Here is a 57,066-nt window from a genome sequence, read left to right on the forward strand (position 1 = left end):
GATAGATGGTCGCGGAGGCGAGGACGCCGCCGCGGGCGCCGAGCGTGACATGGGTGGCGAAGAGCGGCTCTTCGCCGGACAAGATCGCGATCTTGTCGCCGGCATATTTCACCGTGCGAATGAAGTCCGGCATGTCGTAGGAAGAGTACTTCATGCCGATGATCGAGCCGTCCTCGGCCATCGCCTGGACGGTGTCCGCGAAGGCCGAGACCGTCGTGCGGCGCGGGATCTGGTAGAGCATGACCGGCAGATCGAGCGCGTCGCGGTAGTTTCGGAAATAGGCCCGCATGCCGTCCTGCGTGCCTGGGGCATAGTAGGGCGTAACCGTCATAACTGCTGCAGCCCCTGCCGCAGCGAAATCGCGACCCGCCTCCAGCGCATCCTCGTAGCCGGTCGATAGCACGCCCGGAATAACCGGCTTGCCCTCCGCGGCCTCGACACAGGCTGCGACGATGTCACGGCGCTCGGCCCTGGAGAACGCCGGATATTCCCCCGTGCCACCGATCGGCACGATGCCGGCTGCGCCAGCGCGCAGCTGAAAGCGAACCAGCTCCTGCAATCCCTTGATATCGACTGCACCCTCAGAGGTCAGAGGTGTGACGATCGCGGTGTAGAGGCCGCTCAGCTTGTCGTGGGTCAGTGTCATTCGAAGCATCCCTGCCGCGATGCTGCCGCCATGTGCGCATCGGCCCCTCGCCGAGCGCGCTCGGTTCATTGCCGGCGCATCTTCTGGGATGAAGCCTCTTTCACGTTCTAATGGCTGTCAACACAAAAGTAGAAAAAATGTCTGATAGGACAATTTCTGAACTAAGAGGGTGCATCTCCCTTTTCATCGCGGTCGCGCGTCATTATGACATTGCAATAAGGGAGAGGTCCCCGACGGAGACAAGCGGCATGCCGGAGTTATCATTGGCGGAGCGGGGCGACGCAGCCGAGCCGCCTGAAGCTACGCGCGGCAGTGATGAGCCGCGGGGCGTGGATATCGGTGCCCGCCTTCTGAAACTGCGCAGGAGCCGGCAGCTGACGCTGCAGGACGTCAGCACCATGACCGGAGTCTCGGCCTCGGCCTTCTCGAAGATCGAGCGTAACGAACTGTCGCCCACGATTTCGACGATGCAGCGCATCGCCCATGGGCTTGAAGTCGAGCTGGTGACCCTGCTTGCGACCGATGAGGGGGCCGGCGCGGTGAGTTTCGCGGGGCGTCGGAGCATCAGCCGGGCCGGCACTGGAAGCAAGCACACGACGGGAACGTGTAACAACGTCCTTCTATGCGCCGACCTCAAGAACAAGCGCGCCACGCCCATCCTGACCACAGTGACCGCTCGGTCTCCGGATGAATACGCCGCTTGGGCGAAGTCGGAAGCAGAGATCTTCGTGATGGTGCTTGAGGGCACGTTGGTCGTGCATAGCCGCCTTTACGAGCCGCTTGAGCTCAACAAGGGCGACTCGGTCTATTATGACGCCACGACCGAACATACCTGGACATCGAAAGGTCCCACGAACGCAGTGGTTTTGTGGGTCCTCGTCGATCTCTGATCAGGCGGGGTTAGCAGAAGCGGAGGCGAACTGCGCCGCGGGCCGACACCTGTTTCCGGGCGTCGGATCACGGCTGCCTACCGTCTCATCGTAAAGCGCTTGCGAGGATTCCCGATCTCCTTGCAAGCGCTTGAGTCTATGATCGCGTTTGCGGCCTCTCGTGCAGATAGCTGATCGTAGGCCTGTCTGGAAAAGGGTTCTGTCAGAAGTAGCGGACTTCCTCGGCCTCGATGCTGAGAGGGTTCTTGCCGCGCTTCGTCAGCCACGAATAAACCGGCGGCACACGGTCTGCGATCGATTCCACGTGAATATCGATCAGGCATGGCCCGTCCGTATACGCGAAGGCCTTGGCCAGCGCCGCGTCGAGTTCCTCGGAGTTGGTAGCAGTCCAAGCTTTCACATCGAAAGCCTCCGCGATTGCCTGTCCGCGGGGAGGCGTAAAATCGACGCCGAAGCACTGGTTGTGGCCCTTCAGCCGATGCAGGCCCTTGATCCATCCGAAGGTGCCGTTGTTGAACAGGAGCAGGATGGCGGGGACCTGCAGTCGAACGAGCGTTTCGAGTTCCCCGACCGACATTCCAAACGATCCGTCGCCGAACATGCCAATGGGGCGGCGCTCCTTGTCTGCGAACCACGCGCCAACCGTGGCGGGCAGTGCGGAACCGAGGCCGCCGAAGGCGCGCGGGATGGCAAAGCGCGTCTTGCGATCCTTAAGCTTGAGAAAGCGCGTCATATGCGGCGTCGGCGTGCCCGCGTCGGAGTAGATGTGAGCGGGCTTGCCGTAGAGCTCCAGCGCCTCATTGAAGCAGCGCACCGCCCGCTCCGGCCGGAGCGGCGTGGCTTCCGAACCCAATAGAGTCTCGGCATTCGTCCAGAAATTCGACCGCAGCGCGTTGAGCTCATCCACCCACTCCTGCGTCCTGCCGGCATCATTGTCGGTGGGAGCCATGTCGATCAGGCGTTGCAGCACCAGTCGCGCGTCGCCCTGGACCGAAACCACGTTCTCATAGTTGTTCGCCATGATCTCGGGATCGATATCGATCTGGGCGACGCGCTTGTTCAGCGTGATCCTCGGGAAGGTCCAGCCGATGGTGACGACCGATCCCATTCGGGAGCCGACGAAGAGCACGAAGTCGGCATGTTCCAGGGCCCAGTTGGCGTGAGGATGAAAGCCGTTATCGCCGATGACGCCGACCGCAAGTCGATGGTCGTCAGGCATGGTTCCCTGTCCGGTCATGGTCGTGCAGACCGGGATGTTCAGACGCTCTGCCAACTCCGTGACTTCCGGCCCGGCGCAGGAGCGATTGACGCCGCCGCCCGAGACGATCAAGGGCCGCTTGCTGGTGGTCAGCTGGTCAATCAGCGTGTCGAGCTTCTCCGGTGCGGGCAGCGTCGGATACGCTGGGAACTCCATGCATTCCTTCTCGACATGCAGCGAGATCCGAGCCGGATCGACCTCGGCCAACAGCATATCTTCAGGGATCTGCAGGTGAACGGCGCCGGGCTTGCCGGAGCAGGCGACGCGGAATGCGCGTCGGATAATCTCCGGCAGCTTCTCCGCCGACTTCACCTGCACGGACATCTTGGTGATCGGCTCGAACAGGCGGGCGCAGTCGAGCTCTGTCAGCACGCCGCGTCCTTCGCCTGGAAGGGGAATGTCGATCGTCAGGAGAATGACAGGGACCGAGGAGGAGTTGGATTCGGCAACCGGGGGCAGCGAATACATCGCGCCAGCGCCCGACGGGCACTCGAAGACGCCCGGCTTCTTTGTGAAGCGGCCATAGGCATCGGCCATATAGCCTGCCGAGCGTTCGTCGCGCGCCATGACGTGACGGATGCGCCCTTCGCGCTGTTGAAGCGCTTCGTAGAACGGAACGTTGGTGTCGCCCGGTACGCCGAAGACGACCTCGACCCCATAGCCGATGAGCATTTCAACCAGGATGTCTGCCCCACGCATTGCTTGTTCTCCTTCGATTTTCTTGATGGCCGGCTTGTTCAGGAATCCGCGCGGATGGCGGCGACATAGGTTCGCAGCGCGGCCAGGATGCTGGGCGCGACGATCCGCGAGGTTTTCGGGTTGGGGGTGGGGCGATTGTAGCTTTCAAGCATGAGCCCGATGCTATCGACGATCCCGACTCTCATGGTTGAAGCGTTCCGAGCTTGAACCGTCGCGGCGAGTAGGGCGCGATGTCGAAGGCGTTCGGTAGGCCCGCCAGGTGGTCAGCCACGATTCGGCCGGTCACGGGCCCCGAGGCGAAGCCGACATGACCGTGACCGAAGGCGTAGAAGATGTTTGGCGACCGGGTGGATCTGCCGATGACAGGCAGGCCGTCGGGCGTCGACGGGCGGTGCCCCATCCACTTGTCGACGGTGAGCTTCTGAGTCTGTGCTAGCGAGGGATAGGCCTTGCGGGCGTGATCGACCAGGATATCGACGCGGCTCCAGTTCGGAGGCGCGTCAACTGATGCGAGCTCAACCTGGCCGGAGAGGCGCAGACCCGCCAAGGTGGGCGTGTTCGCCATCCTGCCGTCGCTCGGCATGACGGGGTGGCGCGGGCCTCCGGATTTCAGGGCAATGACGCCGTGATACCCGCGCTCGCTTTCCAGCGGAATGTGGTCACCCGATAAACGCGCGAGCCGTTTCGACCACGCTCCCGCAGCGATGACCGCCTGGTCGCATTCGATCAACCCGGCATCGGTCTGGACACCGACGAGGCGTTCTCCATTGCACACGATCCCGCTTGCCGTGGCCCGAAGCGCCTTTGCGCCATATGCACAGGCGGTCTCGACGATCCTGGAGACATAGGCGGCGGGATCGACGCAGTGAGCCCCGTCCTCCGCCAGGATGCCAAATGTATAATGCGGATCGAGATCCGGTTCTCTCTCGGCCAATGCTCCGGCGTCGAGTTCCCGCCAGCGCAGGCCGGTCATCCGCCGCAGATGCCAGGATAAGGCCTCCGCTTCGAATGCCCTCTTATCGGGGTATGCATAGAGCAGCCCTTCGCGACGGATCAGATCCGGCACGCCAATCTCCTGACTCAGCGTCTGGTGGCGAGTGGGACTGTCCTGGAGCAGCTGGCTCAAAGCGCGGGCAGTCGCCTCGACCCGCGGCACCGAGGCCCCGGCCCAGAGGAAGCGCAGCAGCCACGGCGCAAGCCGAGGAAAATGGCGCCATCGAATGACGAGAGGGCCTTTCGGGTTGAGCAGATAGCCAGGGATCTGTTTCCAGAGACCGGGCATCGACATCGGGACCACAGACGCTGGGCTGATCCAGCAGCCGTGGCCATAGCTTGCCGACTGCCGGCCTCCCGGTTCCCCGATATCGATCAGGGTGACGAGATGACCTGCGCGGACGAGTTCGAGCGCGCTGCAGGCGCCAACGATGCCGCTGCCGATGACCAGTGTGTGCGTTCTCGCGGCGCTGGGCATGACCATTTTCCCTAGATCACGTCGCATTTTGACGGAATCGTCAAAATGCGAAAAACGTGATCGATTCTAAGAGTTTAGAGCATTGCTTCTGCGAAAAACCGGTACCCACTTTTTCGCGCAATGCTCTAGGCTTTGGGCAATAGCTCTCGTCTCCGTCACGGCGGAGGCCGTGATCGGCAAGGAAAGGCGGTGGTGTCGATCAGTCTGGCTTTAACGTTCCGCCAGGACCCGCGCGTTCGATCTCAGCGAGCTCTCGGACACGCGAATTCCCAAACCGGGACCGTCGGGTACGACGACTTCGCCGTTGCGGTTCGCGATCTTCTCCTCGAGCACGTCTTCGGTCAGGACGTGATGCGGCATGTAGAATTCGCAGCCGAGCGAGATGCCTGGCGTCGCTGCGATGAACTGGGTTCCGGCTGCGAGCGCGACGCCACCCTCGTACAGCGTTCCGCCATAGCCGGGGAGGCTTGCGAGATCCGCGAGCGCCATCAGCGCCTGTGCGTTGAGCATGCCGCCGGTCTTCATCAGCTTCACCGAGATGGCGTCGGCCGCCTGCAGTCTGATGATCTCCAGCAAGTCCCGGGCATCAAAGCAGCTCTCGTCGGCAAGGATCGGGGTATCCAGCTCCGCAGCAAAGGACGCCATGGCCGCCAGGCAATCGCGTGGGACCGGCTGCTCGATGAAGGTCGGCTTGAACTGATCGACGTCGCGCAGCTTCTTGATCGCGCCAAATGGCTGCAGGGCCTGGTTGTAGTCGATCCGCAGATCGATCTGGTCGCCGAATGCGTTACGCATCGCCTCGAGGTGCGCGACGTCCTCCTGATGGGTTTTCACCCCTGTCTTCACCTTGAAGATCCGATTGCCCTGGGGAACCATCTCTTCCATGCGCCGCATGTCCGCGTCGAAATCCGGATCGGCGATGGAGAAGGAGAGGGGGATGGTGTCGCGAACGCGCCCGCCAAGCAGATCGGCGATCGAAAGCCCCGATGATTGACCCAGAATGTCGAACATCGCGGTTTCGATCGCGAGCTTGGCCTCGCCATGGCCGACGAGCGCTTTCTTCATCTGCAGGGTCAGTGCGCGGATCCGGTCGACCCGAGCGCCGATGACGAGCGGACGCAGGTAGATGTCGATGGCCGCAACCGCGGCCTCGGCCGTGCCCGTGAAAACTTCCCACGGCGCTGCCTCGCCCCAACCGACGATGCCGGATGAAGAAGTCAGCTCGACCAGGACACGCTTCACCGTGCCCTTGACGTCGCCGACGCCCTGTTGCCTCGCCATCTTGATCGGGCTTTCGATCAGAAAGACGCGGAGATTGCTGATCGTTTCCATCGTGTCGGACTCTTCTGTAGGCGCTTACCGGGGCGCTGCGCCCTTGTGGAAATGGCTGAGGAACGTCTTCGTCGCGTCCATCTTGGGTGTGTCGATCACGTCGCGCGCCGGCCCTTCTTCGACGACGTAGCCGTCGCGCATGAAGACCACGCGGTCCGCGACATCGCGCGCAAAGGTGATCTCATGAGTGACGATCACCATCGTCATCCCGTCGGCGGCGAGCTTCTGCATCGCCTGCAGGACTTCGCCGACCAACTCGGGGTCGAGCGCCGAGGTCACCTCGTCGAAGAGCATGACTTCCGGCTCCATGGCCAGCGCGCGGGCGATCGCGACGCGCTGCTTCTGGCCGCCCGACAGTGTGTCAGGCATCTGGGAAGCGCGATCCGCAAGGCCGACCTTTTCGAGTTGAGCCATCGCCTGGTCGGTGGCTGTCTTCCTGTCCAATCCTTTCACATGGATGGGAGCTTCGATGACATTCCCCAGGACCGACATGTGCGGGAACAGGTTGAAGCTCTGGAACACCATGCCGGTGCGGGAGCGGAATGCGGCCAGCGGCTTGGCCTTGGGCTGCTGGAGCGATTCCCCGAACTGGAAGGTGGTTTCCCCGACGCGAATGGTTCCGTCATCGGGCACCACCAGCAGGTTGATGCATCTCAGCAGCGTCGACTTGCCCGATCCCGACGGTCCCAACAAGGCGACGACGCCGCCCTGCTCGACCTGAAGATTGATGTCCTTCAGGACCTCCAGCTGCCCGAAGCGCTTCCGCAGCTTGGAGATCTCGATCATTGGCGATTTCGCTGTCATCGGGCTTCTCCCAGCCGGCGCTCGCGGCGGCGCACGTACAGCGTCAATGGGAAGAGGATCATGAAGTAGGCGACCGCCACGGCGGTGTAGGTCTCCAGGGGGCGGAAGCTGTCATGAGCCGCGATCTGACCCTGGTAGACGAGGTCCGGAACGGCGAGCACGGACACCAGGGAGGTGTTCTTGAACTGAAGGATCGACTGGTTCATCAGCGCCGGGAGCATGCGGCGCAGCGCCTGCGGCAGGATAATGCGGCGCATTGCCAGTGCAGGTGTCATTCCCAGCGCCGAAGCCGCTTCGGACTGGCCGGGGTCGATCGATACGATGCCGCCGCGGATGATCTCGGCGTAGAACGAGCCACCATAGCAGGACAGGGCGAGAAGCGAGGCCGTAACCGGAGTCATCTCGATGCCCGCGATCATCGGCAGCGCATAATAGCACCAGATCAGCTGCACCAGGACCGGGGTGCATCGAAAGATCTCGATGAAGCCAAGGGCGATCCCGCGCAGAATCTTGAAGCGGGACAGCAGGCAGATCGCCGCGGTCATGCCGATGACCAAGCCACCGACGACCGTCGCGGCCGTGAAAGCCACAGTCACACCCAGACCCTGCAGGAGCAACCAGCGGTAGCCCCACAGGATGGAAAAGTCCCATTCATACATGCGGTGAATTCCCGTGCTCGAAATCGCTTATGGAGGGGCCGAAGCCCCGCCATATTAGATCATCAGATTTCGAAGCCGGGGGGGAAGTCGCTCTCTTTGACGCCGACGAGCTCCATGTTCTTCACGACGGCGTTCTTGATGAAGCCGCTGGCGCGCTCCTTGCTGATCCAGCCATCGACGAATTCGCGCCAGGACTGATCCGCCTCTCGCCGGAAGCCCGCATTCGAGGTGGTGAAGTCGGCGGGCGTCGGCATGACGATCTCGCCGATCGCGGCGTTCTTGGCGCGCAGCGAAAGCGACAGGATCAGAACCAGGCACTGCGCATCGACGCGGCCTGCCTGCAGGGCGGCGGTCGCGTCACTGGCCGTCTTCAGCCGTGAAATCTGAGCTTGCGGCGCCAGGCGGGTGACGGCTGCATCATGCGAGGAGCCGGCATCGACGGCGATCCGCATCTCGGGCTTGTTGAAATCGCTCCAGGTCTTCGCGCCCAAGCCCTTTTTCATCACCATCGTAAAGGCGTTCTTGAAGACCGGGCCGGAGAAATCGATGACCTTCTGCCGTTCCGGCGTGGGATTGAGGCCGAAGAAGACGTCGATCTTGTCGGCCTGGAGATCGAGCACCGAGTTGCCCCAGGTCGTCTCGAGGATCGTCATCTTGACCCCGAGATCGTCCGCGAGCTTCTTGCAGATATCGATATAGAACCCGCGCCAGCTGCCGTCGGTCACCATCTTCTGATAGTAGGGAGCCCCGTCGGCGACGGCTCCGATCCGCAGGGTGCCCGATGACTTGACTCGGTCCAGGGAACCGGCTGCCAGAGCGCCTTTTCCCGTATAAAGACCTGCCGATGCGGCAACTGCGCCCAAGCCGATGAGCTTGTTGAATTCGCGCCTGTCCATACTCTTCCCCTCTTCATTTTCGTTTGCGGGCTCTGCTTGCGCGCAGTTGAGCTGGTCCCTGTTCCCCTCGGATCAGACGCTCGCGCTTTTGTTTTTGAGCCCGACCTGTCGAGTTTGGACGAGCCCGAGAGGAAACAAAAACGTTGAAAATTTCGTCTGCCATGACTTTTAATCATGATGGAGGACGAGGTTCCTATGAGACGCTACCTGCCATCGCTATCTGCTTTGCATGCGTTTGAGGCAGCAGCGCGATTCATGAATTTCACCAAAGCGGCAGAGGACCTCGGGCTCACGCAAAGCGGCATCAGCAGGCAGATCCACAACCTCGAAAAATTTCTCGGCGTCCCCCTGTTTCATCGGTCGGGACCACGCCTCGTCCTGACGGAAGTCGGCGCAAATTATTATAGAAACCTCGCGCTGACGCTGGACAAGCTCCAGGAGATCACGATCGACGCCGTGCGTGGCCGTTCGGTCGACAGCTCCCTCATGATCGGGACGCATCCCACGCTGGGTGCGCGTTGGCTGCCGCGGCGGATCGATACCTTCATACGCGCGCACCCCGATATTCCTGTCGAAGTCACCTTGGCAGCCCCAAACCTGGACTTCGAAACGACGCGGCTGGATGTGGCTATCCTTCGTGGCGTCGGCACGTGGCTGAATGCACGGTCGGTCGAGCTGTTTGCGGAAGAGATCGCGGTCGTCGCTTCACCCAGATTGGTGGAGCTGGGGGCAAAGCTCGACGAGAAGGACTTTGCGAAATTCCCCATGCTGCAGAACGCCAGCCGTCCCAGCATGTGGCTGCATTGGCTGCGGCTCTCCGGCCTCAGTCACCAGGGCAGAATTCAAGGCACCCGTTTCGCGCATACGGAGATGCTCATCAACGCTGCGGCTCAGGGCATTGGCATCGCCATCGTGCCCGTCTGCTACATCGAAACGGAGCTCGCGCGAAACGAGCTCCATATGCCGTTTGGTCCGCCGATACTTTCGGGAGATTCCTATTATGCGGTCTACCCTGAGCGAAAGGCACATCAGCCGAGCGTCGTGGCGTTTCGCAGTTGGGTCACGCGAGAGACACGAACCTATCGAAAGCTGAAGGCACAGTAGCGTCTCGCGATGTCCGCCAGCGTAGACCTTGGTGAACGTCCGCATGCGCAAGCGGTGCCGCTACCGTCCCAAGCTTGGTGTGGCCAATCGCCCGGGTAGGCGATATTGGCAGTTGCCCTTCTTGCCGGTCGGCCCGGCTGCCGGAGCCCGGAAGACCGTGCCCTACCAGGCTCGCTGGAGTACCGAGCATTGCATCTCGCCACCAAAGTCGTCAGGCGACTTTCCCGCCCGCGAAGGCTGTCGATTTTGGCCTGAAGGCTGGCCTGATCGACGTTGATGCTCAAAGCGCCGTATTGTCGCTGTAGTTTAACATTTCTCCCGCGACCTCATGCGATAATAAATTCTTCCTCGACCTGCCTGAAATATAGAATATCCATGCATTCGATATTCACTACCAAAATTACCTTACAAAACCGGTGACGCAGGGAAGAAAATCCGTTAGAAGCCCCCGGCCGATCCGCCTAGGGACGATGTAATGAGTCATTTCTACGAGGAGCAGGTCCTCAGCGTGCATCACTGGACCGATACGCTGTTCAGCTTCACAACGACGCGCGACGCTACGTTCCGTTTCAAGAACGGCCAGTTCACGATGATCGGGCTGAAGGTCGGCGACCGGCCGCTGCTCAGGGCCTACAGTGTCGCCAGCACCAATTACGACGAGAACCTCGAATTCTTTTCGATCAAGGTGCCGGACGGCCCGCTCACTTCACGTCTGCAGGATCTCAAGGTCGGTGATCCCATCATCGTCGGCAAGAAGGCGACGGGGACCCTCGTCCTCGACAATCTCAAGGATGGCAAACGCCTGTTCCTGCTCGGCACTGGCACGGGGCTGGCTCCCTTCCTCTCGCTGATCCGCGATCCCGAGACCTATGAGCGCTACGAGAAGGTCGTGCTCGTTCATGGCTGCCGCCAGGTCGCCGAGCTCGCCTATGGAGAGCGCATTACCCGGCACCTGCCGCAGGACGAGTTCCTCGGCGAAATGATCCGCAACCAGCTCGTCTACTACCCGACGGTGACGCGCGAACCCTACCGCAACCGCGGTCGCATCACCGACCTCATCACCTCGGGCCAGCTCTATTCCGACATTGAGCAGCCCGGCTTCGACCCCGAAGGCGACCGCTTCATGCTCTGCGGCTCGCCGCAGATGCTCGCCGACCTCAAGACGATCTTCGCCGAGCGCGGCCTTGCCGAAGGCAACCACGGCGAGGCCGGCGACTACGTCATCGAGAAGGCATTCGTCGAAAAATAGCGTCGTCTCGGCACGAGATCGGCGATTGGGGCCGATGCTGGCATTTCTGCGTTCAGAAATGCCGCAGGCCGCCCGCCCTTCCTCATGCGCTAGCCGGACGTCTCCCGTGCAAATGGCTGCGGCGATCACGCCCCTGTGAACGTCTGGCGCGGCGGGGACGGGAATAAACCCGCGTCTCTACCGGTCTTCTGGGCATGTGCCATTGGCGGCACTGCAGGAGACCGACATGACCCATCACCGCGGCAGCAATGGCGAGCCTGTCGACCGTCGGCATGCGCTTGAATGCATGATCTGGGCGGGTACCGGCGTTCTCTGGACGGTTTCGGGCGGAGTACCCGTATCGCTCGGCCTGCTCGGCGAGGCCAAGGCGGCCGAGGCGCCGTCGGCAGGTTTCACGTTTCTGCAGATCTCGGACAGCCATATCGGCTTCGACAAGGCCGCCAATCCGCATGCCGTCGACACCTTGAAGGAGGCCATCGGCAAGGTTCAGGCGCTGCCCGAAAAGCCGTCCTTCCTGATCCACACCGGGGACATCACCCATCTGTCCACGGCTTCGCAGTTCGACACCGCCGCGCAGATCATCGGCGGCGCCGGGTTCGACGTGCATTATGTGCCCGGCGAGCATGACATCATCGATGAGAACAACGGACGCGCCTATCTCGAGCGCTACGGCGCGGGCGCCAGGGGCGCCGGCTGGTATTCCTTCGACCAGAATGGCGTGCATTTCGTCGGCCTGGTCAATGTCGTGAACCTCAAGGCCGGAGGACTCGGCAATCTGGGGGCGGACCAACTCGCCTGGCTGGCCGACGACCTGAAGGCCGTCAGCGCCTCAACGCCCGTCGTCGTCTTCGCCCATATTCCGCTTTGGGCGATCTATCCGGAATGGGGCTGGGGCACCGACGACGCGGCGCAGGCGCTCGCTCTGCTCAAGCGCTTTGGCTCGGTCACCGTCCTCAACGGCCATATCCACCAGATCATGCAGAAGGTGGAGGGCAACGTCACCTTCCACACCGCCCTCTCGACCGCTTTCCCGCAGCCGGCGCCCGGCACCGCGCCATCCCCGGGCCCGATGACCGTGCCTCCCGGCCAACTACGAAATCTCCTCGGCATCACCAATGTCGCAGTGGAGCGGGGCAGGGAGGAACTCGCGATCATCGACAGCACGCTTGCCGGAAGCTGAGCCTCGCAGCGAAGAAAAGGATGCTTCCCGTGATCTCTACAGGTCTTATCACTCGACGGTTGGCCTTCGCTGTCGTCGGTCTCGGCGTCAGCGTCATGGCGCAAACTCCGCTCCGGGGCGCGGATGCCACACGCGTCAAGATCGAGAACTTCACCTTTACCCCCACGGCCCTCACGGTGAAGGTCGGGACGGTCGTGACATTCGAGAACGACGACGACATTCCGCATATCGTGGTTGCGAGCGATGGTTCGTTCCGGTCCAAGGCGCTCGACACAGGCGACGGCTACACCTTCACCTTCACGAAATCGGGCGATTTTCCCTATTTTTGTGCGCTTCATCCGCACATGCAGGGTACCATTACCGTCATCCCGTGAGAGTGGCAGGCGAGCCGTTCTCCGACGAACCGGACGATGCCGCGGTGTTGAGCGACAAAGCCTCGGCGGAACGTTTTGGCGAGGTGGTCCTGCCCCATCTCTCCGACGCCCTGGCGCTCGCCCGCTGGCTGACCGGCAATGCCGATGACGCCGAGGACGTGGTGCAGGAGGCCTGCCTGAAGGCGCATAAGGGGCTGGCAACCTATGCGGGCGGCAATGCGCGCGCCTGGTTGCTGACGATCGTGCGCAACGTGTCCTACGCCTGGCTTGCGCGAAACCACCCACGTCGCATCGTCGCCGTTGGCGATCTGGCCGATCTCGACGCATTGGCCGCCACCGCCGAGACTGGCGCTGATACGCCGGAGGCGGCCTTGATCGCCAAGGCGGATGCGGCGGCGCTGGAAGCGGCGATCATGGTGCTGCCGCACCCTTTTCGCGAGGTTCTGGTGCTGCGGGACATCAACGGCCTCAGCTACCGGGAGATCGCGGCGATGCTTCATGTGCCGCTGGGCACGGTGATGTCGCGCCTGTCGCGGGCGCGCCGGCTGCTGATCTCGGAACTGGGGGGCAAGCGATGAAGGAAGCCATGGGATTGCCGTCGGACCCGGCGGATCTTCGGTTGCTGCTTCATGCGCTGGTTGATGGCGAACTCGACGCTGCCACGAGCTTGGCCCTGGAGCGACGCCTGGCAGACGATCCGGCCCTGGCGGCTGAACACGCCCGCATCGTTGCGATGCAGACCGCCATTCGCAGTCTGCCGCGGCCCGAAGTCAGCGAGGCGTTCCAGGCTCGCATCGCCGCACTTGGCGTTCGTCCCGCGGCAGCGGCACAGCCGGCCATTTCCCGCTTCGGCCCGTTCGGCTGGCGCGCCATGGCGGCATCGGTCCTCATCACCACGGTTTTGGCAAGCGGGCTGACCCAATGGGCGATGACACGTGGCGCGCCGGACAGCTTTGCGGCGTCGATCGCCAGCAGCCATCGCCGCAGCCTCCTCGCGGCAAGCCCGGTGGACGTCGCCTCGTCGGATCGGCACACGGTCAAGCCCTGGCTCGACGCCCGGATTGGGCTGTCGCCCGCCGCGCCGGACCTTGCGAGAGACGGTTTTTCGCTCCTGGGCGGCCGTGTCGAAGTGATCGGGGACAAGCCGGTGCCGGCGCTGGTCTACAAGCACCGTGAGCATCTGATTACCCTCGTCGCCGCGCCGCAGGACAGTGGAACCGCATCTGTGCTGGTCGCGGCGGAGCGTTCCGCCGGCGGTTTTTCGCTGCTGCGCTGGACCGACGGCGCTTTCTCCTATTGGGCCATTTCGGACACGGACCGCGCCACGCTCGAAGACTTCGTCAGCCGTTTCCGGGCCGCGGCTGCAGCCGGCTGATGCTCGCGCCTTCGCCCTTAGAAGCTGCTATGAATCGAATGACCCTGATATCCAACGAGATGGCTAGAGGCCCGCAAGCCGTACCCCTTTGCAAGCTCCGGCGGGACGCCAGAATACCGGGTCGCGGGATAGAGCCAGCCAGGGCAGCAGGCTCGCCGATAAGAAGCATCACTCTGCCGGCTGAAACGGCAGGATCGAGGTCTCCGATGGCGCGACAGACTAAGCCACTCCTCCTGTCCCGTGCCGAGCGCTACGCCGCCGGCAAGGCCCTGCGCAGCAAAGTTCCGCGCGAGAGCCATGCGCAATGGTCGCTTCGCGCCGGCAGCGAAGCCGTCTCCATTCTCGCCGAGAGCGATGGCAGCCGCATTCCGGAGCTTCTGCCCATCCGCTACCAGCGCATGATGCAGAATCCTTTCGCCTTTCTGCGCGGGGCGGCGGCCGTGATGGCGGCAGATCTTGCGGGTCTCCCGTCGGCCGGTCTGGGTGTGCAGGCGTGCGGCGACTGTCATCTCATGAACTTCGGCGTCTTTGCCACCCCGGAGGAGAATGTCCACTTCGACATCAACGACTTCGACGAAACGCTGCCGGGTATCGACTTCACCGTCGACCTCAAGCGCCTGGCCGCCAGTGTCGCCGTAGCGGCGCTCAACGCCGGATTTTCCGGGAAGGCCGCCCGTCTCACTGTCGCGGCGACGGTCGAGGCCTACCGCCGTCGGCTGCGCAGACTTGCCAAGCTCGCTCCGATAGAGGCCTGGCAGGCGCGCACAGAACTCGGACAGGAACTCGAGCGGCTCGATGATCCGGCGCTGCGCCGGCATGTGCACGGCCTCCTCGCCAAAGCGCGGAGCAACCCGCAGCAGGATGACAATTTTCCCCATCTTGAGGCCACGACGGATGGCTCCTGGCGGATCGAGGATCGGCCGCCCCTGATCTACCATCTCGCCGAGGAGCGCGACGGGACGCGAGCCTTGCAGGCCCACAAGGTCTTCCATCGCTATCGCGAGACCTTGCCGCCGGAGCGCCTCGTGCTGGTTGCGCGCTACGAGCTGCGGGACCTCGCCTTCAAGGTCGTCGGTGTCGGCAGCGTCGGCACGTTCTGCGTGGTCGGCCTGTTCATGACCGCGGATGATGAGCCGCTGTTCCTGCAGGTCAAGGAGGCCCAGGTCTCTGTCCTCACGCGGCTCAAGGGTGGGGGCCCGGTGCCGTCTCATCAGGGACAGCGCGTGGTGGAAGGTCAGCGCATGCTGCAGGCGGCGAGCGACGTGTTTTTGGGGTGGGCGGACGACGATGCCAGCGGGCGTCAGTTCTACGTCCGGCAACTCAAGAACCGTCGTCTGGGATCGATCGCCGAAGTTGTCGAGGGCCAAGCCCTGACGGCCTATGCCGAACTCTGCGGCCGAACGCTGGCGCGCGCCCATGTCCGCTCCGGCGATGCGGCAGCCATCGCGGGTTATATGGGCGGGTCCGAGATCTTCGACGAGGCTGTGACCTCCTTCGCCATGGCCTATGCGACGCAGAGCACGCAGGACCATGCGGCGCTCGTTGCGGCCAGGGATCCCGGCAAGACGGTGGAGGAACCCACGGTCAAAGCTGGAGCGAAAGCCTCCGGTGCCGGTGGCGCTGATCCGGCAACGCGCCGGGTGACGCGGGCATCCCGCAGGCGATGACCGCAGGAGCGGCCTCAGGTCGGGCGCGGGCTGTCACTTGTTGTCGAGCGCATCGCGGGCGCCGTCCCCGAGCAGGTTGACGGCGAGGATGAGCAGGCACAACCCCGCGCCGGGAAGCGCGATCAGCCAGGGATCGAACAGGATGTTCTCGCGCCCCTCCGCGATCATCAGCCCCCAGGACGGTGTCGGCGGCTGGGCGCCCAGCCCGAGGAAGGACAGTGCCGCCTCGAGCAGGATGACGTTGGCGATCTCCAGCGTTGCGACCACGATCAGCGTATTGCGCAGGTTCGGCAGGATGCCGTGCAGCATGATGTAGAGATGCGAGGCGCCGAAGGACTGCGTCGCCTGCACGAACTCCCGGTTGCGGAGCCCCTGAGCCGCCGCCCGGACCACCACGGCGAAGCGATCCCACAGAAGCAGGCTGAGAACGATCGTCAGGGTCCGCAGCGAGGCCCCGCCCAGGGCGACCGCCGCGAGCGCGACGAGCACGATCGGCAGCGAGAGCCTCGTCGTCACGATGAAGCTCACCAGCATGTCGACGCGGCCGCCGAAATAGCCGGCGGCCAATCCGAGCATCGTCCCGATGATCCCGGCGCACAACGTCACAAACAGGCCGACGCCGAGCGAGACGCGCGCGCCATAGAGCAGCCGCGCGAAATAGTCCCGTCCGAGATGGTCTGTGCCCAGAAGATGCGCGGGATCGGCGCCGGGATACCAGAACGGCGGGATGAGGCGCTTCGCGAGGTCCTGCGCGACCGGATCATGAGTCGTCAGCCAGGGGGCGAACAGGGCGGCCAGCACGATGACGGCCAGCAGGCCGCCTCCGATCCGGATGGCGCTGCTTGCGCTCAGGCCCTTCCAGAGTTTGCGCCGGCGCAGGATGGCGGTTTCTCGATCGGCGATCGACATCAGGCGCTCCTCAAGCGGGGGTCGAGCCAGGCATTGATCAGGTCGGCGACGGTGGTGAGCGTGACGTAGATCAGCGAGAGGATCAGGATGATCGCCTGGACCACCGGGAGGTCACTGCGCAGGAGGGATTCCCAGGCGAGGCGGCCGAGCCCGTTGATGGCGAAGACGCTCTCGATCACGATCGATCCGGACAGCATGACGCCGAACTGCACCGCTGCGAGCGCGACCAGAGGCAGCACCGCATTGCGCAGGGCATGGATCAGCAGGATGCGCATCTGCGAGGCGCCCTTGGCGCGGGCGGTGCGGATATAGTCGGCGGACAGGACATCGATCATGCCGGCTCGAGTCAGGCGCATCAGCGCCGGCATGGCGTAGTAGCTGAGGACGACGACGGGCAGGATGTAGCCTTGCCAGCTTTCGGTGCCGGAAATTGGGACGAGACCGTACCAGACGCCGAAGATCACGATCAGGATCAGGCCGAGCCAGAAGCTTGGGATCGCCTGGCCGAGGACGGCGAACAACAACGCAATGCGATCGACAATCCCACCCGGCCGTAACGAGGCGGCAATGCCGAGCGGGACGGCGATGACGAGGGCGAGCAGGAAGGCGGCGCTGCCGAGCAGCAGCGTTACCGAGAGGCGCTCTGCGATGATCGATGCTACCGGCAGATTGAAATAGAGACTCGTGCCCAGGTTGCCGGACAGCGCATGGCCGATCCAGCTCGCGAACTGCACGATGATCGGCCGGTCGAGCCCGTAGGCCTGTCGGATCAGCTCGACGTCCTGCGCCCGGCCGGCCTGGCCGGCGAGCACGACGGCGGGGTCGCCCGAGACGAACATCAGGCCGAAGGCGATGGCAGAGACGGCCAGCGCCACCAGCACGGCGACGATCAGGCGACGCATGAGGAAAGGCAGCATGTCGGCTCCGTGGATGGCGGGTCGGCTTGCCAGAAAGGTCTTGCTTCGCCCCGGTGTTCGAACCGGGGCGAAGCGGGCAGGCGTGCTACTTCCAGCTCGACAGCCACCAGCGGGCGAACTCGTCCGGATGGGGCTTGAAGACAAGCGACTGCGACAGGCCGTAGTTGATGTTGAAGTCGTACATCGGCAGCCAGTAGGCCTGATCGGCGATCTTCTTCAGCGCCTTGGCGTAGTTGGTCTCGCGCAATGCACGGTCCTGCGAGGTGTCGGCCGCCGTCACGAGGTCGATGACCTCCTTGTCCTGCACCAAATCGTCCGCCCCGCCGCCAAAGAAGTTCGAGATGATGAAGGCGACGTCGCCGGTGCCGTAGCTGCCCCAGTTGGTGAAGAGCGCCGGCAATTCGCCGGCCCGCCACTTCTGCACCGCTGCCGCATATTGCTGTTCATTCAGCGTGACGCGGATACCGACCTTGCCGAGATCGGCCGCGATCGCCTCGGCAACCGGGCGCGGCATGGCTGCGAACACCATCTCGGTGTCGACCCCGTTCGCGAAGCCGGCCTCGGCCAGCAGCGCCTTGGCCTTGGCCGGGTCATAGGCGTATTTCGCCACGTCCTGCGCGCAGCCGAACTGCTTGGGATTGCAGGCGGCGTTCAGCACCTGCGAGGCGCCGCCGGCAAAGGCCTTGACGATCGCCTCGCGGTTGACGGCGTGGTTGATGGCGCGCCGCACCAGCACGTTCCTGGTCGGGTAGTCCTTGCCCTTGCCGGTCACGGTCATGCCGACATAGGAGATGCGCATGATCGGGCCGTTGACGATCTGCACGCGGCCGGCGAGGCGGGCGGCCTGATCGGGCGGAATGCGCCAGGTCCAGTCGAGCTTTCCGGCCATCAGCTCGGCGAACTGCGTGTTGAGCTCGGGAATGGTGCGCACCACGATCTTGCCGATCGCAGGCTTGCCCTTGGGGCTGCCGGCATAATGGCCGTCGAAACGCTCGAAGGCGTAGCGGATGCCGGGCGTCATCTCGACCAGCTTGTAGGGGCCGGTGCCGACGGGCTTGGCCGCCATGCCGGCCGAGCCGACCTCCTTGAAATAGGCCGCCGGGTAGATCGGCAGCGCATCGGCCAGCATCTCGACCGCCCCAGCGAAGGGCTTGGCCATCTTGATGCGGACCCGGAAGTCCGAGACCTTCTCGACCTTGTCGATCCAGTCGACGGCGATGCGGAAGCGCGTGCCATAGGTGGGATCGAGCACGGTCGTCAGCGTATAGACCACGTCGTCGGCGGTGAACTTGGCGCCGTTGTGGAAGGTCACGCCCTCGCGCAGGTCGAACTCCATCGTCGTGGGATCGACGAAGCGCCAGGCCTTGGCGAGCGCCGGCTTGATCTCGCCGGTATCGAGGTCCTTGTAGAGCAGTCCGTCATAGACGTGCCGGGCAAGGATCAATCCTTCGCGGCCGGCGATCTTGTAGGTGTCGAGCGCCTCCGGCTCCAGCGCGAAGGCGACATTGAGCGTGTCGTCCGCCTTGCCGGCCCGTGCCGGCGCGGGTGCAAAGGCAAGTGAAGCCGCGAGCATTGCTCCGACCAGCGCGGCCGTTCCCAATTTCTTCATCGGTCTGTTCCCCTGTTTTCTGGAAGGCTTGTCGAATTGCGGCCCACCCTCTGCGTGCAGTGCCGCGGAGCGTTGTTAATGTTGGTCCGCTTTAGCGAAGAGAGCGCGGGCTCCGTTGATCTCGTCGATCCGTTCTCCTACACGGATTCTTGCGATGATCTCCGGCTCGGCGGCCTGCATCGCAAGCGCGCGCTCGGCAAGCGCGGCGGCCGCGGAGACCTCGATCACGCAGACGCCGTTCTCGTCGGCGAGGACGAGATCGCCGGGCATGACACGCACCCCGCCACAGGTCACGGCCACGCCGATCGAGCCGCCGCGTCCGTGCAGCTTCGTCGTCAGGGGCGAGCGGCCGCGGCACCAGACTGGCAGCCCCGAAGCGCGGATTGCGGCGATATCCGTGACGAAGCCGTCTATGACCACGCCTGCGAGGCCGGCTGCCTGCGCTGCTGCGGTCATCACCGCTCCCCAGCAGGCATGCTGGTCATCGCCCTGCCGATCCACAATGAGGATGTCGCCCGGTCTTGCCTGCACGACCGCGCAGGAGAGCGCCGCGCCGTCATCGGGAGGCAGGCTCACCGTGAACGCCGGGCCGCAGATCCGCGGGGCATCCCCGGCGCACTGAATGGTGGGAGACATGAAGCCTTCCGTCAGGATATGGCCGATCGTCGCGGTCTCGACGTCGCGAAGACGCATGACGAGCTGCTCGATCGAAATAGCGGCCAGGGATCCGTCCTCGGACATGCTCGTTCCGTCGCTGGGAATTTCGGGTCATGGCGACCCTACGGAGCCAGCGAAACGAGGTCCAATAGATCGTCGCTATGCTAAGCATAGAGGCCGTTATGGTCCATAACAGCCTCTAGGCTCGCCGCGGCAAGAGAGTTGCACTATGCCGGCTGCGACCAAGGAGACAGGCGCTTGAGCGGCAAGAAGCCAAAGCTGCATCATCTGAACTGGAATCTGCTGCATACCTTCCTCGTCATCGTCGAGGAACGAAGCATCACGCGCGCTGCCGACCGCCTGCTCGTTCGCCAGCCGACGGTTTCGGCCGCCTTGCAGAGACTGGAGGAAACGCTCGGCGGCCAGCTCATCCAGCGCGACAGCCGGCGCTTCGTGCTGACCAAACGCGGCGAACTGCTCTACAAGGAATGCGTCGACATCTATCGCAGCGTCGCGCGCATCGGCGACAAGCTCTCGGAAGACCATGACGACCTGACCGGGCTGGTCCGCCTTCTCGTGGTGACCCATGTCGTGCTTCCAGTGCTCGACCGGGCCTTGACCAGCCTCAATCGCAGGCACCCCGGCGTTGGCGTGCGGATCGACGTGGCCAACAGCCAGGATATCGTGCGTTCCGTCTCGCAGAAGCTCAGCCCCTTCGGCTTCTGCCTGCTGTCGAAGCCGCTGGCGGGTCTGGACTGTCAACCGTTGCTGCGCGAAGAGTTCGGTATCCTGTGCGGGCGCGACCACCCGCTGTTCGGGCTTCACGACATTCCGCTCGCCGAATTGCGCGACGAGCCTTTCGTTGCGCTGGCTTGCGGCCAGGACGGCGCGCTGGAGCCGATGGTTTCGCTTCGCGAAGGCGCCGGTTTGGGCACCCGCGTGGTCGGCTCCAGCCCCAATCTCGAGGAGGTGGCGCGGATGATCGCCGCGGGCCTCGGCATCGGCATCCTGCCGCTGGCTTCGGTGCAGGGGGCGCTCGATAGCCGGATGCTGTGGAATCTGGCCTCGGCCTCGGACGGCCTCGGCGCGGATCTCTACTTTGTCTTCAACCCGGCCATGCCGCTCAGCGCGGCGGAGGCCGCATTTCTGCGCATCTTCCAGGAGCAGATCGCCTCGGCCGGCGATGCCGCCATCGAGCGGACGCATGCCGAGACGGTTGCGCCCGCTCTCAGAGCACGCGCCGATCTGACTGCAACGCAGTCAGATCGGAGAACGCGTTCTCTCACTTGAGTTTAGAGGCGGATTCACCGATCAGGTTGATTCAACCTGATCGGATCCGGCTCTAGCGGTCCGCCCGCGCCACGACAGCATTGAGCAGCACGTTGAGACCCGGCTCGAGGTCTTCGCGCGTGCAGAGTTCGGCATTGTTGTGGGTGATGCCGCCCTTGCAGGGCGCGAAGATCATCGTCGTCGGCGCATGGCGGGCGACGAAATAGGCGTCGTGCCCGGCCTGGCTCAGAATGTCCTGCGTGCGATAGCCGAGGCCGAGCGAGGTCTCGCGGACGCTGCCGATCAGCTCTTCCGAGAAAATCCGGCCGCCCCAGTTCCAGGTGTCCAGGATCTCCGCGGTGCAGCCCGACCGCGCGGCAGCCTCACCGACAGCGCGGCGCAGCCGCTCCGCCATGGCCAGAGCCGTCTCTGGATCGGGGTGGCGCACGTCGCAGACGGCCTGGGCCCAATCGGAGAGGATGCCGGGCTTGTTGGGCCAGGCGATGAGCCGCGCCGCCGTGGCCTTGCCGCCGCCAGAGGCATAAGCCCAGCCGATCTCGTCCGTCTCGACGAGAAGGCGCGCGCCGGCGAGAAGGGCATTGCGCCGCCGTTCCATCGGCCAGGGGCCGGTATGGGCGGTTTCGCCCTTGAACTCGACCAGCATGCCGGTGCTCGGGAAGCCGCCGGTCACGACGCCGACCTGCATGCCGTCACGGTCGAGATAGTAGCCCTGCTCGATATGGAACTCGAAATAGGCGTCGAAGGCATGCGGTTCGGCTTCCATCTCGCCGAGATAGCCGATCCGCGCCAGTTCCTCGCCGATCGATTGGCCGTCGTCGTCGCGGCGGCCCTGCGCCCAATCCAGCGCATAGGTCCCGACGAAGCAGCCGGAGCCGACCATCGGCGGCGAGAAGCGGGCGCCTTCCTCATTCGTCCAGTTGACGATTTCGATCGGCCGGTGCGTGTGGTGCCCCAAAACATCCAGCGTCCGGCAAACCTCGAGCCCGCCGAGCACGCCGGCAATGCCGTCGAAGCGGCCACCATTGATCTGCGTGTCGAGATGGCTGCCCATCACCACGGGCGGAAGCGTGTCGTCAGTCCCCGCGCGGCGCGCAAAAATATTGCCGATGCCGTCGATCCGAACTGCGAGGCCCGCCTCGCGGCACCAGGTCACGAACTGGTCGCGCATCTGCCGGTCCGCATCGGTCAGGGCCAGGCGCGACAGGCCACCGGGACGGCCGGGCCCGATCTCGGCGGATCGCTCGATCGTGCTCCAGAAGCGTTCGATATCGATGCGAAGCTTGTCCGTGCCGGGCATGGCGATCTCCTCTCCCGCCACGACGGCGGAAGCTGGTCGAATGACAGGTGAAACGCCGCGGCGCTCGGGTTCGGTGGCGCTCGGCAGTGACACAAGGATTTCAGCGATGCGGCAGGGTACGCAAATAGATATTGCCTATGCTTGCCATTGAGGCACCGAGCTACGGTGCGCACAGGCTTCGGATATCTGTGTTGGCCCGTTCCGAGGCTGGGTGTTTTGCCGCGAAAGTTCCTCCAGCTCGCCACTGGGAAACGATGGGACCGATCTTGAGTGTCAGCTTGCGGGCAATCCCGCTCACATTACCGCAACCGGGTCGGGGCTGGCGATTCACCGGACCTCGTTGATGCAGGCGTGTGCGGCCATGTCCTCGTCGCTCGCCAGATCGGCCGTGATTTGCTCACGGACGGCAGAGATGCGGATATACAATAAAAATAGCCGTTTGGAGATTTCGATGCCGATCAATACTCAAGATCAATACGTCGATAGCGCAGCTCTGGTCATCATGCATTATCAAGTCGACGTGTTCGAAATCCTGTTCGGGAACGAGCCGTCGCCGTTGTTGGATCGGTGTAACACGCTGATCCGGAGCTGGCGCGCTACCGGCAGGCCGCTGCTGTTCCCCAATTTTTCGCTCGGTGAAGGGTATGAACATGCGCCGCCGGCGAGAAACCGCCAAATCTCACCGTATATCCCGAGCGGGCGATTTCGTACCGGCCTGCCGGTCGAAGGACTCGCGATCGAACGAGGTGATCTTTTCTATGCCTGTCCGCGGGCCAGTGTCTTTTATGGCACATCGCTCGACGCCGACCTTCGAACGCGTGGTGTAAACACGCTGGTCATGGCTGGGATAAGCACCACCGGCGTTGTTCTTTCAAGCGTCACCTGGGCCAGTGACGCGGACTACGATGTGCGCCTGGTCAAAGACTGCTGCTGCGACCCAGATCAGGAGGCTCACGAAGCTCTGTTTCGTTCCGGGTTCGGCGGACGCGTACAGGTCGTGTGAAGCCCGAGGGAGCTTCTGGACGGTAGTCGTATGCTGGCTTGGGGCGTTTGCCTTCCGCTGCCGCGCTGAGGCGCGACCGCTTAGCGCGCGCGCAAACCTCGTGCGACATTCCTGGCCCGCCTGAGAGTGGTTACGGCGGCTCCGGCGGCGATGAGCCAGAGAGCGATGATCAGCACCTCGTTGTGGCCATGCCAGAGCGGTTCCAGCAGTGATAGCAGGGCCGCCGCGGTGATCGTCGCCATGCGGTGCTGCTTGGCCATCGGGCCCGAGAAATCGGCGGGCAGCCCGCAGGCACGGCCGAGTTCGCGCGTATACGCGGTCAGAACGGCAAAACCGGCAGCCGCCCAGCCCAATGCTGGCACGCCAGCCCCGTAACCGGCTCCGACGAGAATGAGGATATCGGCAACGCGATCCGGGAATTCGTTCCAGAACGGCCCATCGGGCGCCTGCTTGCCGCCTTCGATGGCCACCATTCCGTCGAACAGGTTGCAGAGCAGCCTGAGCTGGCAGAACAGGGCGGCAGCCAGGAGCAGGGCGGCGCGCGGACCGGCCTCGGCCGTGCCCGCCAGCCAGAAGGCGGCGCCGGCAAAGGTTGCCATCACCATGCTCGCCATCGAGATCTGGTTCGGCGTCACGGCGGCAGCGCTCAGCCGGTGGGCGACCGAACGGGCCCAGCCGGAATCGCGGCTCGCGAGCGGTCGCCGATTGTCGTCCTGCGCCATGATTCAGGCCTTCCCGGTCCGCCAGAGCGAGAGATTGTAAAGCACCGCGTAGCTCGTCGCGACGGTGAGCGGCACAGCGATCGTCCGACCGATCTCGGGCGTTCCACCGATCGTGTGGACGAGGGTCAGCACGCTCACGGAGACGAGTGCGGCGATCGCGGGCGGTGCGAGAAGCGCGGCCAGGCCGGTGAAACGGCTGGCCAGATATTCGATGCATCGCTTCAGTAGCAGCGTGATGACGGCCGATAGCGCGCCTTGGATCACCCCGGCCAGAAGAGGTGCCGGCATCGGATGGGCGCGGTTGGCGAAGACCGCCCAGCTCCCCATGGCGAGGAAGGCAAAGGCGACATGGACGATGCTGCTGCGCATCAGGCGTGCGAGCGACGGGGTCATACGGCCGACCACCCGTAGCGGACCAGATGGAAGAAGATCGGGGCCGAGAACACCACCGAGTCGAGCCGGTCGATGAAGCCGCCGTGACCGGCGATCAGATGCCCCCAATCCTTGACGCCGCGGTCACGTTTGATCGCGGACATGACGAGCCCGCCGAAGAAACCCATCAGGACGATGACCAGCGACAGGAACGCAGCCTGGAGCGGCGTGAACGGCGTCATCCAGGACAATCCGGCGCCGACAGCCGTCGCGCTGAGAGCCCCGCCGACGAAGCCCTCGACCGTTTTGGACGGCGACAGCCGTGGCGCGATCTTGGTGCGGCCGAGGAGCTTGCCCCAGACATATTGCAGGACGTCGCTGATCTGCACGACGATGACGAGAAAGGCGATCAGCAGGACGTTGCGTCCCTGATAGCCGGCGATGTCGAGGTTCAACAGCGCCGGCACATGCGAGGTGCTGAAGACGCAGATCATCAGCGCCCACTGCACCTCGGCGATGCGCACGAGGAAATGGTCGGTGTCGCCGCGCAGCGCCGCGATGATCGGCATCAGCAGGAAGGCGTAGACCGGGATGAAGATCGAATAGAGACCGTACCATTCGATCCAGACGAGATAATATTGCAGCGGCAGCACAACGAAGAAGGCGGTCGCCAGCGCCCAGTGGTCGGCCCGGCGCGTATCGATCAGCGTGATGAACTCGCGCAGGGCCGCGAAGGAACAGAAGGCGAAGAGCAGCGTCACGCCGGTCTTGCCGCCGATCAGCGCCAACCCCATCAGCACGACCATGACCCACCAGGCCCGGATGCGGTCGTTCAGGTTCTCGACCACGGCATTCGAGCCGTCGGGCGACAGCCTGCGCTGCAGTCCGTAGCCGATGACGGAAGCCACGATCAGGACGCCAAGCAGGCCGGCCAGGACGGCCACCAGATCGGGATGCGGCATCGTCATGACGCGTTCGCCTTCGGTGACAGGGCAAGCAGGGCCGCCTCTGCCCTGGCCAGGAAATCCTGTTTCGTCTCCGCATCGGCGAGACGAAGCGGCGCGCCGAAGGTGACGGTGCAGATCAGCGGGATCGGCACGAACTCGCCCTTCGGCATGACCCGGTTGAGGTTGTCGATCCAGGCCGGCACGAGGACGACGTTCGGCCGCGCCTTGGCAAGGTGGAACAGCCCGCTCTTGAACGGCAGGAGCCGGGCCTCCGTGGTGTTGCGCGTGCCTTCCGGGAAGACGATGAGGGACGAACCGGCATCCAGCGCTTCCGTCATCTGAACGATCGGATCACAGGTCCGGCTCGCGCGATCGCGATCGATCAGAACGGCGTTGAAGACATCGCAGCCGATGAAGCGCCTTATCCGGCTCTTCAGCCAGTAATCGCTCCCGGCGACCGGCCGGGTCTCAAATCGCATGCGACGCGGCAAAACTGTCCAGATCAGGACGAAATCGCCGTGGCTCGCATGATTGGCGTAATAGATCCGCTGCTCGGCAGCCGGCGCCACACCTTCCCACCGTCCGCGGACGGCGGTCAGGAAGCGGGCAAAGAACAGGATCAGCGTCCCCGCCAATCTGATCGATGCGCCACGCATATCCCAGCCCCGATTGTCACCCCACTGCTGAGGTAGAGCATCGGACCGAAAAGTGGAATCCGCTTTTCGGAGAAATCCGATGCTAAGAGAAAGAGTTGGGCCGCCGGGCGTCCGATAGGATGCACGGCGGTCCGACGCCCAATTCCAGCGCTGTCGATATTGTTCGAAGTCCGAAAGTGCTCTCGCGAGAGCGCACCGACCAACATCGTGAACATCCGACGTCGCAAGGACGTCGTCAGCAGCCGATCACCTTGAACTCCACCCGCCGGTCGAGCGCGTCGCTGTTGTCGTCCTTGCCGGTTCCGATGAGATTTTCCTTGAAGCCGCGTCCGGTCGCGATGATGCGGTTGCGGTTTTCCGGCGCGCCGGTCAGCAGCAGGTCCATGACGAACTGGGCGCGCAGCGTCGAGAGGCGCTCGTTCACCTGGGGCAGCCCGGTGCGCGATGTGTGGCCGACGACCTCCAGGCAAGCTCCCTTCTGGCGGGCATGCGTCGCAATCTGGCTCAGCCACATCGGATAGGGCTCGGTCATGCGTGGATCGTCGATGAACTGGGTGGTGCCGGGCTTGAACAGTAGCTTCACCATCAACTGGTTGGTGCCCAGGCCGTAATCGACGAGGTCGCCGAAGGCATCGACCATATCGTCGCGCCGCGCGAGCTTGCTGGCGGCGAGGTAGGTCCCGATCCTGACCCGGTGCTGCTCGCCGCCCGGCAATTTGCGCGCGGCCCGGTAATAGGCCAGCGCCTCGCGGAAATGCTGCGATTCATAGGCAAGGATGCCATCATTGACCAAGGCATTCGCCGTCAGTCGTTCGACATAGGCCGGATCGATCGCCTCGCCGAGCTTCGTGCCCTGGCAGGTCTTGATGTAGGCGCTGGTGGCCTGATCCTGCGCCCAGAGTGGCGACTCGCGATAGAATGGGGTCGGCGTCACGTCGACGCCCTCGATCTGAGCACGCGCCACGCCCTTCGAGACGACGCTGTTCGATTTCAGATCCGCCAGCGTCAGGCAGATTCGGTAGGCGTCTTTCGGGCCGTCTGCCGCTCCGCTGTTGTTCACGGCTGTGAAGGTTCCGACCAGCACGACGGGCTTGCGCGCCAGCGCCTCGCTGTCGAAGGGGCGGACGCTGAAGCGCGGATAGGATTTGCGGGCGATCTCGATCAGAATCTGCTGCATCGAGCGGGTGGCGGTCGATTGCGAGCCGGAGGCTGCGTCGATCAGCGGGTCGATGACGAGATCGACCTGCTGATCGGTGAGCGTGGCCTTGCCGAAGAGGTCGTCGGCCGCCTTCTGCAGCGCTTGCTGGAAAGGCAGCGGTGTGGGTGGCGGCGCCGATTGTGCCCATGCGGCAGTGGCGCTCGCCAGAAGCGTCAGCGGGGTCAGAATGCGGCCGAGGCGCGTGACGATCGACATGCTTCATTCCTCCCCGTGTCGGGTTTTCGCCCCACTCCGCCCCATCCCGCTCAGCGGCATTGCTGAAGTTGCTCGCGCGCTGCCGGCGTCAGTTCGCCGAGCTGGGCCCGCAGCAGGAGCTCGCTGCAATTCGCCTTGGCCGGTGCTCCGGCAGCCGGAGTATCGGCGCGGCGCTCGGCCGGGCGCGGTGCGCTCGCCGGCATGGCCTGAGGCTGCGTCGAACGATCGGGCGGGGAGGGCGCCAACGTGCCGAGCCGCGCCGCCAGTGCTTGCTCGACATTGCGGCGCTCTTCGGCCAGGCGCCGCTTCTCGGCTTCGAGCGCGGCCAATTCCTTTTCGCGCCGGGCCAGCTCGTCGGCGAGACGGGAGCGCTCGGCAGTATCCCCGGTCGGTGGCTTGGGCGGGATGGGGGCCGGCTTCACCCGCGTGGTATCCCCGGTCGCGGGCGGCGGCGGCGCGATTGCCTCACCACGTTCCTGCCGGGCGAGATCGGTCGCGGCCTGCTGGCGCCCCTGTTCGGCCCGTTCGAGCCGCTCGAGCAGCGCGCGCTCGCGCTCTGCGAACTCGCGCACCAGCCTGTCGCGTTCGCTCGTCGCGAGCGAGCGGCGCTCGATCAGGTCGAGACGCGTGCGCGCATCGACGGTGAAGAAGCTCGCCGGATAGCGCTGGATGAAGTCCCGGAGCGCGCCGGGCTCGTCGCTGGCGCGGATGCGCTGCCAGACATCGGCATCGGTCTCCTCGCGGTTGAGGTAGAAATCGCCGAGCAGCGAGAGCGAGAGCTCAGGGGTCTGGCGGCCGGAGGTCGCATCGTAGACGCTCTTCTGGACGCGGCGGAACAGGGTCGCCACCTCGAGTCCTGGCTGGTCGATCTCGCGCACCAGCGCCGCCGTGAAGGGGCTGTTGCGGCCGGCGCCGTCGGCGGCGACGTCGTTGGCCTGCGTCGCATAGGCGATGACCATGCCCTGCGCCCGCGCCACGGGAGCGAGGCCGGAGCCGACCGAGAAGCCGCGCGTCGCCTGCCGCCTGGCGAGCTGGTTGACGAAGGGGTTGTTGCGGCAGGCGTCCAGCACCATGATCTTGACGCCCCTGGCATAGTTCAGGGCGGTGACGACATCGGCCAGCCGCGTCGTCTCGTATTGGACGCCGACCTCGTCCTCAATCTTGGCCTCGATCGGCACAAGGTAGTTCTCGCCGTTGAACTGGAAGCCGTGGCCGGCGAAGTAGAACATGACGGAATCGGCGTCTTGTGCCAGCCGGGCGAAGCGGGTCAGCGCCGCATCCATGCCGCGCTTGTCGAGATCGATACCGTCGATCACCTCGAAGCCGACCTTGCGCAGCGCCACGGCCATGTCGCCGGCGTCGTTGACCGTATTCAGCAGGACGGGCGCGTTGCGATAGCTGGAATTACCGATGACGAGCGCAACGCGGCGCTCTGGAGCCGGCGCCGCCATGGCCAGGCCCGTCAGCATGAGCATGATCAGCCCGCAGAGTCTGGCGATGAGGATCATGACCCCCTTCCTTGCGTCAGGCTACCGCATGGCTTCGCCGGACTCCAGAACAAAGCCGCTCCAGCTATAGCATCGGACTGAAAAGTGGAATCCGCTTTTCGGAAGAATCCGATGCGATAACAAATAGATAGATCATCGTTATCGCGTCCGATGGACGCGCGGCGATCTAGGTCAGCGCCAGGTGTTCCGCTTGAAGGGGAGGAGCCGCGCTGGTAGCCTCCCTGTATTCGTCTCGTGGATGGGAGACGTCGATGCCATCGAGGGCGCTTCGCCTCATACTCGCCCTGGTACCGGCGGCTCTGGCCTGCGCCATTGCCATCGCGCTTCCGATCGGCGAGGCTGCGGCCCAGGCGCGCGCGATGCAGCGCAGCCCGGCCCCAGCAAGCGCCAAGCTCAACTTCGTCGGCCTTGCCAACAATGACCGCGTTCCCGGCAAGTTCACGGTCCGCTTTGCGATCAGCGGCATGGAGATCGCGCCCGCCGGGCAGGCCAGGCGCAACACCGGGCACCATCACCTGCTGATCGACACCGAGCTGCCGGCGCTCGACCAGCCGATCCCGAGCGACTTCAACCACATCCATTTCGGCGGCGGACAGACCGAGGCCGAGATCGCGCTGACGCCCGGCCGGCACACGCTCCAGCTTCTCTTCGCCGACCATAACCATGTGCCGCATGATCCGCCGATCGTGTCCGAGCGGATCACCGTCGAAGTCGCGGCCGATCCGGCCGAGAAGCCGCGCTCCGCTGCTGCTCCCGGCGCCCGGGTCTTCTTCATCGACCTCAAGGACGGCGCGACGATTCCGACCCGTGCGAAGATCCGCTTCGGCATCGAGGGCATCACCATCACGCCCGCCGGCACGATGAGCCCCAATGGCGGCCATCACCATTTGCTGGTCGACACGGAGGTGCCGGCGCTCGACCGCGAGATCCCCAGCGATTTCAACCATCTGCATTTCGGGCGCGGCCAGACCGAGGTGGAGCTCTCGCTCCCGCCCGGCGAGCATACGCTGCAGCTCCTCCTGGGCGATCACGAGCATGTCCCGCATGACCCTCCGGTGATCTCCGAGCGGATCCGGGTGCGCGTCGTCGACACGGCGCAGGCCGGCCCCGCGGCGCCCGCTGCTCCGGCGGCCGGGGCCGGGCGCTCGCGCACAGCTTCGCCCAATGATGCGGTCGTCTACTTCATCTATCCGAAGGATGGCGAGACGATCTTCCCGAACTCGACGATCCGCTTCGGCTTACGCAATATGGGCGTCGCGCCGGCTGGCGTCGCCAAGCCGAACACCGGGCACCATCACCTGCTGGTCGATGTGCCGACCCCGGCGCTCGATGAGCCGATCCCGTCCGACCTCAATCACATCCACCTCGGCGGCGGCCAGACGGAGCGGCGTATCACCCTGTCGCCCGGCAAGCATACGCTGCAGCTCCTGCTCGCGAATGAGAACCACGTGCCGCACGATCCGCCGGTCATGTCGGAGCGCATCACCGTCATGGTGATGCCCGGTGGGCGCAAACCGACGAGGCGCCGATGAGAGCTTTGCGCCGCATCGCAGCCATCCTCCTGGCGAGCTGTTCGCTTGTGACGGCCGGCTTGCTCTTGCTCTGGCCGGCCGATGCGCTGGCGCAGGCCGCGAAACGGCAGAAGGCGCCGCCCGGCGCGCTCGTCTATTTCCATTATCCCCTCGACGGGTTGCGCGTGCCGGAGCGCTTCACCGTCCGGATCGGGCTGCGCAACATGGGTGTCGCGCCGGCCGGCGTCGAGCATGCGGCGACCGGCCATCACCATCTGCTGATCGACACCGATCCCGGCCCGCCCGACCAGCCGATTCCGTCCGATTACAACAATATCCATCTTGGCAACGGCCAAACGGAGGTTGTCGTCACCTTGCCGAAAGGGCCTCATACGCTGCAATTAATGGTCGGAGATCACACCCATACGCCGCATGATCCGCCCGTGATGTCGAAGAAGATCACGATCTATGTGCGCTGAGACTGCGGTGGCCTGCACTCCGAGACGCCGCCGATGACGAATGGTCGCTAGCATGGACTGGTTGCGCTCCTTCCTCCTCGCCGTCCCGCTCGTCGCGCTCGCGGCAATGCCTGTCCTGTCACAGGAGGCTACGCCGCCTGCTCGCGTTGCGCTGGTGATCGCCAACGGCGCCTACCCCGATGCGACCGTCGCACAGGCGCCGGCACAGGGGCGCGCCGTTGCTGCAGCTTTGCGCGAAGGCGGCTTCGAGGTGATCGCGGTGGAAAATGGCGGCCGTGCGGAAACGCGGCAGGCCATCGCCGCGTTTGCCGGCAAGCTGCGCCCCGGTGCCTCGGCCGTGGTCTTCTATTCCGGTCACGCCGTGCAGCAGCGCGACCGCGACTTCCTTGTGCCGATCTCGCCCAACCCGGTGCAGGACGCGGTCGATCTCGATGAGGTGATCGACCCGCTGATCATTGCCAAGCCGTCCAGCGCCCTCGTGCTGATCGACGCCAGCCGCGACAATCCCTGGCAGGCGCGGGGGAGGGGCCTGCGCGCGACCGAGCCCCTCGAGACCGTCGCGGTGATGTTCACGGCCGCGCCGGGAAGAACGGTCGCGGATTCCGGGCCCCGCGGCAATCACGCCGTCGAGGAATGGCTGAAGGCGATCCGCACGCCCGGTCTCGACATGGCGGCGGCAGTCGTCCGCGTGCGCGACGCGGTGGCGCGGGCGAGCCGGCGCAGCCAGCAAATCTGGCTCTCATCCGAGCCGCCGAGGGGGCTCGTGGTGACGCCTGTCGGCCAGCCCGTCGCGGCCGCACAGGCGAACCGCGCCGTCATCCTGCCACCGAACAGCCCCGACGCCTCGCCGGACGTCTTTGAGCTCGCCTTCTGGGAATCGATCCGCAACAGCGAGAATGCCAGCGAATACCGCGCCTATCTCGACGCCTATCCGAATGGCCGTTTCTCGGCACTGGCGCGTGCACGCGAGCAGCTCTATCGCGGCAAGCCCGGGGCGGCTGCGGCCGCAACTTCGGCCGCTCCGCCTCCGGCCGCAGCAACGCCCGCCGCGCCGGCGTCGAAGACGGGTCCGATCCGCGATTGCAGCGATTGCCCCGAGCTGACGGCGATACCGCCTGGCTCCTTTCAGATGGGTTCGAATGATCTCTACGAGTTCGAGAAGCCCGTTCACCCCGTTGCGGTGCGCGGCTTCTATCTCGGCACGCGGGAGGTGAGCCTCGAGGAATGGGATCGTTGCGTGAACGAGGGCGGCTGCAACTACCGGCCTGACGATCGCGGGCTCGGGCGCGGAAAGCGCCCCGTCACGGATATTCACTGGATCGACGCCAATGCCTATCTCGCCTGGCTCTCGGCCAAGACGGGAAAGCGCTATCGGCTGCCCAGCGAAAGCGAATGGGAATATGCCGCGCGAGCCGGCACGACGACGGTCTATCCCTGGGGCCAGACCATGGAGAAGGACCGCGCGAACTGCCTCGGCTGCAACGATCAGCCGCGCCGCAGCGCCATCACTTCGGGCCAGTATCCGCCCAATGCCTTCGGCCTCTACGACATGGCTGGGAACGCGGCCGAATGGGTCGCGGATTGCTGGAGCGAGAATTATCGCGCCGCACCGCGCGACGGCAGTGCCTATGTGGTGCCCGGTTGCCGCGAGCGCGTGCTGCGCGGCGGCTCCTTCAACAACGATCCACGCTATCTACGCTCGGCTGCCCGCTTCAAATACGAGGCCGATGTGCGCTTCTATACCAACGGCTTCCGCGTCGCGCGCGAGCCCTGACGACCTGGCGTATTCTGATCTATCGTTTGAACTGAAGGACCGCCCTAATCCGATCGCGACGACGCACGCGGCGCGATGAACAGAGCGAAGCGACTGAACCCTGGGGGGTGGGGGCGGATCCGGAGGGTGCCGGCGCCTTCAGCCGACCGAAACCGTCCCCGGGGCACTCCCGCGCAGGACGGGCTCGGCCGGAACCGTCTCGCAGATCGCGACGCCCTGCTGTGCCGGGGCCGCAGGTACCAGGAGATCGAGCACGATCTCGCCCGTCAGCCGGCCGATGGAAGCTGCATCGATCCTGACCGTCGTGATGCCGGGCGCCGAGACGCGCGCGATCTCGAAATCCCCGAATCCAGAGATGGCGAGCTGATCGGGAACCGAAATCCCGCGCCGCGCGCAGGCTGCCATGATGCCGAAAGCAAGCGGATCGGAGACGCAGGCAACCAGCTCGGTGTCGGGATAGTGCTGCAGTACCTCGTCGAGTGCGCGCTCGCCATCGGACATCGTCGCAGGCGGGCGGGCAATCGCGCAAAGCCTCGGCGACAGCCCTACCTCGCGCATCGCCTCGCAATAGCCGTGACGCCGGGCGGCGCCGCGCGTCTCGTCGTCGTCCAGCTCGCCGAAATAGGTGATGCGCCGGTAGCCCGCGCGAAGCAGCGTCGCGATCAGGCCCTTCATCGCCTCGCGGTTGGAGAAGCCGACCACATGCTGGATCGGCCGGGCCGGCAGGTCCCAGATCTGGACGACCGGCACCCTGGCTTGTCCCAGCAGCCGCACGACGTCAGGTGAGTGGCCATCATTCGTCAGAACGATGGCTTCAGGCTTGCGCGCCAGGAAGGCCCTGACGAGCCCCGCCTCCTTCTCGCGGTCATAGTCGGTGCTGCCGATGAGAAGTTGAATGTGGTGGGGCTCCAGGGCGGCGTTCAGGGCGAGAACGGTCTCGCTGAAATGCGAATTGTTGAGCGAGGGGACGAGGACCGCGGCAAAGCCGGAGCGCCGCGACGCCAGCGAGCCGGCGATCTGGTTCGGCACATAGCCGAGTTCCTCGATCGCCTTCAGAACCGCCTCGCGCGTCGCCGGCGCGACCGTCGTGTCGGCGCGCAGCGCCCGCGACACGGTCATCGCCGAGATGCCGAGCCGCTTCGCCACATCCTGCATGCGCATCGCGCGGAGCTCCATCTGGTTGCCTGCCCTCTCCAACCACGAATCGCGGAAGGGGCTTTTCAAACATAGCAGATTGCTGCATACAGTGTTAGCGCTAACGTTAGCGCTAACATAACGAGCCTCGCGACCGACCGGACCCGCTCCGGCAACGGAGGCCAGCGCTGGCAGTCTTGGGAGGGACAATGCCTCAGATATCGATCAGGCAGCTGCAGAAGCGCTTCGGCGATCTGTCGATCATCTCCGGGCTGGACCTGGAACTTGCCGACAAGGAGTTCACCGTCCTGGTCGGGCCGTCCGGCTGCGGCAAGTCGACGACGCTGCGCATGGTCGCCGGGCTCGAGGAGAGCAGCGGCGGAGAGATCTGGATCGGCGATCGCGAGGTCAGCCGGCTCGATCCCAAGGATCGCGATATCGCGATGGTGTTCCAGGATTATGCGCTCTATCCGCATATGAATGTCGCGAAGAACATGTCCTTCGCGCTGCGGCTGGCGCGCTATCCGGCGGCCGAGATCGAGGCGCGGGTCAAGCGCGTCGCCGAGATGCTGTCGATCTCGCATCTGCTCGACCGCAAGCCCTCGGCGCTGTCCGGCGGCCAGCGCCAGCGCGTGGCGATGGGCCGGGCGCTGGTGCGTGACGCCTCGGTGTTTCTGTTCGACGAGCCGCTGTCCAATCTCGACGCCAAGCTGCGCAACCAGATGCGCGCCGAGCTGGCGCTGATGCGCCGGCGGGTCGAGAAGAACATGATCTACGTCACCCATGACCAGGTCGAGGCGATGACGCTGGCCGACCGGATCGTGGTGATGAATGGCGGCACGGTCCAGCAGCAGGGCAGCCCCGAGGAGCTCTACGAGCGGCCCGCCAACCTCTTCGTCGCCGGCTTCATGGGAGCGCCGCCGATGAACCTGCTGCCGGCGCGGCTGGTGCGCGAGAACGGCACGATCTTCGCCATGGGCGAGGATTTCGGAATCCGCCTGCCGCGCTCCCGCTATGAGGCGCTGGAGGCGCGGCGCACGGCCGAGGTGATCGTCGGGCTGCGGCCCTCGGCGCTTCATGCCGGGCAGGCGCCCGCGGAGGCCGAGCAGCTCACCCTCGATGTCGTGCTCGCCGAATATGTCGGGGCGCAGTCCGTGCTCGTCACGCGCTGCGGCGAGCGCAACGTCATCGTCGAAATCAATTCCGAAGGCCGGGTGCGCGCTGCGGGACGGCAGAGTTTCTGGTTCGCCCCCGAGAGCGTGCACCTCTTCGATCCCGCAACCGAGCGGGCGATCCGCTGAATTTCAGGCCGCGCCAAGACGGCCCCTCACCCAAACCACCAGATGGAGGAAACAGCATGCATACGAGGCGTGATCTCCTGAAGACCGCAGGCGCGGCGGGTTTCGCCACCGCCCTGTGGCCGTCGCGCGCCAGCGCCAACCCCTATGAGCGCTTCAAGGGCACGACGCTGGTCGTGAACTTCCCGGCCCATCCGCATTTCGACGCGGTGACGAAGATGCTGCCGCAGTTCACGGCGGAGACCGGCATCAAGGTCGAGGTCGACACGCTGCAATATCTGCGCATGCGCGACAAGCAGCTGCTCGAGATGTCGAAGCCGGGCAATGGCGATTACGACCTCCTCGCCTATGTCGTGTTCTGGAAGTCGGAATATGCCGGCAAGGGCCTGATCGAGGAGATCGGCCCCTATTTCAAGAACGAGAAGCTCGCCCTCGCCGATTATGAATTCGCCGATTTGATCCCCGGCTATGTCGAGAATATCGGCCTGGTCGGCGGCCGCAAAGGCTATCTGGCCGGGCCGAAGGCCAAGCTCTACGGCATCCCCTTCGGGGCCGAGACCTCGGTGATGGCCTATCGCCGGGACATTTTTGTCAAGCACCAGCTCAAGCCGCCGATGAGCTATGACGATCTCCTGCCGCTCCTGTCAAAGATTCCGGAGCTGGAAAAAGGCCTCGGCGCGCTCGCCACGCGCGGCCAGACGGGCCACCAGGTGGTTCATGCCTGGCTGCTGCATCTCGCGCCGCTCGGCGGGCGCATCTTCGACGACAACTGGCAGCCGGCCTTCAACAATGAGGCCGGCGTCAAGGCGGCGACCCTGCTGAAACGGATCGTCGAGACCGGCCCGCCCGGCGCCGCCGCCGCCGGTTTCGACGAGATGAAGAACGCCTTCCTGCAGGGCCGCACCGCGATGTTCCTCGACTCGATCGCGGTCGCGGGAGAGGTCGACGATCCGGCGAAGTCGAAGATCGCCGGCCAGGTCCGCTGGCTGCCGCATCCGGCCGGGGTGCGCCAAGCCTCGCAGACCGGCGGCTTCGGCATCGCCATCCCGAAGAACTCCGCCAACAAGGAGGCGGCGTTCCTCTTGATGCAGTGGCTCACCTCGAAGAAGGGCGACCGGCTGGTGGCGTCCTTCGGCGGCTCGCCCTCGCGCTTCTCGACCTATCGCGATCCGGATCTTCAGAAGAAATACCCCTATTACTCCACCTTCGCGGTGGCGCTGAAGGATGCCGATCCCGACTGGCGGCCGATCATCAACGAATGGAGCGAGCTCAACGCGCCGATCTTCGGCGTCGCGCTCGGCGAGATCGTCACCGGAAAGAAGGAACCGCAGGCCGCGCTCGACGAGATCGTGCCCAAGGTCAGGGCGATCATGGAAAAGGGCGGCTATTACGGGGCGAACGCGCCGAAATAGCCGGCCTCTTCCTGCCGGTTCAGCCCCACGCTGGAGAGGCGTGCGCTTCCCCTCCCCCTTGTGGGGAGGGGATAGGGGTGGGGGTGGCTTCGCTTGGTGACCGGCTGGAGATTCAGCGCCGTTGCAGCAGCGCCGAGAACACCTACCCGCCGCATCGCCCCTGCCCCACGACCCCCACCCCTGCCCCTCCCCACAAGGGGGAGGGGTTTGCGTCGCGCCACTCGAGCCTCGCGATTCCAGCTCAAGGCACCCTCCCCCAACCACGGCCACAAGCACCATGTCCGCGCGCCAAATCCTCAATCGGGCCACGCCCTATGTCTTCCTCGCGCCAGCCGCGGCGGTGACCTTCGTCGCGCTGCTCTACCCGATGCTGCGCTCGATCTGGCTCTCCTTCCACGAATGGTCGATCGGCACGCCGCCGGCCTCGGCAAAATTCGTCGGGCTGGAGAACTATGTCTGGCTTCTGAACGACGGGGCTTTCTGGAGCTCGGTCGGGGTGACGCTGACCTTCGCTGCCGCCGTCGTCACGCTGGAGGTGGTTCTCGGCGTTGCGCTCGCGCTGGTCCTCGACCGCGAGATGCGCGGCATCTCGCTGTTCCGGACCATCTTCATCCTGCCGATGATGGTGGCGCCGATCGTCGTCGGGCTGATCTGGCGCTTCATGTATAATGAGCAGTTCGGCACCTTCACGGGGCTGCTCAAGGCCTTGGGCCTGCCGGCGATCCCCTGGCTGTCCTCGCCGGATGTCGCGCTGGTCTCGGTGATCATCTCCGATGTCTGGCAATGGACGCCGTTCATCTTCATCCTGTCGCTGGCGGCGCTGCAATCGCTTCCCGCCTCCGCCATCGAAGCGGCGCGGATCGACGGCGCGAGCCAATGGCAGGCCATCCTCCATATCAAGCTGCCGCTGATGCTGCCGGTGATCGTGATCGCAGCACTCCTGCGCCTGATCGACGCCTTCAAGGTGCTGGAGGTGATCTACATCCTCACCGAGGGCGGCCCCGGCCTCTCGACCGAGATCCTCTCGCTCCACATCTACAAGACCGCCTTCGTCAGCCAGCAGCTCGGCCGCGCCTCGGCGCTGTCGAACTTGCTCCTGCTGCTGGTGCTGGGGCTCACCATCCTCCTCTTCATCCTCGGCAAATTGCGTGACGCCGCCGCAAGGCGCGCGGCAGGCGGGGAGTAAGCCCGATGTCGTCCAGCTCCACCACCCGCAAGGCCACGCCCTTCTCCTATGCGGTCGTCGCCGCGCTCGCGATCATCGCGCTCGGGCCGATCTTCGTGATGATCTCGACCTCGCTGAAGCAGAAGACCGATATCTTCTCCGACGGCTTCTCGTTCTTCTTCATGCCGACGCTCGCGAATTACAGCGCGGTTCTCAGCGACGGGCAGAATACGCGCTATCTGACCAATTCGCTGATCGTCGCCTGCGCCTCCACCGTGCTGACGCTGATCTGCGGCTGCATGGCGGCCTATGCCCTGGTGCGCTTCCGCTTCCTCGGGCGAGGCGCGGTCTCGGTCGGCACGCTGCTGATGCGCATGGTGCCGCCCGCCGTGCTGACGGTGCCGGTCTTCATGATCTGGACCTATGAATTCAGCCTGTCGAATTCGCTGCTCGGCGTGATCCTGGTCTATACGGCGATCAACATCCCGTTCGTCGTCTGGATCCTGCAGAGCTTCATCGCGCAGGTGCCGCGCCCGCTCGAGGAGGCAGCGCGGATCGACGGGGCGAATTTCTACCAGATCTTCTTCCTCATCGTGCTGCCGCTGATCAAGCCCGGCCTCGCCGCAGCCGCCATCTTCACCTTCAGGATCGCCTGGAACGAGTTCATCCTGGCGCTGGTGCTGACCAATCGCTTCACCCGCACCATGCCGGTGAAGGTGTCGCTGTTCATCAACGAGCACAATATCGAATGGGGGCAGATCATGGCGATCGGCACGCTGATCGCCATTCCCCCGCTGATCTTCACCTTCATGGCGTCGCGCCAGATCATCACCGGCATGACCGCGGGCGCGGTGAAGGGCTGAGCATGGACTGGCTCCTCGCCTCGATCGATCCGGCCCGGCCGCATCTCGTCGATCCCGCCATCGCCTGGCATGCCCGGCTGATGGTGTTGGCCTGGGGCATCCTGTTTCCGCTGGGCGTGCTGATCGCCCGCTTCTTCAAGGTGACGCTGCGGCAGAACTGGCCCGAGCAGCGCGACAACCGCTTCTGGTGGCATTCGCATCTCGGCCTGCAATATCTCGGCGGGGTCCTGATGCTGATCGCCCTGGCGGTCATCCTGGCCGGCCACGGCGCAGGCGGCCTCGGCAGCCCTCACGCCTGGCTGGGCTATGCCGTCCTCCTCCTCGGAGGCACACAGTTCCTCGCCGGCTGGCTGCGCGGCTCCAAGGGCGGGCCGAGCGAGCCGGAGCTGCGCGGCGACCATTACGACATGACGCCCCGCCGCATCGCCTTCGAGTATCTGCACAAGAGCGCGGGCTATCTGGCGATTTTCCTTGCCGTCGCCGCCATCCTCACCGGCCTGTGGCAGGCGAATGCGCCGCGCTGGATGTGGATCGTGCTGGGCGGCTGGTGGCTCGGGTTCGCCCTGGTCTTCGTCCTGCTGCAGCGGCGGGGCCTTGCGGTCGACACCTACCAGGCGATCTGGGGGCCGTCGCTCGAGCATCCCGGCAACCGGCGCAAGCCGATCGGCTGGGGCCTGCGGCGCATCGATGAGCGAAAGGGAGCCTCCGAGTGAGCGAGATCATCATTCACGACGAGCGGTTCAGCCGCCTGATCATCGGCCATGCCAAGCTCGAACGCTTGTGGACCGGCGGCCGCTGGCTCGAAGGGCCGGCCTATTTCCCGGCCGGGCGCTACCTGGTCTGGTCGGACATCCCGAACAACCGGCTGATGCGCTTCGACGAGACGGACGGCTCGGTCTCGGTGTTCCGCGAGCCGAGCCAGAACGCCAACGGCAACACCGCCGACCGACAGGGGCGCCTGATCGCTTGCGAGCATCTGACCCGCCGCGTGACGCGCACCGAGTTCGACGGCACGGTGCGGGTTCTGGCGGATCGCTTCGAAGGCAAGCGGCTGAATTCACCCAACGACGTGGTCGAAAAATCGGACGGGTCGATCTGGTTCTCCGATCCGAGCTACGGCATCGACGGCGACTATGAGGGAGAGCGGGCCGAGTCCGAGATCGGCGGCTCATATGTCTACCGGCTCGATCCGTCGACCGGCCGGGTCGAGGCCATGATCCGCGACCGGGTGCAGCCGAACGGCCTCGCCTTCTCGCCGGACGAGAGCATCCTCTATGTCGTCGACACCGGCGCCTCGCATGTGCCGGGGCTGCCGGTCACGATCCATGCCTATCCCGTCGAAACCGGCGGGAGCCTCGGCGCGCCCAGCCTGTTCGCCACCTGCCCGGACGGCTTCTATGACGGTTTTCGGGTGGATGTTTTGGGGAATATCTGGACCTCGGCGGGGCGCTCCGTTCATTGCCTCGCGCCTGACGGCACGCTGATCGGCGAGATCCGGATCGGCGAGATCGTCGGGAACCTGTGCTTCGGCGGGCAGAAGCACAACCGGCTCTATATCTGCGCGCAAACCTCGCTCTACGCCTATTTCATCAACACGCGCGCCGCCGCTCTGTTCGGCCCCCCGCAGGCCGCGGCGTCACGCCACGGGTAAGACGGATTGGCCGCTCGTGAATCCATTGCCCTGATCGAGAAAGGCGCCGACAGGCTTGCCTTCTACGGCGTCTCGGGCGCGTTCGAATCCGCCATCGCACTGCCGCCTTATCCGCATGAGATGGCGCGCGATCCTGACGGCCGTACAGCCTATATCGGTCACTACGGTGCCTTGAATTCCGCCGATCCGGCGCCGGGTGGCAGCACGGTCATCGTCATCGACCTGCTTGAGCGCCGCATCCTGTCGCAGATCGATCTGCGCCCCTATCGGCGGCTGCACGGGCTGCAATGCGACGGAAGGGGGCGGCTTTTCGTGCTTGCGGAAGCCGATGACATGCTTCTCGTCGTCGAGAAGCCGAAGGCGCAGAAGATCGCAACGCGCGCAGTCCGCACGAGCGGCGTGAAGGGCCATCTCGTGGCCGTCACAGCCAATGGCGAGCGCGCCTTCTGCGCCAACCTCCTGTCCCACAGCATCACGCGCGTGGCGCCTTTCTCCGCCGCGACCACGCCGCTCGTCATCGAGCCAGGTCCAAAACCTGAAGGCATCTGCCTTTCCGCGGATGAGGGCCGGCTGATGGTGCTGAACCGGGGCGACGCAAGCCTTGCGCAGGTCGACGCGCAGAGCGGCCGAGTGACCCGAACGGTGCGGCTGCGGGGCGAGGCAACGCGAATCTATCGGCACGGTGCGGACGCGTTCATGCTGACCTCTTATGCGGATCAGAGCGTGTCGCTGCTCGATGCCAAAACGCTCGCGGAACGGGCCTACCTGAATCTCGGTGGCCGTGTCACGGCGGCGAGCCTCCACCCCGAGCGGCCGGAAGCGCTTGCCTCGCTCGAAACCCACCACCTCGTTCGGATCGATCTGTGCAGCTTCACCGAAATCAGCCGCTTCGCCACCGGCCGGGATCCGGATGTGTCGACCTTCGTTCGACATGCCGGCGCAACGGCATGACCAATTCCCCGCTCGATCTGACATCTGGCGGGTGAAAAGCGCGATCCGAAGGCGCAGCTAACGCTCCGCGAAGCCGCCGATGATGCGGCCGCGCCTGCGCTGACCTACATTCGTTTTCGGGTCGGTATCGGACCAATCGTTTGATACTTGCTCACGTCCGCTTCGCGCAAGGCCCAATGTCCGCATGGCGCTCCGCTGTCGCGTGACTTCGGGTTGACGGCTCCTTGAAACCACCGACGCCAGAGCTATCGAAAATACCCATGCCCCCCATTGTCAAAATGGATTCGCGCGCTCCTGTACCCTGCACTAGCTTGGCGCCGATACCGGATGCCCGTGCTTCGGCGTTCGCTGGGTATAGTGCTCTACCTTCTCCGCGTCACCTGTGTGGGGACGCTATATATTTTATGTTTAGATGAGATAATCTATATATTCCGCGTCATTTTGACGATTTGCTTACGGTATTAGAGCTCATTATAGCCCCTATCAATAGGGCGAGTTGCGGAAAATATATCAATGATCCCTGATATATTTGCCGTCTATTCGGTCTATCACGTCGATTTTCGATTATAATTCTTAAAATACTTCATTTTGTTAATGAATCGTTAACCAATCGTCATCCCTGCCAGATCAAAAACACGCACTCGGCTCGTCGCATGCGGGCCGTCCCCGGCTGGCGGCGGGCGGGGCTTTCGATGTGCTGGCTAAAGGATCTGCCCCATGACGCGCCCCGTCGGTTCGATCGACTTCGTCTGAACATCGCCCGCAATCGCGCGGGCTCCTGTGGGAGCTCTCGCAATCCGTAACGATCAAAGCCGAGCGGAAGGGTGAGTTGCGCCCGACGCCGCCTCCTCAGCCTCCACGTCAAACCCGGGACTGGAAACAGGGACTTCAGCCATGGCGCTCAGTAAAGGTTCGATCGCGTTTGTCGGTTTCAACGCCGACGGCAACGACAACATCGCCTTCGTGGCGCTGACGGATATTCCAGCCGGCGAGACCATCATCTTCGAAGACAACGAATGGAACGGCTCGGCCTTTGCCGACACGAATGAAGGTGCCTTCAGCTGGATGGCGACCTCGGCCGTCGCCGCGGGCACGATCGTCACGATCGACAATATCGGCTCCGGTACGGCCTCGGCGAGCAGCGGCTCGGTGACGCTGCCGGTCGCCGGGCGCGGCAGCAATCGCGGCCTCGCGGCCGGCGACGAGACGCTCTACGCCTATCAGGGCTCGGCCTCGGCCCCGAATTTCATCACGGCCGTCGCCAATGGCGGTTTCAACAGTGCCAATGGCGCGCTGACCAATACCGGCCTGACGGCGGGCGTCGATGCGCTCGACCTGAGCACGCTCGACGACGACGCCGACATCGCCGCCTTCAACGGTGCGCGCAGCGGTGCGTCCTCCTTCGAGGCCTATCGCACGGCGATCAACACCGCCGCGAACTGGATCAGCCAGGACGGCAGCGGCGACCAGAGCAACGATGGCACGGCGCCCGACGTGCCGTTCTCGACGCAGTCCTTTACGATGACCGGCAGTGGCGCGGTTTCGATCGCCTCGGTCACTGTCGACGCAGCTTCCAAGCCCGAGGGGTAGAGCTTCACCTTCACGGTTACGCTGAGCCAGACGGCGGCGGCCGACACGGTCGTGAACCTTGCTGCCTCCGGCGCGACCGGCGACATCGGCACGGTTCCCGCTGCGGTCCCTGTCCTCGCCGGCCAGACCACCGCAAGCTTCAGCGTGGCGACGATCGACGACGCCGTTGCGGAGCCCGATGAGAGCTTCTCGATCACCGCGACCCTGGGTGCCTCCTCCCAATCGGCGAGCGCGACCATCGTCAACAATGACGGCACCCCGATCACCCTGATCAGCGCCGTGCAGGGCGCCGGCCTCGCCAGCACGATGGTCGGCAAGACCGTCACGGTCGAGGCCATCGTCGTCGGCGACTTCCAGAACGGCGACGCCGATGGCGCACGCAACCTCGGCGGCTTCTGGCTGCAGGAGGAGGCGAGCGACTCCGACGGCAACGCCCTGACCTCCGAAGGCATCTTCGTGTCCTATGCCAGCCTGGGCGTCGACGTGAAGGTCGGCGACAAGGTCAGCGTCACCGGCGTAATCGCCGAGAATTTCGGCAATACCGAGCTCAACGCCTCCTCTGTCACAATCGTCCAGGCCGGCGCCATCGCCGACGTGAACAGCATGGCGGCCGAGATCGACCTGCCGAGCGTCGGTGTGCAGAGGGCCTCGAACGGCACCTATGTCGCCGATCTCGAAGCTTATGAGGGCATGCTCGTCCGCTTCTCCGAGACGCTCACCATCACCGAGCAGTACAATCTCGACCAGTTCGGCGAGATCCGGCTGACTCAGGGCGGGCGCCCGAACTCCTACACCGTCGGCCATGAGGCCAGCGTCTCCGGCTACGACGCGCATCTGCGCGACATCGCCTCGCGCTCGGTCACCTTCGATGACGGCCGCAGCATCCCCAACCCGAACCTCGACAACACCGTCGTCGACGGCGACTACAACGCCACCACCGCGCCGCGTATGGGCGACACGATCACCGGCCTCACTGGCGTGCTCGACTACGACTTCAACCAGTTCCGCGTCCATGCGATCGAGAACGGGCCGGGCATCAACGATGTCGTCTCGGCCAATCCGCGTCCGGAGAGCTTCCCGGATGTCGGCGGCACGCTGAAGATCGCGAGCTTCAACGTGCTCAACTACTTCACCACCCTCGACAATGGTCAGCTCACGGCGAACGGCTTCGAGCCGCGTGGCGCCGAGACGCAAGGAGAGTTCGACCGGCAGACCGCCAAGCTGGTCAATACCATCCTCAAGCTCGATGCCGATGTGCTCGGGCTGATGGAGCTCGAGAACAACTTCATCGAGGGCTCGAGCGGCAACGCGATCGACTATCTGGTCGATCAGCTCAACAGCGTCTCCGGTTCGTATAAGTTCGACTGGGTTCGCCCGGGCCAGGACTTCGTCGGCGGCGACGCGATCGCGGTCGGCTTCATCTACGACGTCACTTCGGTACGCGTCTCCTTCGATACGGAAATCGCGATCCTCGACGACAGCGATGTCTCGTCCGAGCTTCTGGGCCAGAGCACGCTCGGCCACATCTTCAACGGGGCGAACACCAGCCGCGCAGCGGTTGCGGTGACCTTCGAGGAGCTCGCCACCGGCGGCGAGTTCACTGCTGTGGTCAACCACTTCAAGTCGAAGGGCGGCTCCGGCACCGGTGAGGACGCCGACATCAAGGACGGCAATGGCGGCTGGAACAACCAGCGCGAGCTTGCCGCCAAGGCGCTGGTCGACTGGCTCGGCACCGATCCGACCGGATCGCATGATCAGGATGTGCTCATCCTCGGCGACCTCAACGCCTATGCGAAGGAGGACCCGATCGATGTGCTGGTCAATGCCGGCTACACCGACCAGGGCGCCGGCAATTATGGCTACGTCTTCGACGGCCAGAAGGGCTCTCTCGACCACGTCCTGACCAATGGCAGCCTCTCGGCTCAGGTCACCGGGGTCGCCGACTGGCACATCAACGCCGATGAGGCGGACGCCGTCGACTACCAGCTCAATTTCAACGCCGACCTCACCACCAACGAGCGCGATCCCGCGATCTTCAATCCCGCGGTGATCGCCCGCGTCTCCGATCACGATCCGATCATCGTCGGGCTCGATCTGACGGAGGAACCCGTGTCTACGCCTGCCTTCACGCTTCAACTCCTGCATTTCTCCGATGGCGAAGCCGGCCTGCTCGCCGGCCAGACCGCCAAGAACCTCGCCGCCCTCGTCGATGCCTTCGATGACGATTTCGCCAACACGCTGATCCTCTCCGGCGGCGACAACTTCCTGCCGGGTCCGTTCATCGCCGCCGGGACCGACCCGTCCGCGCGCGCTGCGATCAATGCCGCGACCGGCTCGACCATCGCCGTGGGCACCAATCAGCCGATCGCCGCCGCCGATATCGCCATCTTGAACGCGATCGGCATCGACGCCTCCACCATCGGCAACCATGATTTCGATCTCGGCTCCAGGGTGCTGCGGGATGCGATCGCGCCCGGCTCCGTCGCCGGATGGAACGGCGCCAACTTCGCTTATCTCTCGTCCAATCTCGACTTCTCGGCCGATACCGACCTCAACCCGCGCTACGCGAACACGGTCGGCAATGGCGCGACGCCGACTGTCGATATCGACACGCTGAACGGCCGCATCGCGCCGGCCGCTGTCGTCACCAAGGGCGGCGAGAAGATCGGCCTGATCGGCGCCACCACCCAGATCCTCGAGCGCATCTCCTCGCCGACCGGCACCGAGGTGAAGGGCTTTCTCGGCGACGGCGCCGAGGTCGACGACATGGACCTGCTGGCGAGCCAGTTGCAGCCGATCATCGATGAGATGATCGCGGAGGGCATCAACAAGATCATCGTTCAGTCGCATCTGCAGCAGATCCAGAACGAGCAGCTGCTCGCCACCAAGCTGCGCGGCGTCGACATCATCCTGGCCGGCGGCTCCAACACCCGGCTGGGCGACGCCGACGACGTGGCCGAGAACTTTCCGGGCCATAGCGCCGAATTCGACGGGCAGTATCCGATCGTCACCGCTGGCGCCGACGGCAAGCCGACCCTGATCGTCAACACGGACGGCGAATACACCTATCTCGGCCGGCTCGTGGTCGATTTCGATGCAGAGGGCAACGTCATCGTTGACAATCTCGCGGGTGACACCGCGATCAACGGCGCCTATGCGGCGACCGATAAGAACGTCGCGGAAGCCTGGGGCACGACCGTCGACAACCTCGAGAACACGGCCTTCGCCGAAGGCAGCAAGGGCGACAAGGTCCGCGACGTGACCGATGCGGTCCAGTCGGTGATCACCGTCAAGGACGGCACGGTCTATGGTTACACCGAGGTCTATCTCGAAGGTGAGCGGGCCCTCATCCGCAACCAGGAGACCAATCTCGGCAGCCTCTCGGCGGATGCGAACGCCGACGCCCTGCGCGATGCGCTCGGGACCGATGCCCCGGCCTTCGTCGTCTCACTGAAGAACGGCGGCGGCGTGCGCTCGCAGATCGGCACGGTCTCCGATCCGGACCCGGTCACCGGCCAGGTCGACAAGCTGCCGCCGCCCGCCAATGCGGCGACCGGCAAGGCCGAGGGCGGTGTCTCGCAGCTCGACATCGAGAACTCGCTGCGCTTCAACAACAAGCTGATGGCCTTCGACACCACCGCTCAGGGCCTCAAGGCCATCCTCGAGCACGGCGTCGCAGTGCTCGGCAACCAGGGCCGCTTTCCGCAGATCGGCGGCATCGCCTTCTCCTACGATCCGGACCTGCCGGCCGGCAGCCGCGTCTCCGACATCGCGCTGGTCGCCGAGGACGGCACCAGGATCGCGCTCTATGACAACGGCGTGCTGCAGGCGGGCGTTCCGGCCAAGATCACCGTGATCACGCTGAGCTTCCTCGCCAATGGCGGTGACAGCTACCCGATGAAGGTCAATGGCGAGAACTTCCGTTATCTGCTGGCGGATGGCGGCCTCTCCGGCCCTGTCGATGAATCGCTCGACTTCACGGCGGCGGCGGTGGTCGCGGCCAACACGCCGACAGGCTCGACGCTGCTCGGCGAGCAGCAGGCCTTCGCCGAATACATGCAGGAGTTCCACGGCACCAAGCAGACGGCCTACGACGTCGCGGACACGCCGATGGAGCTCGACCAGCGCATCCAGAACCTGAATGTCCGCCAGGACACGGTGCTGGACGATGCCGTGGAGTTGCCGGTCGGTACGGATGGCGACGATGTGCTGGTCGGCATGTCGTGGAGCGAGACGATCCTCGCGGGTCTTGGCGACGACGAGGTGTCCGGCCGCGGCGGCAATGACGTAATCGATGGCGGCGAAGGCGACGATACGCTGTCCGGTGATGAGGGCGACGACATCTTCAAGGGTGGCGCCGGCGACGACGCGCTCTTCGGCGGTGTCGGCAACGATGTCCTGAGCGGCGGCGCGGGCGATGACCTGCTCGATGGCGGCGCCGGCATCGACACGGCCGACTACTCCGACGATACCGTCGGCGTGACGGTCGATCTCGCGGCCGGTACGGCCTCGGGCGACAAGGCGGGCGAGGACGAGCTCGTCTCGATCGAGACCGTCATCGGTGGTTCCGGCAACGACACCCTGATCGGCGACGGCGCTGACAACCGCCTCGTCGGCGGCCTCGGCGACGACGTGCTGAAGGGCGGCGCCGGCAACGACCTGCTCGATGGTGGCGCAGGCGATGACGTGATCGAGGGCGGCGCGGGCGACGACATCATCCTCGCCGGCCTCGGCGACGACGTCATCGACGGCGGCGCGGGCTTCGATACGCTCGACCTCTCGGCGGCGACGGGCCCGGTTACCGTCAATTTCGCGGCGGGCAAGGTCTCCGGCGCGGGCATCGGCTCCGACAGCTTCAGCAATATCGAGAAGCTGCTCTTCGGCGCGGGCAACGACACCGTCATCGGCGGCAATGGCGACGATGCCTTCGACGGCGGCGCCGGCAACGACACGCTCAAGGGCGGTGCCGGCAACGACACGTTGTGGGGTGGCGCGGGCGACGACCTCCTGGATGGTGGCTCGGGTGACGATCAGGTCTTCGGCGGCGTCGGCAACGACACGATCAAGGCCGGCTCCGGCATCGACCATGTCGAGGGCGGCGAAGGCGACGACGTGATCGATGCCGGCTCGGGTGACGACACCGTCCTCGGCGGTGCCGGCAATGACGTCATCGACGGCGGCTCGGGCAATGATCGCATCGAGGGCGGCGCGGGCGACGACATCCTGACCGGCGGCTCCGGCCACGACGCCTTCGTCTTCGCCGTCGGCTTCGGCAAGGACACGATCACCGACTTCCGGACGAGCGGTTCCAGCGCCGACCTGCTGGAGTTCTCGATCGGCGTCTTCGCCGACTTCGAGACGGCCATGGACGCAGCCGAGCAGATCGGCGCCGACACGGTGATCTCGATCGACGCCGACACCACGGTGACCCTCAAGGGCGTGCAGCTGTCGAGCCTCGCTCAGGACGACTTCCGCTTCGTCTGAGCGAAGCCCCTGAACCATGGAAGAAGGGGCGCCCAGCAAGGGCGCCCCCTTTTTTGTCTACCTATGCTCGGTCGCGCTGTTACACCGCCGTGCATCAGCACGGTCGGACGCAAGCGCCAAAGGAGAAGGCACCCGTTCTGACCAGATAGCGGTTCGCTCGCTCAAGTGATCGCGCTGGCGATGACGTCTGGAGTCGTCTTCCGCTGAAAACCGCTGAAACAACGTCATCTCGTCATTAAATTCCTTCGTTACCGCAACCTCCGGGACGCGGGGCCGACGGTTGGACCGCCCGAGACGAGGACGGGAATGGAACGACCGACGGCCACGACCCGGGATGTCGCCGCGCGCGCCGGCTGCTCGACGGCGACGGTCAGCCGCGTCGTCACCGGGCACGGCCCGGTGAGTGCGGAGATGCAGAAGCGGGTGGTCGACGCCGCTCTCGATCTGGGCTTTCCGCTCCAGCAGGCGGGCAACCGGCGGCGGCCCGTTCTCGGCGTCCTGGTGCCGAGCCTCACCAATCCGGTCTTCGCGGGAGCTGTCGCCGGCATCGAGCAGCGCGCCCGCGCGAGCGAGCTATCGATCATCATCGGCCAGTCCAACTACGACACCGCGCAGGAACTCTCGGTCGCCACGGCGCTGATCGCGGAGCGCCCGGTCGGCCTCATCATGACGGTCTGCGACCCGCTGACGAGCGAGGCCTTCACCCGCGTCCAGCGGCAGGAGCTGCCGGCGGCGACGATCTACAACGAGGACGTGCCCGAGGGCTTCGGTGCCGTATCCGTCGACAATCGCGCCGCAATGCGCCGGCTGACGGAAGAGCTACTTTCCCTCGGCCATCGCTCGATCCTGTTCGTCGGGGGACGCTTTTCATCGTCCGACCGCGCGGCTCATCGCTACCGCGGCTATTGCGACGCTGTCGAGGCGGTCGGGGGACGGCCATTGCAGCCCATGCAGGTCGATTTCATCGACGCGGTGCAGGATGTCGATCTGACCGGCGCCTTCGCAGCTCATGGGCCGACGGCGGTCGTCGTCTCCAACGACATGCTCGCCGTGACGGTGATCGCGTCGCTGCGCCGCATGGGGCTGTCGGTGCCCCAGGACGTTTCGGTCACCGGCTTCGACGGCATCGACCTTGCCCGGCATGTCTTTCCGCGACTGACGACGATCACCCAGCCGTCCCGCGCGATGGGCGTGCTTGCGGCGTCGCTGGTCCTCGACGTCGCAGCCGGGCGACGGCGCCCGCAGCACATCCGGGCGGATTTCACCTTCGCCTCCGGCGAAACCATCGGACCGGCTCCGTGCCGGCCGGCCGCGGCCTCCTCCACCTTCACGACCGGGAACAGGAACCCATGAAACGCACCCTTCTTTCCGCCTGCCTCGCGGCGTTGGCCAGCACCTTCCTGCTCGCCGCCGCTCCGGCTCGGGCCGCCGACGTCGTCTGCTACAATTGCCCGCCCGAATGGGCCAATTGGGGCGAGATGCTGAAGACCATCAAGGCCGATCTCGGTGTCGAGATTCCCGGCGACAACAAGAATTCCGGACAGGCGGTCGCCCAGATCATCGCCGAAAAGGCGAGCCCCGTCGCCGACATCGCCTATCTCGGGATCAACGCCGGCATTTCCGCCGCGGACCAGAATCTGGTCGAGGCCTGGAAGCCGAGCCGCTTCGCCGAGATTCCGCAAGGGTTGAAGGATGCCGAAGGCCGCTGGTGGACCATCCATCAAGGCACGCTGGGCTTCTTCGTCAACATCGACGCGCTCAAGGGGGTCAAGGCTCCTGCCTGCTGGGCCGATCTGAAGAAGCCCGAATATAACGGCCTCGTCGGCTATCTCGATCCGACCTCGGCTGCCGTCGGCTACGTCTCGTCGGTGGCCGCCAATCTGGCGCTCGGCGGCTCCCTCGACAATTTCACGCCGGCGATCGACTACTTCAAGGCGCTCGCTGCCAACGGCGCGATCGTCACCAAGCAGACTTCCTATGCCCGTGCCGTCTCCGGCGAGATCCCGATCCTGCTCGACTACGACTTCAACGCCTATCGCGCCAAATACACCGAGCAGGGCAAGTTCGCCTTCGTCCTGCCCTGCGAGGGCACCGTCAGCTTCCCCTATGTCATGACGCTGGTGAAGGGCGCCCCGCATCAGGAGACCGCCAAGAAGGTGCTCGACTACCTGCTCTCGGACAAGGGCCAGCTCTTCTGGACCAAGGCCTATCTGCGGCCGGCCCTGCCGGTCGAGATGCCGAAGGACATCGCCGAGAAGTTCCTGCCGGCGAGCGAATACGAGCGCGCCAAGGCTGTCGACTGGGGCCGAGCCCAGGCCGCCCAGAAGGCCTATTCGCAGCGCTATCTCGCGGAAGTCCGGTAAGCCGGCGCTGATTTCGATCAGATCGAATCGCACGAGCCGTCATTGCGAGGAGCGAAGCGACGAAGCAATCCAGGGGCCGCTGCGCTCTACGCTCCCCTGGATTGCTTCGCTTCGCTCGCAATGACGGTTCAGCCGGCCCAGCGCCGACCCTTTCGTCGATATTTCGCTTTTAAAGGAGGCTGCCGTGCAAAACCGGCGCTTCGATATCCTGCTGCTCTTGCCGTTGGCGATCTTCACATCGGCCTTCCTGATCCTGCCGCTCGCCCGCCTGACTGTAGCGGCCGGCGAGGGCGAACAGGGGCTCATGGCCTTCCTCGCCATCGTCACGGAGGCCCGCTACCGGACGAGCCTGATCGCGACGCTGCTGCTTGCGATCCTGACCACGGTCGCGACACTGGCGCTGGCGACGGTCGCCGCGCAAACGCTGGCCAACCGGCGCTTTGCCGGCCGCGGACTGCTCCTGTCGCTGCTCACCTTTCCGCTCGCCTTTCCCGGCGTCGTCGTCGGCTTCATGGTGATCCTGCTCGGCGGGCGCCTCGGCCTCGTCGGCAGCGCCACCAAGGCGGTGGTGGGAACCAACCTCGTCTTCGCCTATTCGCTGGTCGGACTCTTCCTCGGATACATCTATTTCTCCATGCCCCGCGTGCTGCTGACCATCCTGGCGGCGGCAGAAAAGCTCGATCCCTCGCTGGTGGAGGCCGCGCGCTCGCTTGGCGCCGGACCGGTCGCGATCCAGCGCGATGTGGTGCTGCCCGCGCTGTTTCCGGCCATGTATACCGGCGGCGCGCTCTGCTTCGCGACCGCCATGGGCGCCTTCGGCACGGCCTTCACGCTCGCCACGAACATCGATGTCGTGCCGATGCTGATCTATACCGAGTTCACTTTGGCGACCAACGCCGCCATGGCGGCGGCGATCTCGATCGGGCTCGGCCTGATGACCTGGGCCGTGCTCGCCATCGCCCGCAACCGCGCCATGCGCGATGTCGGGGCCAACTGAGATGCGGCTACGTTGGACCTCTGCGGCCGGCATCGCGATCACGGCGCTGCTGACCCTGTTCCTGATCCTGCCGGTGCTCCTGTCGGTCTTCGCCGGCCTGAGCCGGAGCTATGCGCGCGGCCTGTCCGCCGGCCTGACCCTGGACTGGGTCATCCAGGTCTGGGGGCTCTACGCCGACACCATCGCGCGTAGCCTCGTCGTGGCGCTGGCGACGCTGGCTCTGACGCTGATCATCGGCGTGCCCGGGGCCTATGCGCTGGTGCGGCGCGGCGGCCGCCTCGCCCGCGTGGTGGAGGAGGTGGTGACGCTGCCGGTCGCGATCCCGGGACTTGCCCTCGCGCTGGCGCTGATCCTGGCCTATGGCGGCTTCGGCGCGTTTCGCCAATCGACGCTGTTCATCATCGTCGGGCATGTCCTGTTCACGCTGCCTTTCATGATGCGGGCGGTCATCGCCGTCCTCGAAACCATCGACTGGAAGGTGCTGGACGAGGGCGCCGCCAGCCTCGGCGCCCCGGCCTGGCGGCGCTTCTTCGACGTGATCCTGCCGAATGTCCGGCAAGGTGTCTTGGCCGGCGCGCTGACCGTCGTCACGCTCTCGATCGGCGAGTTCAACCTGACCTGGATGACGCATACGCCGATGACCAAGACGCTGCCGGTCGGGCTGGCCGACGCCTATGCCTCGATGCGCCTCGAGATCGCCTCGGCCTACACCCTTGTCTTTCTCGTCATGATCATTCCCCTGCTCGTCGGCCTTCAGCTCGTGGCCGGCCTTACCGAAAAGCGATCCCGGCCATGACCTCGACCAAACCCGGCGCGCCGCGCCGCGGTGCCGCCATCACGACGCGGCAGCTCAGCAAGACCTTCCATGGCGTGACGGTGCTGCAACCGACGGACCTCACGGTGCAGGCCGGAGAGATCCTGGTGCTGCTCGGGCCTTCCGGCTGCGGCAAGACCACCCTCCTGCGGCTCATCGCCGGGCTGGAGCGGCCGGATGGGCCGGACATGATCCGCTTCGACGGCGAGGATGTCTCGGGAGTGCCGATCGAGAAGCGCAATGTCGGCATGGTCTTCCAGTCCTATGCGCTGTTTCCGAACATGACGGTGGCCGAGAACGTCGCCTATGGGCTGAAGGTCCGGAAGGTGCCGCGGGCCAAGCGCGAGGCCGAGACCCGGCGGCTGCTGACGCTGGTCGGGCTCGGGGATTATGCCGAGCGCCGCATCGCCGCCATCTCCGGCGGCCAGCGCCAGCGCACGGCGCTGGCCCGCGCACTGGCCATCAAGCCGCGCGTGCTGCTCCTCGACGAGCCGCTGGCGGCGCTCGACGCGGTGTTGCGCGAACGGCTGCGCATCGAGATCGGCGCGTTGCTGCGGGAGTTCGGCATCACTGCCATCTATGTGACGCATGACCAGGCAGAAGCCATGGCGATCGGCGACCGCATCGCGGTGATGCAGCGTGGCCGGATTGCCCAGATCGACAAGCCGCAAGTCATCTATCATCGGCCGGCCGACGCCTTCGTCGCCGATTTCGTCGGCACCATGAACCGCCTGACCGGGCCGGTCCGCAACGGCGTGCTCTCCATCGCAGGCGGCCCGACGCGCGCGCAACTCCCCATCGGCGGGGTGGATCGCGAGACGACGCTCTGCTTCCGGCCGGAGGCTGCACGGCTGAGCGATGGTGCCGGCGCGATCCTGTCCCGCGTCACGGCCTCGACCTTCTTCGGCGCGACGCAGCGCCTCGTCGTCGAGGTCGCAGCCGGCCAGACGCTGCAGATCGACCTGTCGTCGAACCTGTCCTTCAACCCGGGCCAGACCGTCGCTTTCGACGTCGATCCCCGGTCCTTCATCGAATTTGCACAACAGGCCTGATTCCATGCTCATCGCCCAGATCTCGGATCTGCACGCCCGGCCCCGCGGCGTCCCCGCCTACGGCATTTCGGAAACCAATCTCTATGCCGAGCATGCGATTCAGGCGCTGCTGCGGCTCGAGCCGCGCCCCGATTGCGTGCTCGTCACCGGGGATCTAGCCGATTGCGGCCTCGACGAGGAATACGCGCTGGTCCGGGAGCTGTTCGCCCGCCTGCCCATGCCGGTCTATGCGGTGCCCGGGAACCACGACCGGCGCGAGCCTTTCCGCCTCGCTTTCCGCGACCGGGACTTCCTGTCCGAGACGGGCTTCCTCAACTTCGCCGTGACCTGTGGCTCCGTCCGCATCGTCGGCCTCGACAGCCTGGTCGTCGGCGAGAGCCATGGCGAGCTTGCGTCCGAAACCATTGCTTTCCTGGAGCAGACGCTTGCCGCCGCACCGGAAACGCCGACGCTGGTGATGCTGCACCATCCGCCCTTCGACACCGGTATCGGGCATATGGACCGGACGCGCTTGCGCACGGGCGTGACCGAGCTCGAACGCCTCGTCGCCGCCAACCCGCAGGTGAAGCGGCTGCTCTGCGGCCATGTGCATCGTTCGATCCAGACCGTCTTCGGCGGCACGTTGTGCCAGATCGCTCCCTCGGTCGGCCATCAGGTCACGCTCGACCTGCGCTCCCAGGCGCCGTCCTGCTTCATGCTGGAACCGCCTGAATTCCTGCTGCACCGTTTCACTGGGGATGGCGTGGTCACCCATACGGCGAAGATCGACCGGGCGCCGGGCCCGTTCCCCTTCGTCCTTCCGGACGACTATCCCGGCCGCAAGCCTGCCGCAGCCATGTGACACGGCCCACCGGCAAGCGTTTCTCCCCGGCTTCATATCAGCCTCAAGAGCCCGCTGCGCTTTCATGGAAGCGCGAGTCATCCCGGCCAGAGCGAAGCGGAGAGCCGGGATCCATGCCTGAACCTTTGTCGGAAGCGCCTCTGGCATGGATCCCGGGTCAAGCCCGGGATGACGGCGTGTTTCCGCCGTCGCGGTGTGCACGCAATTGCGCCCGCCGCCTTGGCGCGATACGGGGCGGCATGGACCTCGCTTGGATCAAAGCCGTTCAAGGCCCGGCGATGACGATTTCGAGCCGTGCCGCAGAAAATGCTTCGGCCAGATGGCTCGGCGGAGCCGCGTCGGTCACGAGTTTGGAGATGAGATGCGGAGCCGCGACTTGGGCTACGCCATGTCTTTCGAACTTCGAGCAGTCCCCGACGATGACGGATGTTTCGGCGCGGCGCATCGCGGCCTGCTTCACGGCGATCTTCTCGAGGTCGTAGTCCATCACGGTCCCGTCCTTTTCGAAACCCGAATAGCCGATGAAGGCGATGTCGAAACGGATGGCTGAAACCCCCGCCACCGTGGCCGCCCCGGCAAGCGAGCCGTCGGCGCCGCGCACCGCGCCGGCAAAGACATGCAGCTCGATGTCCGGCGCGCCCGCAAGGATCATCCCACTCGCCAGGCTGGACGTGAAGACGCGAGCCTTGGCGTGCTGGGTGCGCAGTTGCAGAGCGACCGCCTCCACCGTCGTGCCGACATCGAGAAAGACCGCCGCGCCCTCCGGCACGAGGGCAGCGGCCGCCCTCCCGATCCTGGCCTTGGCGTCCATCGCGCGCATGCGCTTTTCGACATAGCCGAGCCGGACCGTCGTATCGGAAGGACCGGCACCGCCATGAAAGCGCTGGAGCAGGTTCAGCCGGTCGAGCTGAATGATGTCACGCCGGATCGACTGGGTCGAAACCTCGAAATGTTGCGCAAGGGCCTCGAGCGTCGCGTAGCCCTTCTCATCGACCATCCTGACGATGTCGGCCTGCCGAGCCGTCAGTTCACCAAACGCTTCATCGTCCATCATAGAATCTCTCATATGTCATATAGTTTACAGAGACGCGACAGAAGCTGAAAGGCAGGAGGCGGAGCATGTCGAAACTCTACTGGTCGGATGAGGAGCGATGCCTGGTCAATGAAGGCCGGCGTTTCGTGCCCTCGCGCCTCGCCTGGACAACGGACGAAGGCTGCCCTCCCGCGGGCCGGGAGGTGACGCCGCTGCAGGCTCTCGCGCAGCTCGCCGAGCAGCAGTCGCTGAGGCGCGTTCCGATCGGGATCATCGGGCCGCGGGAGGCGACGCCGGCGCAATGCGAGCTCGCCGCGGATCTGGGGGGCGCGCTCGCCCGCCATGGCCTGCAGCTGCTCTGCGGCGGCAAATCCGGCGTGATGGAAGCCGCTTGCCGGGGCCATGCCTCCGAAGGCGGGTTGCCAATCGGCCTGCTGCCGGACGAGGAGTGGCAGGCGGCGAACCCCTATGTCGCCATTCCCATCGCCACCGGGATCGGCCCCGCCCGCAACGCCATCATCGCGCGTGCCTGTGTCGCGCTGGTTGCGATCGGCGGTGGTGTCGGCACTCTCTCGGAGATGGCGTTCGGGCTGCAATTCGGGCGGCTCGTCCTCGCCATGGCCGATGCGCCCCAGGTCGACGGCGTTCCCCGCCTCGCTGGCGTCGAGGCGGTGCTGGAGCGGATCGCCATGCGGCTCTTCGGTCAGTTGTAATATTTCTTCCATTTGTCATCATAATATCACGCAACCCCTTTAGCGAGCGACGGCACCTGATCTGACCGCAAGAGGGGATGCCGCCGTGCGAGCCGTCGCGATCGCCTATCTGGTCTTCCTGGCCGCGCCCGTGCTTCTGCTCGCGCTCGGCTCCTTCGGGGAGAGCTGGAGCAATACGCTCCTGCCCACCGGCTTCACGGGACGCTGGTATGCCGAGGTCGCGGGCGATCCCAGCTTCCGCCGGGCTTTCGTCACCAGCCTGCAGGTCGTCGGCGTGACCTGCGCGCTGAACGCGCTGATCGGCCTGCCCCTCGCTTATGCCATCCAGGCCGGCGCCCGCGGCGGCGTCCGGCTTGCGGCGCGCCTGGTCACGCTGATGCCCGTCGCGGTGCCGGAGCTGGTCCTCGCCTTCGGCTTCATCCTGGTGTTTTCGTCCGACGCCTTGCCCTGGCTGGGGAGCTTCTGGCTGCTCGCCGCCGGCCATCTGGTCCTCACGCTCCCCTACACTGTCACTGCGCTCGTGGCGGATATGGAGCAGCTGCGGCTGGACGAATACGAGCACGCTGCGGCGACGCTCGGCGCCTCTTTCGCCGCGCGGCTGCGAGACGTCACCTTGCCCTTGCTGCGCACCAGCCTGCTCTCTTCGACCTTGACGGTGGCTGCCCTGTCGATCGGCGAGTTCCAGCTCTCGAACCTGGTGTCCGGCTTCCTCTCGCGGACCTATCCGGTGGTGCTGCTCCAGGCCTTCTACGGCGCGACCGGGTTCGCCTGCGCGGCGACCGTCGTCCTCCTGATCCTCGCAGCACTGGCTTCGTTGACCAGCAGCCTGACGGCCCAGTTCGCGGGCTCCAGCAAAGCGGGATCCACCCCATGACGCTTAGATACGAGAATGTGAACTACACCTACCCCGGGGCCGCCACCGGCGTCTTCGACATCTCGCTCGAGATCGGCCGTGGCGAGCTGCTTGCGATCATCGGCGCCTCCGGTTCGGGCAAGTCGACCATCCTCAAGCTGCTCGCGGGGTTCGTGAAGCCGG

General features: G+C 65.1%; 52 protein-coding genes (2 of these 52 cut by a window edge). 31 read left to right on the forward strand and 21 right to left on the reverse strand.

The genetic code is table 11. The annotated features are described in order from the left end of the window. On the reverse strand, positions 1-646 hold the 5' portion of the coding sequence (gene dapA, locus FQV39_RS21725; protein WP_149132186.1) for a 4-hydroxy-tetrahydrodipicolinate synthase. The gene continues 254 nt to the left of window position 1, outside the view; only the first 646 of its 900 coding nucleotides appear in the window; its start codon is at positions 644-646; its stop codon lies beyond the left edge, outside the window. Positions 647-894: 248 nt separating this feature from the next. Between dapA and FQV39_RS21730 the strand changes: the two genes are divergently transcribed. Next, positions 895-1,536: a helix-turn-helix domain-containing protein gene (locus FQV39_RS21730; RefSeq protein ID WP_149132187.1), complete on the forward strand. Its 642-nt coding sequence runs from the start codon at positions 895-897 to the stop codon at positions 1,534-1,536. 202 nt (positions 1,537-1,738) lie between these two features. Here FQV39_RS21730 and FQV39_RS21735 read toward each other — a convergent pair whose 3' ends face one another. The 7 genes from FQV39_RS21735 to FQV39_RS21760 form a co-directional block, all read right to left on the reverse strand. Beyond that, positions 1,739-3,493: a thiamine pyrophosphate-binding protein gene (locus FQV39_RS21735; protein WP_149132188.1), complete on the reverse strand. Its 1,755-nt coding sequence runs from the start codon at positions 3,491-3,493 to the stop codon at positions 1,739-1,741. A 38-nt stretch (positions 3,494-3,531) separates the two neighbouring features. Next, positions 3,532-3,678: a hypothetical protein gene (locus FQV39_RS33265; RefSeq protein WP_187640011.1), complete on the reverse strand. Its 147-nt coding sequence runs from the start codon at positions 3,676-3,678 to the stop codon at positions 3,532-3,534. Then, positions 3,675-4,964, reverse strand: a complete 1,290-nt coding sequence (locus FQV39_RS21740) for an NAD(P)/FAD-dependent oxidoreductase (RefSeq protein WP_149132189.1) — start codon at positions 4,962-4,964, stop codon at positions 3,675-3,677. The genes FQV39_RS33265 and FQV39_RS21740 overlap by 4 nt, the downstream gene beginning before the upstream one ends. 210 nt (positions 4,965-5,174) lie before the next feature. Beyond that, a complete protein-coding gene (locus FQV39_RS21745) occupies positions 5,175-6,296 on the reverse strand; it encodes an enolase C-terminal domain-like protein (protein WP_149132190.1) in 1,122 nt (373 codons plus the stop codon). 24 nt (positions 6,297-6,320) lie between these two features. Next, complete coding sequence (locus tag FQV39_RS21750; protein ID WP_282570091.1) at positions 6,321-7,100, reverse strand: amino acid ABC transporter ATP-binding protein; 780 nt, start codon at positions 7,098-7,100, stop codon at positions 6,321-6,323. Next, positions 7,097-7,759, reverse strand: coding sequence for an amino acid ABC transporter permease (locus FQV39_RS21755; RefSeq protein WP_149132191.1), 663 nt, complete (start codon positions 7,757-7,759; stop codon positions 7,097-7,099). The genes FQV39_RS21750 and FQV39_RS21755 overlap by 4 nt, the downstream gene beginning before the upstream one ends. A 62-nt stretch (positions 7,760-7,821) precedes the next feature. Next, the gene (locus FQV39_RS21760) at positions 7,822-8,655 is read right to left on the reverse strand and encodes a transporter substrate-binding domain-containing protein (RefSeq protein ID WP_149132192.1); all 834 of its coding nucleotides are present in this window, start codon (positions 8,653-8,655) and stop codon (positions 7,822-7,824) included. 195 nt (positions 8,656-8,850) lie between these two features. Here FQV39_RS21760 and FQV39_RS21765 point away from each other — a divergent pair, with 195 nt between their 5' ends. The 7 genes from FQV39_RS21765 (at position 8,851) to FQV39_RS21795 (ending at position 15,604) form a co-directional block, all read left to right on the forward strand. Then, complete coding sequence (locus tag FQV39_RS21765; protein ID WP_149132193.1) at positions 8,851-9,759, forward strand: LysR substrate-binding domain-containing protein; 909 nt, start codon at positions 8,851-8,853, stop codon at positions 9,757-9,759. A 475-nt stretch (positions 9,760-10,234) separates the two neighbouring features. After that, positions 10,235-11,008 carry a ferredoxin--NADP reductase gene (locus FQV39_RS21770; protein WP_149132194.1) on the forward strand — a complete coding sequence of 258 codons (774 nt, stop codon included), beginning with the start codon at positions 10,235-10,237 and terminating at the stop codon, positions 11,006-11,008. Between the two features lie 226 nt (positions 11,009-11,234). Beyond that, the gene (locus FQV39_RS21775) at positions 11,235-12,188 is read left to right on the forward strand and encodes a metallophosphoesterase family protein (RefSeq protein ID WP_149132195.1); all 954 of its coding nucleotides are present in this window, start codon (positions 11,235-11,237) and stop codon (positions 12,186-12,188) included. A gap of 20 nt (positions 12,189-12,208) precedes the next feature. Beyond that, complete coding sequence (locus FQV39_RS21780; RefSeq protein WP_149132196.1) at positions 12,209-12,562, forward strand: cupredoxin domain-containing protein; 354 nt, start codon at positions 12,209-12,211, stop codon at positions 12,560-12,562. 47 nt (positions 12,563-12,609) lie between these two features. After that, positions 12,610-13,140, forward strand: coding sequence for a sigma-70 family RNA polymerase sigma factor (locus FQV39_RS21785; protein WP_149132197.1), 531 nt, complete (start codon positions 12,610-12,612; stop codon positions 13,138-13,140). Continuing rightward, complete coding sequence (locus FQV39_RS21790) at positions 13,137-13,937, forward strand: anti-sigma factor family protein (RefSeq protein ID WP_149132198.1); 801 nt, start codon at positions 13,137-13,139, stop codon at positions 13,935-13,937. The genes FQV39_RS21785 and FQV39_RS21790 overlap by 4 nt, the downstream gene beginning before the upstream one ends. A 206-nt stretch (positions 13,938-14,143) precedes the next feature. Next, entirely contained in the window at positions 14,144-15,604 is a 1,461-nt protein-coding gene (locus FQV39_RS21795; RefSeq protein ID WP_149132199.1) for a DUF2252 domain-containing protein, read from the forward strand. Positions 15,605-15,637: 33 nt separating this feature from the next. Here FQV39_RS21795 and FQV39_RS21800 read toward each other — a convergent pair whose 3' ends face one another. From FQV39_RS21800 to FQV39_RS21815, 4 genes are all read right to left on the reverse strand, one after another. Next, the gene (locus FQV39_RS21800; protein ID WP_149132200.1) at positions 15,638-16,513 is read right to left on the reverse strand and encodes an ABC transporter permease; all 876 of its coding nucleotides are present in this window, start codon (positions 16,511-16,513) and stop codon (positions 15,638-15,640) included. Beyond that, entirely contained in the window at positions 16,513-17,430 is a 918-nt protein-coding gene (locus FQV39_RS21805; protein WP_149132201.1) for an ABC transporter permease, read from the reverse strand. The genes FQV39_RS21800 and FQV39_RS21805 overlap by 1 nt, the downstream gene beginning before the upstream one ends. A gap of 85 nt (positions 17,431-17,515) precedes the next feature. Continuing rightward, complete coding sequence (locus FQV39_RS21810) at positions 17,516-19,039, reverse strand: ABC transporter substrate-binding protein (protein WP_149132202.1); 1,524 nt, start codon at positions 19,037-19,039, stop codon at positions 17,516-17,518. Positions 19,040-19,114: 75 nt separating this feature from the next. Further along, positions 19,115-19,780, reverse strand: coding sequence for an RraA family protein (locus FQV39_RS21815; protein WP_149132203.1), 666 nt, complete (start codon positions 19,778-19,780; stop codon positions 19,115-19,117). Positions 19,781-19,954: 174 nt separating this feature from the next. Between FQV39_RS21815 and FQV39_RS21820 the strand changes: the two genes are divergently transcribed. Beyond that, complete coding sequence (locus FQV39_RS21820) at positions 19,955-20,986, forward strand: LysR family transcriptional regulator (RefSeq protein ID WP_149132204.1); 1,032 nt, start codon at positions 19,955-19,957, stop codon at positions 20,984-20,986. Positions 20,987-21,038: 52 nt separating this feature from the next. Here the strand turns inward: FQV39_RS21820 and FQV39_RS21825 are convergent, their stop codons facing one another. Continuing rightward, positions 21,039-22,283: a Zn-dependent hydrolase gene (locus FQV39_RS21825; RefSeq protein ID WP_149132205.1), complete on the reverse strand. Its 1,245-nt coding sequence runs from the start codon at positions 22,281-22,283 to the stop codon at positions 21,039-21,041. 451 nt (positions 22,284-22,734) lie between these two features. Between FQV39_RS21825 and FQV39_RS21830 the strand changes: the two genes are divergently transcribed. Continuing rightward, positions 22,735-23,286, forward strand: a complete 552-nt coding sequence (locus FQV39_RS21830; RefSeq protein WP_149132206.1) for a cysteine hydrolase family protein — start codon at positions 22,735-22,737, stop codon at positions 23,284-23,286. Between the two features lie 80 nt (positions 23,287-23,366). Here FQV39_RS21830 and FQV39_RS21835 read toward each other — a convergent pair whose 3' ends face one another. From FQV39_RS21835 to FQV39_RS21860, 6 genes are all read right to left on the reverse strand, one after another. Continuing rightward, complete coding sequence (locus FQV39_RS21835; RefSeq protein ID WP_149132207.1) at positions 23,367-24,008, reverse strand: CDP-alcohol phosphatidyltransferase family protein; 642 nt, start codon at positions 24,006-24,008, stop codon at positions 23,367-23,369. 3 nt (positions 24,009-24,011) lie between these two features. Beyond that, on the reverse strand, positions 24,012-24,401 hold the full coding sequence (locus FQV39_RS21840) for a hypothetical protein (RefSeq protein WP_149132208.1): 390 nt from the start codon (positions 24,399-24,401) through the stop codon (positions 24,012-24,014). After that, positions 24,398-25,348, reverse strand: coding sequence for a phosphatidate cytidylyltransferase (locus tag FQV39_RS21845; RefSeq protein WP_149132209.1), 951 nt, complete (start codon positions 25,346-25,348; stop codon positions 24,398-24,400). The genes FQV39_RS21840 and FQV39_RS21845 overlap by 4 nt, the downstream gene beginning before the upstream one ends. Further along, complete coding sequence (locus FQV39_RS21850; RefSeq protein WP_149132210.1) at positions 25,345-25,983, reverse strand: lysophospholipid acyltransferase family protein; 639 nt, start codon at positions 25,981-25,983, stop codon at positions 25,345-25,347. Before FQV39_RS21850 ends, FQV39_RS21845 begins: the two co-directional genes overlap by 4 nt. 235 nt (positions 25,984-26,218) lie before the next feature. Further along, a complete protein-coding gene (locus FQV39_RS21855) occupies positions 26,219-27,397 on the reverse strand; it encodes an OmpA family protein (protein ID WP_149132211.1) in 1,179 nt (392 codons plus the stop codon). Between the two features lie 50 nt (positions 27,398-27,447). After that, complete coding sequence (locus FQV39_RS21860) at positions 27,448-28,905, reverse strand: caspase family protein (protein WP_149132212.1); 1,458 nt, start codon at positions 28,903-28,905, stop codon at positions 27,448-27,450. A 251-nt stretch (positions 28,906-29,156) separates the two neighbouring features. Between FQV39_RS21860 and FQV39_RS21865 the strand changes: the two genes are divergently transcribed. The 3 genes from FQV39_RS21865 to FQV39_RS33810 are packed head-to-tail and all read left to right on the forward strand — an operon-like array spanning position 29,157 to position 32,669. Continuing rightward, positions 29,157-30,437 (forward strand): DUF4399 domain-containing protein, encoded by a 1,281-nt coding sequence (locus FQV39_RS21865; protein ID WP_187640012.1) that lies wholly within the window; start codon positions 29,157-29,159, stop codon positions 30,435-30,437. After that, entirely contained in the window at positions 30,434-30,895 is a 462-nt protein-coding gene (locus tag FQV39_RS21870) for a DUF4399 domain-containing protein (protein ID WP_149132213.1), read from the forward strand. The genes FQV39_RS21865 and FQV39_RS21870 overlap by 4 nt, the downstream gene beginning before the upstream one ends. Before the next feature lie 52 nt (positions 30,896-30,947). Next, positions 30,948-32,669, forward strand: a complete 1,722-nt coding sequence (locus FQV39_RS33810; protein ID WP_187640013.1) for an SUMF1/EgtB/PvdO family nonheme iron enzyme — start codon at positions 30,948-30,950, stop codon at positions 32,667-32,669. Positions 32,670-32,807: 138 nt separating this feature from the next. Here FQV39_RS33810 and FQV39_RS21880 read toward each other — a convergent pair whose 3' ends face one another. Continuing rightward, positions 32,808-33,830: a LacI family DNA-binding transcriptional regulator gene (locus FQV39_RS21880; protein ID WP_187640014.1), complete on the reverse strand. Its 1,023-nt coding sequence runs from the start codon at positions 33,828-33,830 to the stop codon at positions 32,808-32,810. Positions 33,831-34,012: 182 nt separating this feature from the next. Here FQV39_RS21880 and FQV39_RS21885 point away from each other — a divergent pair, with 182 nt between their 5' ends. The 15 genes from FQV39_RS21885 (at position 34,013) to FQV39_RS21955 (ending at position 54,284) form a co-directional block, all read left to right on the forward strand. Continuing rightward, positions 34,013-35,104 carry an ABC transporter ATP-binding protein gene (locus FQV39_RS21885; RefSeq protein WP_149132216.1) on the forward strand — a complete coding sequence of 364 codons (1,092 nt, stop codon included), beginning with the start codon at positions 34,013-34,015 and terminating at the stop codon, positions 35,102-35,104. Between the two features lie 56 nt (positions 35,105-35,160). After that, complete coding sequence (locus FQV39_RS21890) at positions 35,161-36,513, forward strand: ABC transporter substrate-binding protein (RefSeq protein ID WP_149132217.1); 1,353 nt, start codon at positions 35,161-35,163, stop codon at positions 36,511-36,513. Between the two features lie 277 nt (positions 36,514-36,790). Then, complete coding sequence (locus tag FQV39_RS21895) at positions 36,791-37,699, forward strand: carbohydrate ABC transporter permease (protein ID WP_149132218.1); 909 nt, start codon at positions 36,791-36,793, stop codon at positions 37,697-37,699. 5 nt (positions 37,700-37,704) lie between these two features. After that, positions 37,705-38,541, forward strand: a complete 837-nt coding sequence (locus FQV39_RS21900) for a carbohydrate ABC transporter permease (protein WP_149132219.1) — start codon at positions 37,705-37,707, stop codon at positions 38,539-38,541. Positions 38,542-38,543: 2 nt separating this feature from the next. Next, complete coding sequence (locus FQV39_RS21905; protein ID WP_210251125.1) at positions 38,544-39,254, forward strand: cytochrome b561 domain-containing protein; 711 nt, start codon at positions 38,544-38,546, stop codon at positions 39,252-39,254. Further along, positions 39,251-40,192: an SMP-30/gluconolactonase/LRE family protein gene (locus FQV39_RS21910; protein ID WP_149132220.1), complete on the forward strand. Its 942-nt coding sequence runs from the start codon at positions 39,251-39,253 to the stop codon at positions 40,190-40,192. Before FQV39_RS21905 ends, FQV39_RS21910 begins: the two co-directional genes overlap by 4 nt. A gap of 6 nt (positions 40,193-40,198) precedes the next feature. Next, positions 40,199-41,143 (forward strand): YncE family protein, encoded by a 945-nt coding sequence (locus tag FQV39_RS21915; RefSeq protein ID WP_149132221.1) that lies wholly within the window; start codon positions 40,199-40,201, stop codon positions 41,141-41,143. An 894-nt stretch (positions 41,144-42,037) separates the two neighbouring features. Next, a complete protein-coding gene (locus tag FQV39_RS21920) occupies positions 42,038-42,733 on the forward strand; it encodes a hypothetical protein (protein WP_149132222.1) in 696 nt (231 codons plus the stop codon). A 51-nt stretch (positions 42,734-42,784) separates the two neighbouring features. After that, positions 42,785-48,217, forward strand: a complete 5,433-nt coding sequence (locus FQV39_RS21925) for an ExeM/NucH family extracellular endonuclease (protein WP_149132223.1) — start codon at positions 42,785-42,787, stop codon at positions 48,215-48,217. A gap of 306 nt (positions 48,218-48,523) precedes the next feature. Beyond that, positions 48,524-49,570 (forward strand): substrate-binding domain-containing protein, encoded by a 1,047-nt coding sequence (locus tag FQV39_RS21930; protein ID WP_149132224.1) that lies wholly within the window; start codon positions 48,524-48,526, stop codon positions 49,568-49,570. Then, positions 49,567-50,580: an extracellular solute-binding protein gene (locus FQV39_RS21935; RefSeq protein ID WP_149132225.1), complete on the forward strand. Its 1,014-nt coding sequence runs from the start codon at positions 49,567-49,569 to the stop codon at positions 50,578-50,580. The genes FQV39_RS21930 and FQV39_RS21935 overlap by 4 nt, the downstream gene beginning before the upstream one ends. Before the next feature lie 184 nt (positions 50,581-50,764). After that, on the forward strand, positions 50,765-51,577 hold the full coding sequence (locus FQV39_RS21940) for an ABC transporter permease subunit (protein WP_149132226.1): 813 nt from the start codon (positions 50,765-50,767) through the stop codon (positions 51,575-51,577). A gap of 1 nt (position 51,578) precedes the next feature. After that, a complete protein-coding gene (locus FQV39_RS21945) occupies positions 51,579-52,373 on the forward strand; it encodes an ABC transporter permease (RefSeq protein WP_149132227.1) in 795 nt (264 codons plus the stop codon). Then, positions 52,370-53,443 (forward strand): ABC transporter ATP-binding protein, encoded by a 1,074-nt coding sequence (locus FQV39_RS21950; protein ID WP_149132228.1) that lies wholly within the window; start codon positions 52,370-52,372, stop codon positions 53,441-53,443. Before FQV39_RS21945 ends, FQV39_RS21950 begins: the two co-directional genes overlap by 4 nt. Positions 53,444-53,447: 4 nt before the next feature. After that, positions 53,448-54,284, forward strand: a complete 837-nt coding sequence (locus FQV39_RS21955) for a phosphodiesterase (RefSeq protein WP_149132229.1) — start codon at positions 53,448-53,450, stop codon at positions 54,282-54,284. Positions 54,285-54,549: 265 nt separating this feature from the next. On the opposite strand, the gene FQV39_RS21960 is transcribed toward FQV39_RS21955, so the two are convergent. After that, positions 54,550-55,338, reverse strand: coding sequence for a DeoR/GlpR family DNA-binding transcription regulator (locus FQV39_RS21960; protein ID WP_210251126.1), 789 nt, complete (start codon positions 55,336-55,338; stop codon positions 54,550-54,552). A gap of 65 nt (positions 55,339-55,403) precedes the next feature. Between FQV39_RS21960 and FQV39_RS21965 the strand changes: the two genes are divergently transcribed. The 3 genes from FQV39_RS21965 to FQV39_RS21975 all read left to right on the forward strand — a co-directional run. Further along, on the forward strand, positions 55,404-56,030 hold the full coding sequence (locus FQV39_RS21965) for a TIGR00725 family protein (protein WP_149132231.1): 627 nt from the start codon (positions 55,404-55,406) through the stop codon (positions 56,028-56,030). A gap of 85 nt (positions 56,031-56,115) precedes the next feature. Beyond that, on the forward strand, positions 56,116-56,904 hold the full coding sequence (locus FQV39_RS21970) for an ABC transporter permease (protein ID WP_149132232.1): 789 nt from the start codon (positions 56,116-56,118) through the stop codon (positions 56,902-56,904). Continuing rightward, positions 56,901-57,066, forward strand: the 5' portion of a protein-coding gene (locus FQV39_RS21975; RefSeq protein WP_149132233.1) for an ABC transporter ATP-binding protein. The gene runs 872 nt beyond the window's last position; 166 of the gene's 1,038 nt are visible here — the first part of the coding sequence; it begins with the start codon at positions 56,901-56,903; the stop codon falls past the right edge of the window. Before FQV39_RS21970 ends, FQV39_RS21975 begins: the two co-directional genes overlap by 4 nt.

It is taken from the genome of Bosea sp. F3-2 (genome assembly GCF_008253865.1).
Taxonomy (GTDB): Bacteria; Pseudomonadota; Alphaproteobacteria; order Rhizobiales; family Beijerinckiaceae; genus Allobosea.

Coding starts and splice junctions, on each gene's coding strand:
- FQV39_RS21825 (WP_149132205.1), bottom strand. CDS start 22,283: ATGCCCGGCACGGACAAGCTTCGCATCGATATCGAACGCTTCTGGAGC.
- FQV39_RS21805 (WP_149132201.1), bottom strand. CDS start 17,430: ATGCTGCCTTTCCTCATGCGTCGCCTGATCGTCGCCGTGCTGGTGGCG.
- FQV39_RS21955 (WP_149132229.1), top strand. CDS start 53,448: ATGCTCATCGCCCAGATCTCGGATCTGCACGCCCGGCCCCGCGGCGTC.
- FQV39_RS21935 (WP_149132225.1), top strand. CDS start 49,567: ATGAAACGCACCCTTCTTTCCGCCTGCCTCGCGGCGTTGGCCAGCACC.
- FQV39_RS21840 (WP_149132208.1), bottom strand. CDS start 24,401: ATGACCCCGTCGCTCGCACGCCTGATGCGCAGCAGCATCGTCCATGTC.
- FQV39_RS21855 (WP_149132211.1), bottom strand. CDS start 27,397: ATGTCGATCGTCACGCGCCTCGGCCGCATTCTGACCCCGCTGACGCTT.
- FQV39_RS21905 (WP_210251125.1), top strand. CDS start 38,544: ATGGACTGGCTCCTCGCCTCGATCGATCCGGCCCGGCCGCATCTCGTC.
- FQV39_RS21835 (WP_149132207.1), bottom strand. CDS start 24,008: ATGGCGCAGGACGACAATCGGCGACCGCTCGCGAGCCGCGATTCCGGC.
- FQV39_RS21900 (WP_149132219.1), top strand. CDS start 37,705: ATGTCGTCCAGCTCCACCACCCGCAAGGCCACGCCCTTCTCCTATGCG.
- FQV39_RS21745 (WP_149132190.1), bottom strand. CDS start 6,296: ATGGAAACGATCAGCAATCTCCGCGTCTTTCTGATCGAAAGCCCGATC.
- FQV39_RS21895 (WP_149132218.1), top strand. CDS start 36,791: ATGTCCGCGCGCCAAATCCTCAATCGGGCCACGCCCTATGTCTTCCTC.
- FQV39_RS21830 (WP_149132206.1), top strand. CDS start 22,735: ATGCCGATCAATACTCAAGATCAATACGTCGATAGCGCAGCTCTGGTC.
- FQV39_RS21735 (WP_149132188.1), bottom strand. CDS start 3,493: ATGCGTGGGGCAGACATCCTGGTTGAAATGCTCATCGGCTATGGGGTC.
- FQV39_RS21795 (WP_149132199.1), top strand. CDS start 14,144: ATGGCGCGACAGACTAAGCCACTCCTCCTGTCCCGTGCCGAGCGCTAC.
- FQV39_RS21890 (WP_149132217.1), top strand. CDS start 35,161: ATGCATACGAGGCGTGATCTCCTGAAGACCGCAGGCGCGGCGGGTTTC.
- FQV39_RS21870 (WP_149132213.1), top strand. CDS start 30,434: ATGAGAGCTTTGCGCCGCATCGCAGCCATCCTCCTGGCGAGCTGTTCG.
- FQV39_RS21755 (WP_149132191.1), bottom strand. CDS start 7,759: ATGTATGAATGGGACTTTTCCATCCTGTGGGGCTACCGCTGGTTGCTC.
- FQV39_RS21965 (WP_149132231.1), top strand. CDS start 55,404: ATGTCGAAACTCTACTGGTCGGATGAGGAGCGATGCCTGGTCAATGAA.
- FQV39_RS21865 (WP_187640012.1), top strand. CDS start 29,157: ATGCCATCGAGGGCGCTTCGCCTCATACTCGCCCTGGTACCGGCGGCT.
- FQV39_RS21810 (WP_149132202.1), bottom strand. CDS start 19,039: ATGAAGAAATTGGGAACGGCCGCGCTGGTCGGAGCAATGCTCGCGGCT.
- FQV39_RS21880 (WP_187640014.1), bottom strand. CDS start 33,830: ATGCGCATGCAGGATGTGGCGAAGCGGCTCGGCATCTCGGCGATGACC.
- FQV39_RS21775 (WP_149132195.1), top strand. CDS start 11,235: ATGACCCATCACCGCGGCAGCAATGGCGAGCCTGTCGACCGTCGGCAT.
- FQV39_RS21770 (WP_149132194.1), top strand. CDS start 10,235: ATGAGTCATTTCTACGAGGAGCAGGTCCTCAGCGTGCATCACTGGACC.
- FQV39_RS21850 (WP_149132210.1), bottom strand. CDS start 25,983: ATGCGTGGCGCATCGATCAGATTGGCGGGGACGCTGATCCTGTTCTTT.
- FQV39_RS21860 (WP_149132212.1), bottom strand. CDS start 28,905: ATGATCCTCATCGCCAGACTCTGCGGGCTGATCATGCTCATGCTGACG.
- FQV39_RS21885 (WP_149132216.1), top strand. CDS start 34,013: ATGCCTCAGATATCGATCAGGCAGCTGCAGAAGCGCTTCGGCGATCTG.
- FQV39_RS21800 (WP_149132200.1), bottom strand. CDS start 16,513: ATGTCGATCGCCGATCGAGAAACCGCCATCCTGCGCCGGCGCAAACTC.
- FQV39_RS21960 (WP_210251126.1), bottom strand. CDS start 55,338: ATGATGGACGATGAAGCGTTTGGTGAACTGACGGCTCGGCAGGCCGAC.
- FQV39_RS21950 (WP_149132228.1), top strand. CDS start 52,370: ATGACCTCGACCAAACCCGGCGCGCCGCGCCGCGGTGCCGCCATCACG.
- FQV39_RS21750 (WP_282570091.1), bottom strand. CDS start 7,100: ATGACAGCGAAATCGCCAATGATCGAGATCTCCAAGCTGCGGAAGCGC.
- FQV39_RS21815 (WP_149132203.1), bottom strand. CDS start 19,780: ATGTCCGAGGACGGATCCCTGGCCGCTATTTCGATCGAGCAGCTCGTC.
- FQV39_RS21920 (WP_149132222.1), top strand. CDS start 42,038: ATGGCGCTCAGTAAAGGTTCGATCGCGTTTGTCGGTTTCAACGCCGAC.
- FQV39_RS21945 (WP_149132227.1), top strand. CDS start 51,579: ATGCGGCTACGTTGGACCTCTGCGGCCGGCATCGCGATCACGGCGCTG.
- FQV39_RS21930 (WP_149132224.1), top strand. CDS start 48,524: ATGGAACGACCGACGGCCACGACCCGGGATGTCGCCGCGCGCGCCGGC.
- FQV39_RS21845 (WP_149132209.1), bottom strand. CDS start 25,348: ATGACGATGCCGCATCCCGATCTGGTGGCCGTCCTGGCCGGCCTGCTT.
- FQV39_RS21790 (WP_149132198.1), top strand. CDS start 13,137: ATGAAGGAAGCCATGGGATTGCCGTCGGACCCGGCGGATCTTCGGTTG.
- FQV39_RS33265 (WP_187640011.1), bottom strand. CDS start 3,678: ATGAGAGTCGGGATCGTCGATAGCATCGGGCTCATGCTTGAAAGCTAC.
- FQV39_RS33810 (WP_187640013.1), top strand. CDS start 30,948: ATGGACTGGTTGCGCTCCTTCCTCCTCGCCGTCCCGCTCGTCGCGCTC.
- FQV39_RS21780 (WP_149132196.1), top strand. CDS start 12,209: ATGCTTCCCGTGATCTCTACAGGTCTTATCACTCGACGGTTGGCCTTC.
- FQV39_RS21730 (WP_149132187.1), top strand. CDS start 895: ATGCCGGAGTTATCATTGGCGGAGCGGGGCGACGCAGCCGAGCCGCCT.
- FQV39_RS21740 (WP_149132189.1), bottom strand. CDS start 4,964: ATGCCCAGCGCCGCGAGAACGCACACACTGGTCATCGGCAGCGGCATC.
- FQV39_RS21765 (WP_149132193.1), top strand. CDS start 8,851: ATGAGACGCTACCTGCCATCGCTATCTGCTTTGCATGCGTTTGAGGCA.
- FQV39_RS21760 (WP_149132192.1), bottom strand. CDS start 8,655: ATGGACAGGCGCGAATTCAACAAGCTCATCGGCTTGGGCGCAGTTGCC.